The organism is Sphaerisporangium rufum (genome assembly GCF_016863395.1).
GTDB classification, from domain to species: Bacteria; Actinomycetota; Actinomycetes; order Streptosporangiales; family Streptosporangiaceae; genus Sphaerisporangium; species Sphaerisporangium rufum.
The window spans coordinates 1-55588 of the sequence record NZ_BOOU01000089.1; the positions used below are offsets into that span (position 1 = coordinate 1).

Consider the following 55588-nt stretch of genomic DNA (forward strand, 5'->3'; position numbering starts at 1 on the left):
GGATGGATTCAGGCGCCGCGCCTCGCGCTGATCCGGGGCGGTGAGTCAGTCGGGTGGGAGGCCGAGGAGGTGGGCCTGGGTGCGGATCAGGTGGTCGAAGGCGGCCGGGCGGTCGTCCTCGATGACGTTCTTGTACATGCCGAACAGCTCGAAGCTGACGAACCCGTACACGTGCGTCCAGGCGAGCACGGCGCCCAGGATGACGTCGTCGGGCAGGCCGGTGAAGAACGGGTCGCGGAGCCGGGCCGCGTCCGCCGCGAACTCCACCGGGGCCGGCGGCAGGCCGGGGGGCGGGGACAGCCGGCCGGCCTGGTGGGCGTCGCGCAGGATGCCGCCCATCACGATGCCGTCGCGGGCGGCCGGTGCGGCGGTGTCCTGCGGGGCGACGTAGCCGGGGACGGGGGAGCCGTGGATCAGCGCGTACTCGTGCGGGTGGGCCAGTGCCCAGGCGCGGACCGCGCGGCAGGCGGTCAGCCAGCGTTCCAGGTACTGCTCGCGGGGCACCTTGGCCTCGGTCAGCTCCACGGCGGAGCCGACCGCGTCGAAGGCGTCGATGATGAGCGCGGTGAGCAGCTCGTCGCGGCTGGGGAAGTAGCGGTAGATCGCCGAGGAGACCATGCCGAGCTCGCGGGCGACCGCGCGCAGCGACAGCCCGGCGGCGCCCTCGGCGGCGAGCTGCCGCCGCGCCTCGTCCTTGATCTCGCCGGTCAGCTCGGCACGGACCCGCTCCCGTGCGGTACGGCCTGCGTTCATCCGGCCACTGTACCAGAGCGCCGCCACGAGATGAGAGCACCGCTCCAGCCCGGGTGGCACGGGGCCTGGAACGTCCGGCTTCGGGAGATCCTCCTCGGCCTCGGTGAGCAGAGGAGGCTTGCCTTGACGCCGATGGCAGGGTTCTACCGTGATCGCGGGCTCCGACTTCAAGGACGACGATGAAATTCGCGATCAGTTGCTCCACCGCCGACGCCGTCGACCCCGGCCGGTTGGTGGCCTACGCCAGGCACGCCGACGACTGCGGCTTCGAGGGCTTCTACCTGCCCGAGCACATCATGCTCTATCCAGGCGCCGCGGTCGGCGGCTTCGAGTTCCCGCCGGCGCTGCCCTACCCCGACCCGCTCGACTGCCTGGCCTTCGTCGCGGCCGCCACCCGGCGCATCCTGCTCGGCACCGCCGTGCTGCTGGTGCCGTACCACCACCCGGTGGTCCTCGCCAAGCGGCTGGCGACCGTCGACGTGCTGTCCGGCGGCCGGATGCGGCTGCTCACCGTGGGCCTGGGCACCCTGCCCGGCGAGGCCGCCGCGGTGGGGGTGGACTTCGCCACCCGCGGCCGGCGGGCCGACGAGGCGATCGACGTGCTGCGGCTGCTCTGGGCGGGCGACGAGGCCGGCGTGAGCTTCGCCGGCGAGTTCTTCGCCTTCGACCAGGCGTGCGTCTATCCCAAGCCGCACGGCGGCACCGGCCTGCCGGTCCACGTCGGCGGGTCCAGCCGGGCGGCCGCGCGCCGGGCCGGACGCCGCGGCGACGGCTACTTTCCCGGCGGCATGCTCACACCGGCCGAACGCGAACTCCAGTGGGAGTTGGTCCGTGACTCCGCCGCGGCGGCCGGCCGGGACCCCGGCGCGCTGGACTACACGCGCTGGGGGTCGATGGACATCACCGCCGAGCGGGTCGAGACGCTGGCCGCCCAGGGCGTCACCCGCGTCGTGGTGTCGCCCACCGAGACCGATCCGGCCCGCCGGCAGGACGAGATGTCCGCCTTCGCCCAGCGCTTCGCGCTGCCCGCCCTTTCCTGATCGCCGGCCGCCCGATCCGCGCCCGATCCGCCGATCCGGGCGCCCTCAGACCGGGGGGTCGGTGCGGAGGAGGCTGTAGGTGACGCCGTCGCGCCAGGCTCCGTCCCGCCAGGCGCACGAGCGGGTCACGCCTTCCCGGACGAACCCGGCCTTCTCCAGGGCCCGCTGCTCGGCGATGTTCTCCACCTCGGTGTCGGCCTCGATCCGGTGCACCAGCGTGTGCGCGAACAGGTAGCGGGCGATCAGCCGGTGGGCCTGCGTGCCGTACCCGTGGCCCCGGGCCTCCGGCAGCATCCCGATGCCGATCGACAGGTTGGTGGAGGCCGTCGTCCGATGGATGGTGCGCCAGGTCACGAAGCCCAGGCTCTCGGCCGCGCGGACGACCATCAGGGTGCCCTGCTCGGGGTGCAGTAGCCCGTTCTCCTCCCACCGCCGCCGCCAGGCGCGTACGTCGCGCCAGCCGAACCAGGCGAACTCCCCGGTCCGTTCCGGGTTCACCTGCAGGTCCTCGATCGTCGCCAGGTCGTCTTCGCGCACCGGGCGCAGTGCCACGTCTTCGCTCACTTCTCGATCATGCCGCCGGCCGGCCGGTCACGCGCATCCCGGAGCGCCTGAACTATGCGAGAGCACTGCTCTTGACATCGGCACTCCGTTTGGAGAGCATTGCTCTCAGAACGAAGCGCTGCACAAGGATGGTCGATGATGCTGACGATGGCCAAGAACGCCAATCTGGCCGTGATGTTCTTCCTGGAGCTCGGGGTCTACCTGGCCGTCGGCTACTGGGGGTTCACCACCGGGGGTAACTGGCCGCTCCGGCTGCTGCTCGGCATCGGCGGGCCGGCGCTGATGGCCGGCCTGTGGGCGTTCTTCGGCTCACCCAAGGCGACCTTCCCGCTGCGCGGGGCCGGCCGGGTGCTGCTGGAGATCGGCTGGTTCGGCGCCGGCGTCGCCGCGGCGGCCGCCGCCGGTCTGATCACCGTCTCGGCCGTGTTCGCCGCCGTCTTCGCCGCCAACGCGCTGCTGCGCATCCTCTGGCACCAGATCTGACCGCTCGACGGACGACTCGACAAGCGAGGAGAAACACCATGGGCAAGCACGTCATCATCGGCGCCGGTCAGGTCGGCGGGCGGCTCGCGGAGCTGCTGGCCGACGCGGGGCACGAGATCGTCGTGGTCACCCGCTCGGGTTCCGGCCCGGTCCGGCCGGAGGTGACCCGGGTCGCGGCCGACGCCGCGGACGCCGAGCGCCTCGCCAAGCTCACCGCCGGCGCCGACGCCCTCTACAACTGCGTGAACCCGCCGTACCACCGCTGGCCGCGTGACTGGCCGCCGATGGCCACGGCGATGCTCGGCGCCGCCGAGCGTGGCGGCGCCGCGCTGGTCATCCTGGGCAACCTGTACGGGTACGGCCCGGTGGACGGGCTGATGACCGAGGAGACGCCGCTGGCCGCGCCCGGCGTCAAGGGCCGGGTGCGGGTCCGGATGTGGCAGGACGCGCTCGCCGCGCACCGGGCGGGCCGGGTGCGGGTCACCGAGGTCCGCGGCTCGGACTACTTCGGCCCCGGCCAGCACCCGCAGCAGTCGGTGGGCGGCATGGTGATCGGACCGGTGGTCGCCGGCCGGCCGGTGCGGCTCCCGGTCGACCCGGACCTGCCGCACACCGCGACCTACCTGCCGGACGTGGCCCGCGCGCTGATGATCGCGGGGACCGACGAGCGGGCCTACGGCCGCGCCTGGCACGTGCCGAGCCCGCCGGCCTGGACCATCCGGCGGATCGCCGAGCGGACCGCGGCCATCGCCGGGGCGCCCGCGCCGCGCATCTCGGTCGTCCCGCACCTGGTGATGCGCGCGATCGGGCTGGTCTCGCCGCAGCTGCGGGAGATGGAGGAGACCCGCTACCAGTGGGTCCGCCCGTACGTGATGGACTCCACCGCGTTCACCGAGACCTTCGGGATGGCCGCCACCCCCATGGAGCGGGCCCTCGAGGAGACGATCGCCTGGGTCCGCGCCCAGCCGGCCTGACCTCTGCCGCCCCCGGCCCGATCCCGGGCCGGGGACGGTTTCGGACGCGGACGCCGGTGGCGCGACAGGATGACGGGCGCCTGGTCGCTCGCCGGTAGGGCGGCCATCCGGGGAGGTCAGCGGGGGTGGCCGGCGCGGAGCCAGGACAGGTAATGGGTGACGGCCTGGTCCAGGTCGTGGCCGGGGGCGTATCCGGTGTCGGCGCGCAGCCGGTCGATCGACAGGGGAGCGCCGAGCGGGTGGCCGCCGCCCCCGTCGGTCAGGACGGGGTCCGCACCGGGCACGGCGCGGGCCAGCGCGGCGGCCAGCTCCCGGTTGGTGGTGACCCGGCCGCTCGCCACGTTGTAGGTCCGGTGGCACAGCTCGGGCGCGGTCTGCAGCAGCGCGAGCGCCCGCCCGCAGTCCGGGGCGTACATCATGTCGATGCCCGCGGCGGCCGCGGGTGGCGGGCACGGCGCTCCGCCGGCCGCCGCGTGTACCAGCTGGGGCGCGGCGAAGAACGGGGAGGACGGTCGGCCGAGCGGGCCCCAGATCGCGCCGATCCGGGCGCACACCATCTCCTGGCCGCCGCTGCCGTCGATGACGGCGGCGAGGTTCTCCATCGCCTTCTTCGCGGCCGGGATGGCGTGCGGGCTGGCGATCGGGAGCGGCGCGTCCTCGCGGAACGCCGGGGCGCCGGGCCCGGTGGGGGTGGCGCCGGCGTAGACGCCGATGGAACTGGCCAGCACGACCCGCGGCACCTGCCACGCCTGGGCCGCCTCCAGCACGGTGAGCAGGCCGCGCATGTTCGCCGCCAGCTCCGGCGCGGCCGGCCCGCCGATGGGCGCGGCGGCCAGGTGCAGGACGCCGGTGATCCGGTGCTGCTCTCCGATGGCGAGCAGGCTCGCCGGGTCGGTGCAGTCCGCCGTCACGGTCACCGCCCGCCCGCCACGCGCGCCGGTCACCACCGCGGACGGGGCGGCGGGGCGCCGCTGCGCGAGGACACAGTCGTGGCCCATGTCCAGCAGCGCCCGCGCCGCGTGGGAACCGATGAAACCGAGTCCGCCGGTGACAAGAATCATGGCCTTCTCCAGGGGATGGGGGCCGGACGCCCGCGAACCGGCAGGGCGTCCGGAAAGTCGATAGCGTGCTAACGAATCGTACCAGGAAATCGTTAGCGTGCTATCAATACTTATGATGGCGCGATGACGGAGGTCCTGAGGCTGTTCACGAAGGCGTCCAAGCTGCTCCGGGCCGCCGCCGACGAGGCGATGAGCGCGCATGGCGTCCGGGTCGGGCAGAACCTCGTGCTCGAGGTGCTCTGGGAGGAGGACGGGCTCACCCCGGGGGAGGTGGCCGCCCGGATGGGCGTCGCCACCCCGACCATCGTCAACACCGCCACCCGGATGGAGGCCGCCGGGCTGCTGGCGCGCCGGCGCGATGCCGCCGACCGGCGCCTGGTCCGGCTGTACCTGACCGAGCGGGCCAGGTCGGCGCGCGGCCCGATCGAGGAGGCCCGCCGGCGGCTCACCGAGCACGCCACCGCCACCCTCACCGGCGCCGAGCGCCGTCATCTGGAGAGCGCGCTTCAGAAGATCGTCGACCGGATGTCCGCGGCGCCGGCCGGATCGTCCGGGGCGGAGTCGGAAGACGGCGTGCCGGGCGGCGATACGTCCGCCGCCTCCGGCGAATCGGGACGAGGGGCGGCGGCCGGCTGAGCGGTCCACGGTGTTTGTCGCCGATATCTATCCTTTGGGATGATTTTTCGCGCGATTTGGGGCAGGGGATCCGCGGGCCGGTTGACGACCGATCATGCGCCATCCGGGCAGGCCGTGCCGGGCGGACCCGCACCGCGGAGTCGCCGGGAGCCGCGCGGATCTGGGGAGGTCGGACGGCGAACCGGCGCTGCACCAGGGCGGATTTCCGCATAAGGTGCATGAACGCTGTGCCAAAGGGAGGTCACGTGCCCGGACTGCTTGTTGGGCCGATGCTGCGCTACGTCGACGAGACGAGCGCGTCCATATGGGTGGAGACCGACGAACCGTGCGAGGTGACCGTCGAGGTCGCCGGCGGCCGGACCGCCGACCGGACGTTCACCGTGCACGGCCACCACTACGCGATCGTCGATGTCGAGGGGACCGGCGCCTACTCCGTCGAGCTGGACGGGCAGCGGGTGTGGCCGCTCGACGACCAGCCGGAGAGCCGCATCTGCCCGCTCGCCGACCTGGAGCGGGTGATGTTCGGCTCCTGCCGGACCACCGTGCCGCACGACGACTACCACCGGCGCACCCACGGGGTGGACGTGCTGCGCGAGTACGGCCTGCGGCTGATGGCCGGAGACGACATGCCGAGCCTGCTGCTGATGCTCGGCGACCAGGTGTACGCCGACGAGCCGTCCCAGGACATGATCGACTACATCAGGTCCCGGCGGCAGGACGGTCCGGAGGAGATCGTCGACTTCGAGGAGTACGCCGAGCTGTACCGGCGGGCCTGGATGGAACCGGTGGTGCGCTGGCTGCTGTCCACCGTGCCCAGCGCGATGATCTTCGACGACCACGACGTGCGCGACGACTGGAACACCTCGCTGCCCTGGCGCCGCAAGATGGCCGAGGTGCCGTGGTGGCCGACCCGCATCGTCTCCGCGCTCGGCGCCTACTGGGTCTACCAGCACCTGGGCAACCTGTCCCCGGCCGAGCGGCGCGACGACCCGGTGTTCACCAAGATCAAGAATTTCGACGGGGACGCCGGCGTCGAGCTCGACGCGTTCGCCAGGCTGGCCGACGAGGACCCGACCACCAACCGGTGGAGCTACACCCGCGACGTCGGGCGCAACCGGCTGATCATGCTGGACACCCGGTGCGCCCGGCGGCTCACCCCCGGCGACCGCAGCATGCTGGACGACGACGAGTGGGACTGGTTCACCGAGGTGGCGGCCGGCGACGTCGACCACCTGCTCATCGGCTCCTCGGTCCCGGTGTTCCTGCCGGCCGGCATCTTCGACGTGGAGAGCTGGAACGAGGCGGTCGCCGACGGCGCCTGGGGGCGCCGCATGATCAAGGTGGGCGAGAAGATCCGCCAGGGCATGGACCTGGAGCACTGGGGGGCGTTCCGCGCCTCGTTCGAACGGCTCAGCGCGGTGCTCGCCGAGGTGGCCGAGGGGCGGCGCGGCCGGGCGCCCGCCACCATCGTGCTGCTGTCGGGTGACGTGCACTACTCCTACCTGGCGGCGGCGGCCCGGCCGGAGCACGACCTGGACCGCGCCCGCATCTACCAGGCGGTCTGCTCGCCGATCCGCAACCCGCTGAGCCGCACGCTGCGACTGGCCAACGTCATCGGCTCGTTCGGGGTGGCCAGCCTGGTCGGCGGGGTGCTGGCCAGGACCGCCAAGCTGCCCCGCCGGGTACTGCGCTGGAAGATCACCGAGGGGCCGTGGTTCCCGAACGCGCTGGCGTCCCTGGAGCTGGACGGCCGGTCGGCGGAAGTGCGCTGGTACACCGCGCGGACGGAGTTCGAGGACCTGGCCCAGGTGAAACTGACGTCCTGAGCGGCCCAGGTGAAACTGACGTACTGAGCGCCGGCCGCCCCGGGCGGATACGGCCGGCCTTCCGTAGGCCCGGCCGTATCCGCGACCGCGGGCCCCGCGGGCCCGTCCGGCCGTGCCGGTCGTGCGTGCCGGTCGTGCGTGCCGGTCGTGCGTGCCGGTCCGGGCAGGCCGGTCCGAACGCGGCGCCGCCGTCAGCCGGCGGCCGGCTCGGCGGTGCCGGACAGCCCGGCCGGCGCCGGCAGCTCCGCGAGCACCGCGGCGAGCTGCTCGACGGCCCACTCAAGGTCCTCGGCCGAGATCACCAGCGGCGGCGCCAGCCGGATGGTGGAGCCGTGGGTGTCCTTGGCGAGCACGCCGCGGCGCATCAGCGCCTCGCAGACCTCGCGGCCGGTGCCGATGGCCGGGTCGACGTCCACCCCGGCCCACAGCCCGCGGCCGCGTACCGCGACCACGCCGCGGCCGGTCAGCGCGCGCAGCCGCTCGTGCAGCAGCGCGCCGAGGTCGCGGGCGCGGGCCTGGTACTCGCCGGTGCCGAGCAGCTCCAGCACCGCGCCGCCGACCGCGCAGGCCAGCGGGTTGCCGCCGAACGTCGAGCCGTGCTGGCCGGGCCGGATGACGCCGAGCACGTCGCTGTCGGCGACCACCGCCGACACCGGTACGACGCCGCCGCCGAGCGCCTTGCCCAGCACGTACATGTCCGGCACCACGCCCTCGTGGTCGCAGGCGAAGGTCTCGCCGGTGCGGCCCAGGCCGGACTGGATCTCGTCGGCGATGAACAGCACGTCGTGCTCGGTGCAGATCTCGCGGACCTGCTCCAGGTAGCCGGCCGGCGGCACCAGCACGCCCGCCTCGCCCTGGATGGGCTCCAGCAGCACCGCGACGGTGTTCTCGTCGATCGCCTCGCGGATCGCCTCGGCCGAGCCGTAGCGGACGACGCGGAAGCCCGGGGTGGCCGGCCCGAAGCCCTCCCGCGCGTCGGGGTCGGTGGAGAAGCCGACGATCGTGGTGGTGCGGCCGTGGAAGTTGTCCTCCATGACCACGATGTTCGCCTGGTCGGCGGCGACGCCCTTGACCTCGTAGCCCCACTTGCGGGCCACCTTGATCGCGGTCTCCACCGCCTCGGCGCCGGTGTTCATCGGCAGGACCATGTCCTTGCCGCACAGGTCGGCCAGGCCCCGGCAGAAGTCGGCGAACCGGTCGTGGAAGAACGCCCGGCTGGTGAGAGTGACCCGGTCGAGCTGCTCGCGGGCCGCCCGCAGGATCGTCTCGTTGCCGTGGCCGAAGTTCAGCGACGAGTAGCCCGCCAGGCAGTCCAGGTACCGGCGTCCTTCCACGTCGGTCACCCAGGCGCCGCGCGCCTCGCGCACGACCACCGGCAGCGGGTGGTAGTTGTGCGCGCTGCGGCGCTCGCTCTGCTCGATGAGTTCGCTGGTGGTGTGGCTCATGGGCGGATCTCCAGGGTGCAGCACTTGGGTCCGCCGCCGGCCTTGCGCAGCTCGCTCAGGTCGACGGGGATGACGTTGAGGCCCCGGCGCTTCAGCTCCAGGGACAGGTCGGCGGCCTCGACGTTGACGATGACGTTGTGGCCGTCGCTGACCGCGTTCAGGCCGAGGACCGCCGCGTCGTCGGGGCCGGCGATGACGGCGTCGGGGAACATCCGCCGCAGTACGTCCCGGCTGCCCGGCGAGAACGCGCCCGGGTAGTAGGCCACGTTGCGCCCGTCGATCGGGAACAGCGCGGTGTCCAGGTGGTAGTAGCACGGGTCCACCAGGCGCAGCGTGACCACCGGGCGGCCGAGGAACTCCTGGGCCTCCTGGTGCGCGGCGATCTCGGTACGGAAGCCGGTGCCGGCCAGCACCACCTCGTCCAGGACCAGGAAGTCGCCCTCGCCCTCGTTGGTGACCGTGGGCTCCATGACCGGGGCGAACCCGTTCTCGGTGAACCACCGCAGGTAGGCGGGGCCTTCGGCGGCACGCTCGGCGGTGGCGAACCGGGCGCCGTAGACGCGCCCGCCGACGACCAGGGCGCCGTTGGCGGCGAACACCATGTCCGGCAGGCCGTCGATCGGGTCGATCAGGCTGACCCGGTGGCCGAGCTCCTCGTAGGTCTCCTTCAGCCGCTCCCACTGGCGGACGGCGGTGGCCGCGTCGGCGCCCTTGCTCGGATCCATCCACGGGTTGATCGCGTATTCCACCGCGAAGTGGTCGGGACGGCACATCAGGTAGTGCCGAGAGTGCGCCATGTATCACTCCGTCGGATTACGGCCGGTCAGATGGCTACAGCGTAGGAACGCGCCCGTGCAGCGGGTAGTCGCGGACCTTGCGTGCCTCCGGCGATCCCTTGCGCGTTAGGGGGCTCACTCGTCGTTTTGTTGCGTGTGATGGAAATATCGTTTAAAGCAGACCGAAACGAGGTGAAGGGCGCCGTCAGGCCGGGTGTGGCGCCAGCGGCGGATCGTCGATCAGCCGGGACAGCACGATCGCGCTCTTGGTGCGCACCACGAACGGCTCGGCGGCGACCCGCTCGATCACCTGTTCGACGTGCCGGACGTCCTTGGCCCGGATGTGCAGCAGCGCGTCCGCCTCCCCGGTGATCGTGCAGGCGGAGATCACCTCGGGCAGTCGGGCCACCGCGGTGCCGATCTCGGCGGGCGACGTCTTGCCCCGGCAGAACAGCTCGACGTAGGCCTCGGTGGTCCAGCCGAGGGCGGACGGCTCCACCCGGGCGGTGAACCCGGTGATGGCGCCGGTGCTGAGCAGCCGGTCCACCCGCCGCTTCACCGCGGGCGCGGACAGCCCGATCCGCTGGCCGATCTCGGCATAGGTCGATCGGGCGTCCTCGATCAGGGCCCCGACGATCGCGCGATCAAGCGTGTCCAACTCCACGCTGACACATATACAGCCGGGCGGCCCTCGGCACACAGTCGGGAGTCAAGGCAAAGTTTAAGTGACTCCAAATTTGGTGTTACTGTACTCGGCATGATTCACGCCAGAGGTCTGTCCCGGACCTTCACCACCAAGACCGGCCCGGTCGAGGCCGTCCGCAGGCTGGACATCGACGTCGCGGCCGGCGAGATCGTCGGCTTCCTCGGCCCGAACGGCGCAGGAAAGACGACCACCCTGCGCATGCTCACCACGCTGCTGCGCCCGACCGGCGGCACCGCCACCGTCGCCGGGCACGACCTGACCGCCGAGCCTGCGAAGGTCCGCCGGCGGATCGGTTACGTGCCGCAGGGCGGCACCATGGGCCCCGGCGCGCTGCTCGGCGAGGAGCTGGAGCTGCAGGCCCGGCTCTACGGGATGGGTGCCACCGCGGCCCGCGACCGCGTGGCCGAGGTGCTGGAGTCCCTCGACCTGGCCGATCTGGCCGCCCGGCCGGCCGCGTCGCTGTCCGGTGGCCAGCGCCGCCGGGCGGACATCGCGATGGGCCTGCTGCACGCTCCGGCGCTGCTGTTCCTGGACGAGCCCACCACCGGCCTCGACCCGCGCGCCCGGGCCGCGCTGTGGGACGACGTGCGGCGGCTGCGCGCCGAGCGCGGCCTGACCGTCTTCCTGTCCACCCACTACCTGGACGAGGCCGACGCGCTGTGCGACCGGCTGCTGATCGTGGACGGCGGCCGGGTGGCCGGCGCCGGTACCCCGGCCGCGCTCAAGGCGGAGATCGGCCCGGCGGCCACCCTGGACGACGTCTTCCTCTCCCTCACCGGCCGCCCGCTGCGCGCGGAGGCCGCCGCGTGACGGGGGTCGGGGGAGGTATCCGTTCGACCGGTCACCCGCCGCCTTCCAGGTGCCGCCGCCCCGGCGACCCGCACGGGGCACCGCCTCCTGGGCAAGGCGTCGCCCTGTTCGAGGAGACCTACTGCATGATCACCGTTTCGATCCCCCCGAGGAGACCAGCCCCGTGACCACTCTCGTCCTCGCCCGCCACTACGTCCGGCAGACCTTCCGGGTGAAGGCCGCGCTGGTGTTCGGCGCGCTGCAACCGGTGCTGTTCCTGGTGCTGTTCGGGCCGCTGTTCGCCCGCAGCGGCGTCGGCTCCTGGGAGGTGCTGGTGCCCGGGCTGCTGGTGCAACTCGGCCTGCTCAGCGCTGGCATGAGCGGGTTCGGCATCGTCTTCGACCAGAAGTTCGGCGTGCTGGAACGCCTCCGGGTCACCCCGGCGAGCCGGATGTCGCTGCTGCTCGGCCGGGTGGCCAAGGACGTCCTGGTGCTCCTCGTCCAGGCGGTCGCACTGGTCGGCCTCGGCTACGCGTTCGGGCTGCGGGCCCCGCTGCCCGGCGTGCTGCTCGGCCTGGCCCTGTTGCTGCTGCTCGCCGCCGCGCTGGCCGCGCTGTCGTACGCGGTGGCGCTCAGCCTGAACCAGGAGATGTTCGCGCCGCTGATGAGCACGGTGCTGGTGCCGCTCATACTGCTGTCCGGCGCGCTGCTGCCGATGTCCCTGGCCCCCGGCTGGCTGGACGTGCTGTCGCGCCTCACCCCGTTCCGGTACGTGGTGGACGGCCTGCGCGCGCTGTTCGCCGGCCACTACACCGCGCCGGACGCGCTGCTCGGCGCCGGGGTGGCCGCCCTGTTCGCCGTCGCCGGCATCGCCGCCGCCACCCGCCGCTTCCACCACGAGAACGCCTGACCCGGTGGCTCCCCTCAGTGGGACGATTTCCGGGGGCGGTTCCACCAGAGGGAGAGGGACAGGGCGGTGGCGATCAGCAGGGCGCCGCCGGCGGCGAAGAAGGCGGCGGTGTCGACCTTCTCCCGGATGACGGTGAAGCTACCGGGCAGGGCGTCCAGGGCGCTTTCCAGCTGGCCGGCGTTCTCGGCGCGGTGGTAGGAGCCGCCGGTGGTCCGGGCGATCTCCTTCAGGGTGGGCTCGTCGATGTCGCGGGGGTTGCGGCCGCGGTCGAAGCCGCCGCGCCCGCCGAAGCCGCCGCCGCCCCAGCCGCCGTAGCCGCGGCCGTCGAACTCGGAGTTGTCGCACACCATGGGAGCCGGAGTGGTGGTGCCGAAGCCGATGGGGAAGACCCGGACGCCGCGCAGCGCCGCCTCCCGGGCGGCGGTCCGCGGGTTCACGCCCTGGGTGTTGGCGCCGTCGGTGAGCACCACGATGGCGGCGCTGCCCTGCCCGCTGCCGGGGGCCGCCGCCGGCGGGGTCGCGCCGGTGGGCGCGACCGACGGGTCGACCTCGGCGATCGCGTCGATCGAGGTGAGCATCGCCTGCCCGATCGCGGTGCCCCGCGCCACGGTGAGGCCGTCCAGCGCCTTGACCAGCGCGTCGGTGTCGTCGGTGGGCGGGACGAGCAGGCCCGCGGTGCCGGCGAAGGTGACCAGGCCGATGCGCGGCCCGCCGCGCTGCGACTCGATGAAGTCCGCCGCGGCCTTGCGGGCGGCGGTGAGCCGGTTGGGGGTGACGTCGGTGGAGCACATGGAGCCGGAGGTGTCCAGCGCGAGCAGGATCGTCGCCGAGCGCATCGGCACCGGCACCGACGCCTGCGGGCGCGCGGCACCCACCGCGAGCAGCGCGAGCCCGGCGACCAGCAGCGCCGGCGGGATCCGCCGCGTCCAGCGGGAGCGGCCGGGCAGCGCGGTGCGGACCAGCGCGATCGAGGTGACCCGGACGGCGGCCCGCCGGCGCCGGCGGCGGGCCCACTCCCGGATCGCGAAGATCAGCGGAATGATCAGGATGGACAGCAGCGCCCATGGCCATGACAGCGACATTCAGATCATCCGTCCGGTCCGGAGCACGGTGAGCGCCGCGCCGGCGGCCAGCAGCGCGAGGGCGAGCCCGATCAGCCCGCCGGCCAGCGGCAGCGGCTCGTCGGAGACGGTGAGCCGCAGGTCGATCGAGCCCGCGACCCCGTCCAGCCGCGCCGCGTCGGAGGCGGGGTGGTAGTCGCCGCCGGTCGTCCGCGCGATCGAGGTGAGGGTGTCCTCGTCGAGCGCGGTCTGCAGGCGGAAGCCGTCCACCTCGACCGCCGCGCCGTCGGTGGTGCCCACCCCGACGGTGTGGATGTGCACGCCCGCCCGCTGCGCCACCTCGGCGGCGCGCTCGGCGTCCGCGCCCTGGTTCTGGCCATCGGAGAACATGACGATCGTCGCGGACGGCCAGTAGCCGATGTCGGGCGCGGCGCCGTCGCGGCCGATGGCCACCTGCCGGCCGGTGATCGCCGACAGCGAGCCGGTGATGGCCGCGCCCAGCGAGGTGCCGCCGGTCAGCTTCAACCGGTCGATGGCCTTGACCGCGGCGGTGTGGTCGGCGTCCGGCCGGGCGATGGTGAGCGCGCCCCGCTCGAACGCCACGACGCCGATGTCGACGGTGTCGGGCTGCGCCGCGACGAACGCGCGGGCCGCCCGCTGCGCGGCGGCCAGCCGGGTGGGCGCGACGTCGGCGGCGCCCATGCTGTTGGAGACGTCGACGGCGAGGATCACGGTGCCCGCGGTCCGCGGCACCGGCACCATGGCCGCCGGTCCGGCGGCGGCGATCGCGAGCACCGCGATCCCGGCGATCGTCAGCCCGGTCCCCAGGTGCGCGCGCCGGCCGCCGGGCACCGCGAGGCCGGCCGCGGCGAGCGCCGCCGTCCGCCGCCGGGCCGAGACGGCGGCCGCCCAGACCAGCGCCGCGGTGACCAGCAGGCCGGCGGCCAGCAGCAGCGGGGATGACAGCGTCATGGCGCCCGCCTCCCGGTCCGGGCGACCACCTCGACCAGCGTCGCGGCCAGGTCGCGGCCGGTGTCGACCCGGTGCACGGGCACCCCGGCCCGGCGCATGCCTGCCGCCAGCCGGGCGTCGCGGGCGTCGACGGCCTCGCGCAGCCGGACCCGCAGCAGCGGGTCGGCGGAGTCGACGACGAGCTGCTCGCCGGTCTCGGCGTCCTCGACCACGATCAGCCCGGCCTCGGGGAGCACGTCGTCGGCCGGGTCGACGATGCGCAGCGCGACGACCTCGTGCCGCCGGGCCAGGCGGTGCAGCGCGCGTTCCCAGTCGCCGTCGCCGATGAAGTCCGACAGCACGACGACCAGCGCGCGGCGGCGGGCCAGCCGGCCGGCCGCGTCCAGCATCTCGGCCAGGTCGGTGGTGGCGCCGCCGCGCGCGGCGACGGTGCGCTCCAGCTCGGCGCCGATGCGCAGCGCGTGCCGCCGGGAGGTGCCGGGCGGCACCACGCGCAGCATCCCGGTGTCGAACAGCAGCGCGCCGACCTGGTTGCCGCCCCGGCCGAACAGCCGGGCCAGCACGAGCGCCAGCTCGGCGAGCACGTCGTGCTTGCCGCGGCCGGGCCGGCCGGCCGCCATCGACGCCGACCGGTCCAGCACCAGCCACACCGTCAGCTCGCGGTCCTCGGTGAATACGCGCAGGTGCGGCTCGTCCAGCCGGGCGGTGACGTTCCAGTCGATGTGCCGGGCGTCGTCGCCCTCGCCGTAGGGGCGTAGCCCGGTGAAGTCGATCCCGGCGCCCCGGTGCGCGGTGCGGTGGGCGCCCTGCAGCCGGCCGTCCAGCCGGCGGACGACCTGCCACTCCAGGCGGAGCAGGAGTCTCTCGGGGGTGGTGGCCATGGCGCCTCAGCGGTTCCGCAGGACGACGTCGGGGGAGCGGACCGCCCCGAGCACCCTGGTGATGATCGTGTCAGCGTCGACGTCGTCGGCCAGCGCCTCGTACGACAGCACCAGGCGGTGCCGAAGCACGTCCAAGGCCAGTTCGGTCAGGTCGTGCGGCAGCACGTAGTCGCGGCCGCGCAGGAACGCCAGCGCCCGGGCGCCGGTGACCAGCGCGATGGACGCCCGCGGGCTGGCGCCGTGCGTGACGTACCGTTCCAGCTCGCCGAGCCCGGCCGTCGCCGGCGAGCGGGTCACCGCGACCAGCCGGACCGCGTAGTCGACGACCGAGGGGTCGACGTACACCTGCCGGGCGCGGGCCCGCATCGCCAGCAGGTCGTCGGCCGACACCATCGGCTGCGGCGGCTCGGGCGGGTGCAGGGCCCGCTCGACGATCGCCTGTTCCTCGGGCGGCGTCGGATAGCCGACGACGACCTTCATCATGAACCGGTCCACCTGCGCCTCGGGCAGCGGATAGGTGCCCTCGGACTCGATCGGGTTCTCGGTCGCCATCACCAGGAACGGCTCGGGCACCCGGAATGTCTCCCGGCCGATGGTGACCTGGTGCTCCTGCATCACCTCCAGCAGGGCGCTCTGCACCTTGGCCGGCGCGCGGTTGATCTCGTCGGCCAGCAGCAGGTTGGCGAACACCGGGCCGAGTTCGGTGCGGAACTCACCCGACGGCGGGTGGTAGACGCGGGTGCCGACCAGGTCGGCGGGCACCAGGTCGGGGGTGAACTGCACCCGCTGGAAGGCGCCGCTGATCGCGGCGGCCAGCGACCGCACCGCGAGCGTCTTGGCCAGGCCCGGGACTCCCTCGACCAGCAGGTGCCCGTCGGCGATCAGCGCCACCGCCATCCGTTCCAGCAGCAGGTCCTGGCCGACGATCGTGCGTTTGACCTCGAACAGCACCTGCTCGAGGGGATGGGCCGCCCCGGGGGACGGGGAGAACGTGGGGGACGGGTTCATATGTGTTCCCTCTCCGGACGCCGCGGGCGGCCCGGCCTGGTCGCGGTCAGATCTGTGGCCCGTCGCCGGGCGGGCCGTCGCCGTCGCCGCCACCGCCCAGGGCCGCGCCGATCGGCACCGCGAACGCGATGCCGGCGAACGCCTCGTCCCGGCCGGGGTCGGCGATCGAGACGACGATCCCGATGACCAGGCCGCGGGCGTCCAGCAGCGGGCCGCCGGAACTGCCCGGGTTGACCGCGGCATCGAACTGGATCAGCCCCTTGATGTCGCCCTCCTTGGTGGCCCGGTCGGCGGTCCGGTCCAGCCCGGACACCACGCCGGTGGAGACGCTGTAGGTCAGGCCGAGCGGGTTGCCGATGGCCACGACGGGGGCGCCGACCGTCACCGCGCCGCCGAGCGTCGCCGGCACCACGATCTCCGGCAGCTTCGCCGGCCGGAGCGTCGCCACGTCCTGCCGGGGGTTCGCCGACGCAACCTCGGCCTTGGTCCGGGTGCCGTCCGCGAAAGTGAGCGTGACGTCCGCGCCGCTCTTGGCCGCGCTCGCGACGACGTGGTGCGCGGTCAGCACCGTGCCGTCCTCGGCGGCGATCACCCCGGTGCCGAGCGACCTGCCGGTCTGCACGACCACCACCGACGGCCCGGCCCGCTTGACGACCTCCGGCACCGTGGGCGGCGCGCTGGGCGTGGGCGTCGCGCCCGGCCTGGGAGCGGCCTGCCGGTCGTCGCCACCGCGCGCGCCCAGCCAGTACGCCAGCAGCGCCACGACGACGAGGACGACACCCCCCACGGCGAACCACCGGACTCTCCCGGCCATGGCACCCCGAGCTTCCTGAGCCTCGGCCGCGGCGGCCGCCTGCGGCGCGTGCTCCATCACCCCATAGTCATCGATATCGCTTGAAACTTCTACAAACCGCGCCTGAGAACTCCGTGAGACCGCCAGCTCCCCGGCCGCGCGGTCCGGGGCGGGGACGAGTCGGGCGGTGGCCGGGCGCCGATGGACTTGTCAGCTGATCCGGCCGGACCGCTGCGCGAAGCGGCGCCGCTTTCGGACCGAACCGGTCCGAAAGTTCTCCGTCAAAGGTCCTGGCCAGCGCAAACGGCTCCGAACAGTATTCCGCCAGGTTGTCCGGTCGCCATACCAGTGGGTCAATCGGTGCGCTCTTCCACCGCACCGGCCATCGCCCTCGGCGTGGTGGGAGAGAACTGTCGCCGGCGAGACGACGAGCGTGATCACCAAGTAGTGGATCAGACGATCCCTGATCGTCGGACTGGATGGGAAAGGTGGAATGCGTCCGGCAAATGGAAGTGCCGGATTGTCGGAATGGGGAACGTCCGAAAGTCGCCAGAAGTCGCAGTCTTCTTCCGGCGCCGAAGGCCGTGGTCTCACGCCTGGCACGTCTGTCGATGATCTCTTCCAACAAGGAGAATCGTGCGCTATTCACGACCGCAACTGGTCGCCGCGTTGGCGGCACTGACATCGGTCCTCGCCATGGGGGCCGTGCCGGCAGGTGCCGACACCCCGGCATCCGGATTCCCTCCGGCCGGCTCCCAGGACTATGTCTACTCGAAAGTGGACTTCGAGAAGGCCCGGCAGGCCGCTCGGGCACGTGACGAGTTGGCGCGGCTGACGGGGAACGCGGACGAAAAAGCGCCGGAGCGGGCGCGCGCCATCAATGATCACGTACGCGAGGCCCAGGCTCACGGCGACCACGTGAAGGCCGCGAACGTCGAATACGTCGACATCGACCGGGGATTCGCGCTGATCCTGCCTCGCGATGTTCAGGTGGAGAAGGTCAAGTTCACCCGGCAGGTGAGATACCGAGGGGAGGGGGCTGCGAAGGAGTGGCAGTCAGAGTTCTCGGCCACCGTGGAGTCCCAGGAGCCGCGCCTGACCGCGACGCCGCTGACTCCGGAAACGCCGGTCGGTGAGACGGCTGTCGCCGCATCACCGACGTGGGGTGCGGGCGCTCCCCTCTTCGCGGCGACCTTCACCGCGATCATCAACGGCCAGGGGCGGCTGACCGGGAACGTGGAGAAGTACAAGCTGCAGAACGATGGGAACAGTACGTACGACTTCTTCGACTACTATCGGTGGGGCACCGCCACACCGACCGATCCTCAGCACTATGTAGCCGGCTTCTACTTGCGCAACTACCCGGACGCGGCCACCCAGTCGAAGATCTCCTACCACAAGTACAGCCCGTACTCCGGATACAACGAGTACTGCGGCGAGATCAACGCGTCTCTCAGCTGGTACGCATCGATCGGCGGGACCTTCTACGCTGCTTGCCAGAGCTACAACCCGCAGATAAGCGGAAATGGCGACTACGCTCTTGTCATGGGGCATAACGGTACGGACAGCCTGACCCGCGGTATCGAGTTCAACAACGGCATCCGGGTTCCGCAGGGATTCAACCCGAACACGCGGAACAGTATGAGCCTGGTGATGAAGAATTACTGGGGCAATTCCTGGCAGTGTGTGGCGGACAATACGTCGAGGACCTGCTATCCGTAGTTCTCGATAGCGAACTGAAGTGAAGGGCGAGGGTAGGGTGGTCCGCCAGGTGCGGCCACCCTGCTCCGTTTCGTGACTTCGTACGAGGTTAGAGGTGAACATGGTCGTTCGTCATCGCCCGGCACTTGTGGTAGGGCTCGGCGTACTTTCGATGTCGGCGGCCTACGGCCTCGGGTATCTCACCCCGAGGAGCTCGGCCGTGTCGATCAGGCGGGTGGTCGTCACCTCCGTCGACACGGTGAACCGGCTGATCGAGTTCGAGGACCGAGGCAAGACCGAGATTCTGGGCTTGCGGCCCGCCTGGATCGACGCGAAAACCAAGGTCTTCTTCAACGATCGACTGCCGCCATGTCTTGCATCGAGCACAGCCGGCGCCCAGGAACCCTACGTCCGGATGGAGAAGGAGGTGGAACTGGCCACCACTCAGGCGGCCGCAGCCGATGTCGCTCCGGACCAGGAAATACTGGTCTGGATCAAATGCTGACAGCGCGGCGGCCATCCAGATCGGCGCGCCGCCTTCCCGATGCGTGGACGCCGGGTGTCGTTGGTATGACGAGCCGGAGCTGGGTTCGGAGATCGGCCTGTGCTGGGAGCTGACCACCGGTCCTTGTGGTGTCGACTACACCGGGCGAGCGGTCGAATCCGAACACGCGGCTCTGATCGTGGTGGCGGGGCGGCCGCACGATGACGGAAACCTGTGCACGGCCGAGGGATACCCCAGACAGGTGACCTTGCGGCTCGACCGCGCTCTGGGCGGGCGGGCGGTGTTGGAAGCCGTGGAGGGAATGCCGGTTCCCGTCGATCTCGCGAAATAGTCGTACCTCGGCCGCCCGGTAGAAACGGTGCTCAAATCCGGCCGAGGGCGAGCCGGTGCGGCGGTGGCGCAGGTTCCGGCACCGCACGCCTGCCGGAGCATCGCTTCCCGATCCGCGGGCGCCGGGTGGTCGTTTCCAGGTCGTTCCGGTGTGGGTGTCGCCGACGACCTGGAGCCGTTGGGAGCGGGGCCGCCAGGAGATCCGGCCGGTGTACCGGGCGCGGATGGCCCAGGTGTTCGGGGTGGACCCGATCGAGGTCGAGCGCTGGATCGAGGGCACCGACCCGGTCGATACGGAAGCCTGGCTCCGCACCGACTTCAATGACCCGTCCATCCCGACTACCGTCGAGGCCGCCGGACGACTCTGGAGGTGCGACGTGGATCCGGATCGCCGCCACCTGCTGGCCGCGCTGCCGTTCGTCCCGGCGGCGCTGGGCGGCTGGCTCTCGGCCTGGGCCTACGGCGCCCCGGTCGCGCCGGCGGCGCACGAGGGCTCGGGGCCGCTCGTCGGACCTTCCGATGTGCGGCGGATCGTCGAGGCCCGGCAGGCGTTCGGCCAGATGGACCACCGGTTCGGCGCGGGCCTGGTGCGTCCGGCGGTGGTGGACTACCTGAACGGCACCGTCACCCCGTTGCTACGCGGCCGGTACACCGCTCAGGTGGGCGCCGAACTGATGACGGCCGCGGCGGCGATGACGCAGATGGCCGGGTGGACCGCCTTCGATCTCGGCCGCCATGGGCTGGCGCAGCAGTACTTCGGTCAAGCACTCAAGCTGTCCAAGGCCGGCGGTGACGCGCTGACCGGCGTCTGGGTGCTGACGAGCATGGCCCATCAGGCGATCTGGCTGGGCCATCGTTCACAGGCGGCCTGGCTGTCCCGTGCGGCGGTGGAGACCGCGCGCCGGACCCAGGCTCCACCGCGGGTCCTGGCCCCATTGCTGGTCAGGGAGGCGTGGATCGTGGCCTTGCAGTCGAGCCAGGCCGGTGCGGTGGACGCGCACGCCGCCAGGCAGGTGCAGCAATTGCTGGATGAAGCCGAACGCGTGCACGCCCAAGGCGGCAGCGATCGCGATCCGTTCTGGACGGCCTGGTACGACGAGCCGGAGCTGGGCTCGGAGATCGGCCTGTGCTGGGAGCTGCTCGGTGCCTATGACCGGGCCGCGGACCTGGCGAACGCGGCGATCCGTGCGTTCGCCGAGAAGCGGCCTCGATCGGCGCAGATCAACTGGATGAACGCGGCGGACGCCTACCTGGGCATGGGGGAGGTGGAGCAGGCGGTGGAGACGGCGCGGGCGGCCGTTCCGCTGGCCGGGTCGCTGACGTCGGCGCGCTCGGTGGAGCGGGTCCGGAAGTTCGCCGACCGGCTGGAGCCGTACGCCGCCACCGTCCAGGTCAGGGAGTTCCGCGCCTACCTGAACGCCGAACTCGCCTCCTGAGAGCCCGCCGCACGTCGAACGGACGCCGGAACGGACGCGGCGCGACCGGAACCGAGGGGGCGCGGGTCGGGGTGGGAGCCGGACGGGCCGGGGTGGAAACGGCACGGGGCCGGGACTAACACGGCGAGGGCCGGGACGGTCGTGCCGTCCCGGCCCTCGCGCGCCGGCGGATCAGGCCTTGTCGGCCTCGCCGGTGGTCTGCTCCAAGGCCTCCTCCGGGGAGGCCTCCAGGTCGTCGGACGCCTGCGCCAGCGCGGTCTCCTTGTCCAGCCGCACCCAGCTGGTGACGCTCTCCACCGCGAACAGCACGCCGAGGTACAGCGACAGCGCCGCGGTCACCCAGGTAAGCAGGCCGAGGGCGGCGCCGGCGCCGAGCAGCAGCAGCCGGACCTCCCAGCCGAGCCCGGCCCGGAACACCCACGGCGCCGGCCAGATGCTCTGCCGGGTGCGGTACACCGTGTCGTAGGTGTGGTAGCCGACCACGTAGATCAGCACGAACAGCAGCCACTTGGGCGTGCCGGCGGCCAGCCCGAGCAGGATGATCGTGAGGAACTCGGTGCCGCGGATCAGCGGCGGCACCAGCCAGTCGAACCGGCCGAGATGGTCGCGCGGCGCGGTGGGCACCACGAGCACGACCATGGCGAGCACCGGCACCAGCATGATCGCGCCGCGGCCCGGGTCCAGCACGCCGCCCAGCCCGACGGCGACCACCGCCACCAGCGCGAGCAGCGCGGCCGGCACCGGCGGCACCCCGCGGCCGATCCGGTCGCGCAGCACGGCCACCAGCGGGCCGTCGTCGCGGTAGGCCAGCAGCCGGGCGGTCTGCACCCGCCGCCGCTCCTCGTCGGGATCGAGCAGCGGGGCCGGGGCCTGGGGTTGGGTGATCATGCGAGCGACCTCATGAGACGTCCGGTGAGCGTGTAGGCGGCCGCGATGCCGCCCCAGATCACGAGGGTGAGGAACGTGACGCGGGGCTCGAAGAGCGCCGCGGTGATCGCGATGGCGGCGAACCGCTCGCCGATCGGGAAGACGATCATCTTGCGGGCCCAGTGCACGGCGCGGAACCGGCCGGCCTTGGTCCACAGCTTCAGCGCGCCGCGCACCCCTCCGGTGCGCGAGGCCCGGCGCTTCTCCAGCGCGTCGCGCAGCGGCCGGTCGTCGGCGGCGGTCAGCTCCAGCGTCGGCAGCGGGACGGGGGCCTTGCGCCGGTTGGCGGCGCCGAAGGAGAAGTCGAGCAGGTGGCGTACCGACTGCAGCGATAGCGCGATCAGCGCCAGCGTCCATACGTCGCCCTGGCCGGCCACGATCGAGCCGACCGCGAGGCCGGCGAACACCACGTACTCCTTGGCGCGGTCGAACGTCGCGTCCAGCCAGGCGCCGAGCACGCCGAACTTGCGAGCGTACCGGGCGACCTGCCCGTCCACGCAGTCGAACACGAACGCGAAGTAGATCAGCAGGCCGCCGGCCACCGCCCCGGCGCGGGTGCCGGTGGCGAAGGCCAGCGCGGCGAGCACGCCGAGCGCGATCGAGATCATGGTGACCTGGTTCGGCGTCAGCCCGCGCCGGGCCGCCCAGCGGGCGATGAAGCGGGAGTAGGTGCTGACGAAGAAGGTGGTGAAGAAGCCGTCGGCGCCCTTGACCGCGTTGTTCAGCCGGGCGCGGTCCTCGTCGATCTCCGACATCGCGGCGACCGCCGCGTCCGCCTCGGCCTGCGACCAGGCCCGGGCGTAGAACAGGTCGCGGCGGCCGCGGATGCCGACCGACACGCCGCGGCGGACCAGGCCGAGCACCAGCAGCTGGACCAGGTCGTCCTCCGGGCCGAACAGGTGGGCCATGCCGGCCAGCTCGCGTGCCGCCGCGGCCAGGGTGGCGGCGTGCCGCTGGTGCACGTACAGCGGGCCGAGCAGCACGCTGTTGGGCCGGGTGACCGCGTGGTAGGCCGAGCCGACCGAGATGACCCGCGAGCGGCCGGACCGGGCCCGGACGATCAGGCCCTCGAGGGTGCGGTCGCCGATCTCCGGCTGCGCCTCCTCGATCGGCACCTCGTCCGCGATCGGCTCACCGTTCTCGTCCTCCTGGCGGGGCTCCTTGGCGATCAGGGCGAGCGCGCCGCGCTTGCTCTTGGTGATCTGGTAGATCAGCTCGTCGTGGACGACCGCGCCGGCCGGGATGAGGAACAGGTTGTCGGCGGCGTGCTCGGCGGCGTCGGCGACGGCGTGCAGGTCGCCGGCCAGGTCGGCGGACTCGGCCACCCGGCCGGGCAGGCCGCGCAGGTCGCCGGCCTCGGCGGGCCGGACGATGGCGACGGGCTCGGGGTCCAGCGCGACGGCCTGGGCGTGCAGGCGCGAAAGGACGGTGGGCGAGCCGGGAAGGGACGTCAGCGCCAGGCGACCGGGCGGGACGTGCGGTTCGGTGGAACCGATCGGGCCGGGCGAGGAGCCCAGCAGGACCACGCGGGTCATGTCACCCTTTCAGGCAGCGTGCGAGGAGGCGGAGGCGAGCGTAGAGGGGTTGCCGCCAGGTGGAAGAGTTTAGTGACTGTTCTTCCTCCGGACGCCACCAGCCGGGGACCCGAGACCGATTCGTCGCAACAAGGAGTCACATCCTTTTCAGGGGTCTCCATGACAACAATCCCATTTGTCATTTTTGCCGTTCTTTGCCATCACTCGCCGGAGCGGATGTTCCCGGCGCTCCGCCCTCCTCGCCCGCCTGATCGTTGGCGTCCAGCACCCGGCGCAGCAGCGTTTCCAGCGTGAGCCGCTCGGCGTCGGTGAGCGGATCCAGCAGCGGCCGCTGGGACACGCGGGCGGCGGCGTGCAACCGGTCCAGCAGGACGCGACCTGCCTCGCCGAGCACGACCCGGTGGCGCCGGCGGTCCTGCGGGTCCGGCGTCCGGGTGACCAGTCCGGCGGCCTCCAGGTGGTCGATGCGCACGCTCAGGTGACTCTTGTCGATCCGGAGGTACCCGGCGAGCTCGCGCTGGGACGCCGGTCCGAAATCATCGAGCGCGGTGAGGATCGCATGGTGGCCGAGGAGCAGCCCGTGCCGTTCCAGGGTCGCTTCGAGGTGACGGGTGCCGTACTTGGCCACCTGGGAGGCCAGGTACGAGTGCAGCGCGAGCAGGGAGGGAGGGCGCGGTGATCCTGGCATGGCCAAAATAGTAGCAGCACGCTACTGTTGCGCCTTGCAACCGATCTGGAGGAGTAATCGTGGACGGTAAGGGACCCATCGTGGTGACCGGGGCGACTGGCAGGCAGGGGGGCGCGGTGGCGCGTCACCTGATCGACCGAGGCTGGGCCGTGCGGGCTCTCGTTCGCGACCCTGACGGGCCGAACGCCCAGGAGCTGGCCCGACGTGGCGCGGCCATCACGGCCGGCGATCTGGACGACCGGGAGTCGATGAAGACGGCCCTGGCCGGCGCCTACGGGGTGTTCAGCGTGCAGGGTTTCACCGGTCCCGACGGCGTGGCCGGCGAGATGCGGCAGGGCCGCCTGCTCGCCGAGACCGCGGCCGAGGCCGGCGTCTCCCACCTGGTGTACAGCTCGGTCGGCGGCGCGGAACGCGACACCGGGATCCCGCACTTCGCCAGCAAATGGCGGATCGAGCAGGCCATCGCCGCGCTCGGCCTGCCCGCGACGATCCTGCGACCGGTGTTCTTCATGGAGAACTTCGCGTTCATGGGCCCGCGTCCGGCCGGTGACGAGCTGGTCCTGCGGTTGGCCCTGCGCCCGCAGACCACCCTGCAGATGATCGCCGTGGACGACATCGGCCGGATCGCGGCCACGGTGTTCGACCGGCGCGGCGAATACCTGGGTAGGGCCATCGAGATAGCGGGTGACCAGCTGACCGGGCCGCGGATCGCGGCCGAGTTCGCCGCGGCGGCGGGCCGTCCGGTCCGGTTCGAGCAGCAGCCGCGTGCGGAGCTCGCGGCCTGGTCCGGTGAGGTCGCCACGATGTTCGACTGGTTCGACCAGGCCGGCTACCAGGCCGACATCCCGGCCCTGCGCCGTCACCATCCCGGCCTGCATACGCTGGCCGACTGGCTGCGGGAGTCGCGATGGGCGCCGGCCGGCTGACCGGGGCCCGCCCCGGGATCGCCCGGACCGGTCGTGATGGGCCGCCGCCTAGACTGGGCCGGTGCATCTGTACCGGGACGAAGGCGTCGTGCTGCGCACCCAGAAGCTGGGCGAGGCCGACCGCATCGTCACCGTGCTCACCCGGCGCACCGGCAAGGTGCGCGGGGTCGCCAAGGGGGTCCGCCGCACCAGGTCCCGGTTCGGCGCCCGGCTGGAGCCGTTCACCCACGTCGACGTCCAGCTGCACACCGGCCGCTCGCTGGACGTGATCACCCAGGTCGAGACGATCCGGCCGTACGGCGAGGCGCTGGTCGCCGACTACCCGCGCTACACCGCCGGCACCGCCATGCTGGAGACCGCCGACCGGCTCACCATGGGCGAGAAGGAGCCCGCACTGCGGCAGTTCCTGCTCCTGGTCGGCGGCCTGCGCACCCTCGCCGAGGGCGGCCACGAGGCGCGCCTGGTGCTGGACGCCTACTTCCTGCGCTCCCTGGCCGTCGCCGGGTACGCCCCGGCGCTGGACTCCTGCGCCCGCTGCTCCACCCCGGCCATCCGCGCGTTCGCGATCCCGGCCGGCGGCGTGGTGTGCGGCGGGTGCCGGCCGGCCGGCGCCGCGGTGCCCGCCGCCGAGACCATCGGCCTGATGATCGCGCTGACCCGCGGCGACTGGGACACCGCCGACGCCGCCGAGCCCCGGCACCGCGCCGAATGCAGCGGCCTGGTCGCCGCGTACCTGCAGTGGCACCTCGAACACGGAATACGCTCGCTACGGCACGTCGAACGCCGGTAGGCGCTGCCCGTGACCGCCCGCCCGAGGCCGCGCCGGCCGGCCTCCCGACACCCGGCACAGGAGAACGAAGACCGTGAACGTCCGCCCGCCCGCCCCGCACCCCTCTGGCGCCGTCCCGCCGCCCATTCCGCGCGACCTGGTGCCCCGGCACGTCGCGATCATCATGGACGGCAACGGCCGCTGGGCCAAGTCGCGCGGGCTGCCGCGCACCGAGGGGCACAAGGCGGGGGAGGCGTCGCTGTTCGACGTGATCGAGGGGGCGATCGAGCTCGGCGTGCCGAACCTGTCGGCCTACGCCTTCTCCACCGAGAACTGGCGGCGCTCCCCGGACGAGGTCCGCTTCCTGATGGGCTTCAACCGCGACGTCATCCGCCGCCGCCGCGACCAGCTGCACGCCCTCGGCGTGCGGGTCCGGTGGGCCGGCCGGCCGGGACGGCTGTGGAAGAGCGTGATCAAGGAGCTCCGCGACGCCGAGGAGATGACCCGGGACAACCGCACGCTCAACCTGCAGTTCTGCGTCAACTACGGCGGGCGCGCCGAGATCGTGGACGCCGCCGCCGCGCTGGCCGCGGACGTCGCCGCCGGCCGGGTGCGGGCGGACAAGATCACCGAGCGTACCTTCGCTCGCTACCTGTACCAGCCCGAGATGCCGGAGGTCGACCTGTTCGTCCGCTCGTCCGGCGAGCAGCGCACCTCCAACTTCCTGCCCTGGCAGTCGGTCTACGCCGAGATGGTGTTCCTCAACCGGCTGTGGCCCGACTTCGACCGCCGCGACCTGTGGCAGGCCTGCGAGGTCTTCGCCAAGCGCGACCGCAGGTACGGCGGCGCGGTGCCCAACCCGGTCGCCGACCCCGGCCCCGACCCCGAGGCCGACCCGGACGCCGGCTGACCCGGACGCCGGCGCCGACCCCGGATGCGGGCCGATCCGGGATGCGGGCCGATCCGGACGCGGGCCGACCCCGGATGCCGGGCCGCGGGTCAGCCCAGCACCGAGAGGGCGATCTGCGGCCGTCCGGCGCCGAGGAAGAAGATGCCCGGATACCCCCGGGTCTCGAACCGGCCGCTGCGGTTGTTCCGCAGCACCGAGGTCTCGATGCGCAGCGTGCCGGTGCGGTCGTTGCTGACGAAGAACACCGCGCCGCCGCCCTCGTTCGCCTGGTTGCCGGTCAGCACCGAGCCGGCGATCCGGACGTCGAACCGGTTGCCGTCGGCGTAGATCGCCCCGCCGCTGCCGCCGCCGGGCGTGCCGGCCCGCGCCGGGTTGGCCCCGCGGCCGACCGCCCGGTTGTGGCTCAGCACGCTGTTGAGCACCTGCCAGGAGGTGCCGATGCCGCTCAGCGCGCCGCCGTTGGCGCAGGTGCCGCCGAGCCCGGGCGCCCCGCCGAACGTGCTGTTCACCACGTACACCGGGCGGTCGCGGTACTGGTCCAGCGCGCGGATCGCCCCGCCGCCGACGTCCGGCCCGGCCGGGTCGCAGCGGTTGCGGACGAACACCGAGTTCACCACCTTCAGCCGGCCGCCGCGGGCGAAGATCGCGCCGCCGCCCCCGCCGTCGGTGCGCTGCCCGGTGGCGTCGCCGTCGGCGAACGTCAGGTTCTGCACGGTCAGCCGGGGGGTCGCCTGGTCCTGGCAGTGCGCGGTGGTCCACGTCTGCGCCCGGTCGCAGGTGTTCAGGTACAGGATGCGCCGCCGGCCCTCGCCGCTCAGCGTGACCTTGCCGCCGCCGTCCAGCACCACCCGGGCGCTGGTGTTGACGACCTTGGCGGTGGCGGCCATCCGGATCGTCACCGGGTCCGGCCCGCAGGAGAAGGTGATGACGCCGCCGGCGGCCACCGCGGCGACCACCGCGGCGGAGGTGCAGCTCGCCGGGGTGCCGTTCCCGACCACCCGGTCGGGGTCGGCGGTGCGCTCGGCCCGCGCCTCGGCCGGCACCCGGGCCCGGCCCTTGGGATTGCCCGGCGCGAACCGCGCGGCGGGCCGGGCGGCCCGCGCATCGGCCGCCGCCGTGGCCTGGACCGCCGCCCCGGCGGGCGGTGCCGGCAGCACGGGCGGCGACAGCACCGGCAGCGACAGGACGGTCAGAACGGACAGGACCCTGACCGGGCCACGGTTCCTCGGCATGACCGGGATGCTAGCGGGGGACGGCCGGGAAATCCGGCGGTCGGCCGGATGGCCGGGCATGGCGCCGCGCGGGTCAGCCACGCCGCCGCGCCGGGTCAGCCGTGCAGCCGTGCCGGGTCAGCCGTAGCGTCGCGCCGGGTCAGCCGCGCCGGGTCAGCCGCGCCGTCGCGCCCGGTAGGCGGCCACGTGCATCCGGTTTCCGCAGGTGCGGCTGTCGCAGTACACCCGGGACCGGTTGCGCGACTCGTCCACGAAGACGCTGCCGCAGTCGGGCGCGGCGCAGCTGCGCAACCGATCCGAGCCGTGCTCGGCGAGCAGGTGGGCCAGCGCCACCCCGCACTCGGCGGCCAGGTGCTCGGCCAGCGACGCGCCGGGCGCGAAGTAGTGCACGTGCAGCGGCCAGCCGTCGTGCTCGGTCAGCCGCGCGGTGATCGGGGTGCGCTCCAGCAGCACGTTCAGCCGCGAGGTCGCGGTGGCCAGGTCCGGCGCGGTGAAGATCTCGAAGAACACCCGGCGCACGGCGTGCACCTCGGGCAGGTCATCGGGCCCGAGCGACCGGACGCCGGTCACCTCCTCGCGCCGCACGAACTCGGTCAGCGCCGGCACGTCGCCGAGCCGCTCGGGGCCGCCGGTCTCCGGCGCGGTGTTCACCAGCGCCGCGGCGGTGGCCAGCGAGCAGGACAGGTCGTGGCTGAACGGCATGGGCGCTCAGCCCGCCGACGCCACGGCCGAACAGGACGAGCAGGTGCCGAACACCTCGACCGTGTGGGTGATCGCGGTGAAACCGTGCTCGGCCCCCACCGCCTCCGCCCAGCGCTCGACGGCCGGGCCGTCCACCTCCACGGTGCGCCCGCACCCGCGGCAGACCAGGTGGTGGTGGTGGCGGCCGGTGGCGCAGGCGCGGTAGACCGCCTCGCCGTCGTCGGTGCGCAGCACGTCGATCTGGCCGGCGTCCGCCAGCGACTGCAGGGCCCGGTAGACGGTGGTCAGGCCGATCTTGGCGCCGTCGGCCCGCAACTCGGCGTAGATGTCCTGCGCGCTGCGGAACCCGTCGCTCTGCGCGAGGAGGCTGCGGACGGCGTCGCGGCGGCTGCTCATCGGCACCTCCGGCTGCGGGACCGTGCGGTCATCGATACTCCTTGAGCGTGGAACCTGCGCCTCCGGCCCGGGACGGGCGGTCCGCGGCGGAGCCGGCCACCCCGCCGAGCGCGAGGATCTCCCCCCGGCGGGCGGAGGTCAAGGCGTGACCTCCCGCGCCCGGCCCCGGCGGACGAATCTACCGACACCCAGCGCCACCGTGAAACCGCCGAGCGCGATCAGCACGATGGCCGCGCCCGGTGACACGCCGGCGTAGAACGCGGTGGTCAGCCCGCCCACGGTGGCCGCCACGCCGATCGCCATCGCCGCCAGCATGGTCGCGGCGAAGCCGCGGGTGAGCTGCTGGCCGGTGGCCACCGGCACCACCATCAGCGCGCTGACCAGCAGCAGGCCCACCACCCGCATCGCGATCACCACGGTGAGGGCCGCGGTCACCGCGATGAGCAGGCTGAGGAACCGCACCGGCAGGCCGCTGACCTTGGCCACCTCCTCGTCCTGGCACAGCACGAACAGCTGGCGGCCGAAGGCGGCGACCACGCCGAGCACGAACGCGGCCAGCAGGGCGATCACCCAGATGTCCTCGGTGGTCACGCTGCTGATCGACCCGAAAAGGTAGGAGGTGAGCGTGGCGTTGCTGCCACCCGGTGCCAGGCCGATGAGCAGCACCCCGCCGGCGATGCCGCCGTAGAACAGCAGGGCGAGCGCGACGTCGCCCGTGGTGCGCCCACGCGCGCGCACCAGCTCGATCGCCACCGCGCCGAGCACCGCCACCACCACGGCGGTGAGCACCGGCGCGGTGCCGGTGAGGAAGCCCAGGGCCACGCCGGTCAGCGCCACGTGCCCGATGCCGTCGCCGAGCAGCGCGAGCCGGCGCTGCACGATGAAGGTGCCGACCGCCGGCGCGGCCAGGCCGACGAGCAGCGCGGCCACCAGCGCGCGCACCATGAAGTCGTAGCTCAGCAACTCGATCATCCACGGTCCTCCGGGGTGAGCGGGCCGCCCGCGACGCCGTAGGCGTGCGGCCGGCCCTGCTCGTGGCCGGGATGGGGATGGCAGCCGGGTGCCCCGTCCGGCGCGCCGTCCCGGGCGACCAGGCCGTCGCGCAGCTCGACCACCCGGGTGATCAGCGGCGCCATCGGCCCGAGCTCGTGCGCGACCAGCAGCACGGTGCGGCCCTGCCCGACCAGCGTTTCCAGGGTTCCGGCCAGGTGACGCTGGCTGCCGGCGTCCACCCCCGCGGTCGGCTCGTCCATGACGAACGTCTCCGGCTCGCCGGCCAGCGCCCGGGCGATGAGCACCCGCTGCTGCTGGCCGCCCGACAGCAGCCCGACCGGGTCGCCGGCCCGCGCGCCGAGGTCCACCGCGTCCAGCGCCCGGGCCACCGCGGCGCGGTCGGCGGCGCGGTCGCGGCCGAGCCGGCGCCGCCGGGCCACCCGGCCGGAGGCCACCACCTCGCGGACGGTGGCCGGCACGCCGCCGCCGATCGACAGGCGCTGCGGCACGTAGCCGATGCGCCACCAGTCGCGGAACCGGGCCGGGGGCAGGCCGTACAGCTCGGTGGTGCCGGCCGCCAGCGGCACCAGGCCGAGCAGCGCGCGGATGAGCGTGGACTTGCCCGACCCGTTGGCGCCGAGCACGGCCACCACCTCGCCGGCCGCCACGTGCAGGTCGACGCCGCGCAGCACCGGCCGCCCGTCCAGGGCGACCTGGCCGCCGGTCATGGCGAACGCGGGCGGCGCGGCGGCCGGCCGGGGCGGGTCGGCGGCGCCGGCCGCCGGTGCTGATCGGGTCATCGACATCCCAGGGCGGTGCGGAGGGCGGAGAGGTTGGCGCGGGCGGCGGCGAGGTGGTCGCCCTGGGCGGGGCGGCTCTCGATCGGGTCCAGCACGGCGGTGCGCGCGCCGATCTCGCGGGCGAGGACCTCGGCGACCTTGGGGCTGACGAGGGTCTCGGTGAAAATGGTAGTCACCTTCTCCTGCCGTGCGAGCCGCGCGGCCTCGGCGAGCCGCGCCGGAGCGGGCTCGGCCTCGGGGTCCAGGCCGCTGATGGCCACCTGCTTCAGGTGGTAGCGGTTCGCCAGGTGGCCGAACGCGGCGTGCGCGGTGAGGATGGTGCGGCCGGCGCAGTTCGCCAGGCCCCGCTGGTACTCCTGGTCCAGGGCGCCGAGCTCGCCGGCGGTGGTCTCGGCCCGCCCGGTGTACCCGGCGGCGTGGGCGGAGTCGGCGGCGGCGAGCCGCCGGCCGAGTTCGGTGCCCGCGGCGGCCAGCCGGGTGGGGTCCAGCCAGACGTGCGGGTCGGTGGCGCCGTGCTCGTCGTGCCCGCCGGCCTCGTCGTCGTGGCCGGCAGGGTCGTCGTGGTCGTCGTGGTCGCCGTCCGGCGGCGCGGGCAGCGGGGTGCCGGCCGCCGTCGTGATGTCGTAGGCCTTGCCGGCGGCGTGCTGCTCGACGGCCTCGTCCACGGCGGGCTGCAGCCCCTTGACGTACACGACCAGGTCGGCCCGCCCGATGTCGGCGATCTGGCGCGGGGTCAGCTCCAGGTCGTGCGGCTCGACGCCGGGTGCGGTGAGCCCGGCGACCTCGGCGTCCGGCCCGGCCACCCGGGCCGACAGCCATTCCAGCGGGTAGAAGGCGGCCAGCACCCGCGGCCCGTCGCCGGCCGGGCCGGTGGCGGCGGAGGTGCCGGGGGAGCAGGCGGTGGCGGCGAGCAGGGCGCCGGCGCCGAGCAGCGCGGCGAGGGTGCGGGGGCGGGACGAGCGACGGTACCTGGACGAATGGGGCATCACCCTGACGAGTATCCGCAGAATGAAAACCATTGTCAAAATCGGCCGGCGCCGCCCGCCCGGGGAGCACCTGCCCGCCGGGCGTCAGAACACGCCGAAGCGGGCGGCCGCGAAGAGCACCAGGAACGTCACCAGCGCGACGCGCAGGAATCGGGCGAACGTCCCCAGCGACGGCCAGGACATGTAGGCCAGCCACAGCACGAAGCCCAGCACCGGCAGCACGGCGATCCCGCCCCGCCAGTCCGCCACCGCGAAGCCCACCAGCAGCAGCGCCACCAGGACCACCGGAATCAGCCAGCGCGGCAGCCGGTACAGGAAGACCAGCGGGGCCGCGCTGCGCCGCTCGACCGCGCGGCGCAGGCCGGTCGCGCCGGGCGTCATGAAGTGCTCGCCGGGCGGCAGCGGCCGGGGCCCGCGGCGGGCGGCGGGCCGGCGCGCGAGCGGATGCGGCGGCACCGCGCGGTCACGGCCGGAAGGCGGTGCCGCGGGCGGCCGGCGGGTGGGATCGTGCTTGTCAGCCACCTTAAGCAGCCTAGCGCCGGGGGCCCGCGCCCCGGCACCCGCGCCGGGCTGGCATGCTGAGCGGCATGTTCGCCCTCATCAGGTACGCGGTCCCCGAAGCGCGCACCGCGGAGTTCACCGGGCAGGCCCGGGCGATCCTCGGCACGCTGGCCGCCCAGCCGGGCCACCTGCGCGGCAGGCTGGGCCGGTCCGTCGACGAGCCGGGCCTGTGGGCCCTGGTGACCGAGTGGGAGGGCGCGGGCTTCTACCGCCGCGCGCTGTCGGCGGCCCGGATGGACATGTACCCGCTGATGACACTGATGATCAACGAGCCGGGCGCCTTCGAGGTGGTGGCCGGCGAATCCTGAGGGTCTGCGGCCTTCGCGGCCGGCCGGCCACCCGCCGCCCGGCCGCCGCGCGGAATTGTGGGCGGGTCCGGCCTCGCCTTCCCCTAAGCTTGAGCCGATCGGGCAGGTGAAGCGCCCTCTGATCGACCGACTCGACCCCGACCGCCAGCCGGATGGAGATTCTTGATGGCCCGCCGTACCGACATCATGGAGACGCTCGTCAGCCTCGCCAAGCGACGCGGGCTCGTCTACCCGTCGAGCGAGATCTACGGAGGCCTGCGCGCGTCCTGGGACTACGGTCCCCTCGGCGTGGAGCTCAAGAACAACGTCAAGCGCGAGTGGTGGAAGGCCATGGTGCAGGGCCGCGACGACGTCGTCGGCCTCGACTCCTGCGTGATCCTCGCCCGCGAGGTGTGGGAGGCCAGCGGCCACGTCCGCGAGTTCGTCGACCCGCTCACCGAGTGCCAGTCCTGCCACAAGCGCTACCGGGCCGACCACCTGGAGGAGGCCTACGCCGAGAAGCACGGCGGCCGCGCTCCGGAGAACGGCCTGGCCGACCTGACCTGCCCGGCCTGCGGCACCAAGGGCGCCTTCACCGAGCCGCGCATGTTCAACGGCCTGCTCAAGACCTACCTCGGCGCGGTCGAGGACGAGTCCGGGCTCGCCTACCTGCGGCCGGAGACCGCCCAGGGCATCTTCATCAACTACCTGAACGTCCAGCAGTCCTCGCGCAAGAAGATCCCGTTCGGCATCGGCCAGGTCGGCAAGTCGTTCCGCAACGAGATCACCCCGGGCAACTTCATCTTCCGTACCCGCGAGTTCGAGCAGATGGAGATGGAGTTCTTCGTCAAGCCCGGCAGCGACGAGGAGTGGCACCAGTACTGGATCGACGAGCGTCTCGGCTGGTACGTCGGCCTCGGCATCGAGCGCGACAACCTGCGGCTGTACGAGCACCCGAAGGACAAGCTGTCGCACTACTCCAAGCGCACCGTCGACATCGAGTACCGCTTCAACTTCACCGGGTCGGAGTGGGGCGAGCTGGAGGGCATCGCCAACCGCACCGACTTCGACCTCACCACGCACGGCGCCGCCTCGGGCACCGACCTGTCGTTCTTCGAGCAGGAGAGCGGCGAGCGCTACGTGCCCTACGTCATCGAGCCGGCCGCGGGCGTCGACCGGTGCGCGCTGACCTTCCTGATCGACGCCTACACCGTGGACGAGGCGCCGAACGCCAAGGGCGTCATGGAGCAGCGCACGGTCATGCGGCTGGACCACCGGCTGGCCCCGGTGAAGGCCGCGGTGCTGCCGCTGTCGCGCAACGCCGACCTGTCGCCCAAGGCGCGCGACCTGGCCGCCCGGCTGCGCCGGCGGTGGAACGTCGAGTTCGACGACGCCGGGGCCATCGGCCGCCGCTACCGTCGCCAGGACGAGATCGGCACGCCGTTCTGCATCACCGTCGACTTCGACACCCTCACCGACGACGCGGTGACGGTCCGCGAGCGTGACTCGATGGCGCAGAAGCGCATCGGCCTGGACCAGGTGGAGTCCTACCTGCGCGAGAACCTCAACGACTGACCCGGGTCCGCCCGTCCGCCCGCAGCCCGGCCACGTCCGCCGCCAGCCGGTGGCGGACGTGCCCGATCAGCCGGTACAGGTCGGGGCAGTAGACGCTGGGGTTGGCGAACCCCGACCCGGCCCGGTACCGGTGGGCGTAGTGGCCGCCGCCGCACACCCGCCGCACCGGGCAGCGGGCGCAGTCGGCGGCGAGGGCGGCCGCGCCGAGCTGCCGGGCGGCCACCGCCGGCAGCCGTAGCGCGGCGTCGAACGACGCGGTCGCCACGTGCAGGCCGGTCGCCGTCGCGCCCGGATAGGCGGTCTTCAGCGCGTCGCCCTGCTCGATGGCGCCGTCGGTCTCCACCACCACGCACCGCATCGGTGACAGACCGAGCCCTTCCAGGGCGACGGTGCCGCCGAGCAGCAGGTGGACGATCGCCTCGAAGGACCGCACCCCGGTCTCCCGGACCGGCGCGTCGTACCAGCGGTCGAAGACCGCGATCAGCCAGTCGGCGTAGGGGGTGGCCGGCGAGCCGGACGCGCGGCCGGGCGGCGGCGCCGTCCAGTTGCCGTGTGGGAGCAGGAAGTCGATCGCCGGCGGCCGGTGGGCGAGCAGCGCCTCGTAGGTGCGCACCGGGTCGTTGCGCGGGTCGACGGTGCACAGCAGGCCGCCGAATATCTCCCGGTACGGGCCCTCGGCCAGCCGGCGGACCGCCGCCACCGCCCGGGCGTGGCTGCCCCGGCCGTCGGCGCGCCGCCGGTGCCGGTCGTGCGCGTCCTGGTCCCCGTCCAGGCTCACCCCCACCCGCACGCCCAGGCGGGCGAACAGGCGCAGGTGCTCCTCGTCCAGCAGCATCCCGTTGGTCTGCACCGACACCCGCAGGCCGACGGCGGGCGGCAGCGCCTCGCGCAGCGCGGTGGCGGCGAAGCCGAGATGGCGGTGGCCGGCCAGCAGCGGCTCCCCGCCGTGCAGCACCACGTTCACGTGCGGCAGGGCGTGCGCGCGGGCGTGCTCGGCGATGCGTTCGGCCACCCGGCGGACCAGCGCGCGCGACATCACCCGCGGCTGGCTGCGCCACCCCTGGTCGGCGGCCTGGTACATGTAGCAATAGTCGCAGGCCAGGTCGCACCGGCTATGGATCTTGAGCACGAAATTGCGGAACGGGTGCGGTGACCAGCCCTTTTCAATAAGGGCATCCATATCAAGGGAATAAGGCCAGCCCGGATCAAGGTGCTCTTTCCCGTCGGCCGCATCCGGCCGGTCGCCCGGGGAATTTCTCGCCACACCTGGCTCAACAGTCAAAGACGGCCTCGCTATGTCGCTTCGGCACCGGCCGGGTGGGTGGGGCCGGCTCTCCCGCGCCGCGGATGGCCGATGGTGATCCTGGCCGCACCCGGCGATTATCCGCCTATGATAGTGAGGCTGTGGGTGATCCCGATGCCCGGCCGTCTTCGACCGGATGAAACCCGGAGACCGGAGTCACGTTCCCGTACGGCGACAGGGGCTGCGTCGATGAGTCAGGGCCAAAGCCCGTTAGCGGGTGAAATGCCGTTTTCTCCCGGTGATATTTCGGTGGGGTACGTGGAACTCACCGGCATCACCGCCGAGCTGGTGGCCGGCCTGCCGGAAACGGCGCTGGCATTCGCGCTGCGCCGGCTGGGACACGAGGTGGTGGCCGGCCCGAGCCCGATTTCCAATGATTACGCAGAGTCGCCGCCGGCCCTGTGAGGGAGCCCGCGATTCCGGCGCCATCGGGGTTTTCGCCGCTGGTCGCCGCTATATACTGACGTCCCCATCGGCACCCGCCGGGAAATGCCCGCGGCCGCTCCAGCCGGGGCCCGGGTGGGGCGGGCCGGGGAAGTGGAGGGGTCATGAATGACGTCGCCGAGGCTCCCGGCGCCGGTGTCACCATCCTGTTCTGCGCGGCGGCCGGCAATATCGGGCGCACCACGGCCGTCATCAACGTCGCCCTCATCCTCGCGGCGACCGGTCGCAGGGTGCTGGTCGTCGACGCAGGTCGCGGGCGGCCGCGGGTCGGCGATTATCTGCCCGGTTTCCGGCCCGCCGGTGATATCACCGGCGACGCCGCCGCGCCGGACCGCCCGGTGGCCGGATTCCCTGCACTGGAATATGACGCTTCGGATATATCCGGTTATATCCGTTTGTTGCGATTTGATGGAGACCGGCCGCTCGGTGAAGCGGAACTGGCCGAGATCCGGGCCGCCCGCGGCGCCTTCGACCACGTGCTGGTGGACATGCCCGGCACCGGCCGCGACCGCCTGCCGGACGACCTGGCCGACCTGGCCGGTGTGGCCGGCCTGGCCGACCTGATCGTCACCTGCTTTCCGATGAACCCCATGGCGATCGAGGCCGCCGCCGGGCTGGCCGCCCGGCTGCAGCGCGACGCCGGTCGCCCGGTCGGCCTGGTCGCGCTCGGCCTGCGCGCCGATCCCGGCGCGCTCCAGCCGCTGGAGGAGGCCAGGCAGGTGGTGCGCGACCGGTTCGACGGGCTGGTCGCGGGCGAGGTGCGCTACGCCGAGATCCCCTACAGCGCCGCCTACGCCGCCACCGGCGCGATCGCCATGCTGAGCGAGCCGCCCGGGCACACCGGCGGCCTGCGCCCCGCCTACGAGGAGCTGGCCGACCGGCTCGCCGCCGGCGGCGCCGGCGTGGTGCGCCGGGTCACGCTGGTGCGCACCGCCCGGCACCGCGCCTGGACCGAGTGGGCCGCGGCCCAGCTCGAGCGCTTCGGCGTGCGCGTCACCACGGTGGCCATGGAGCGGTTCGGCGGCGAGCGCCACGACGCCGGCCACGCGGTCGTGGTCGTCTCCCCGGCCGGCCTGGAGGCCGACCAGGCCGCCCGGCTGCGCCGGATGGCCCACCCGGCGATGCGCCTGGTGCTGGTCGACGACCTGCCGCTGCCTGAGGGCTTCTACCCGCACGACATGGTCGACCTGCGCGGCGCCGGCGAGGCGCAGGCCGTCCGGCTGCTGCGCCGCGCCCTCGGCCTCGGCGGCCCGTACGCCGACGCGCCGGTCGACGCCCGCTTCCCCGGCGCCCCGCCGGCCTCCCGCCTGCCGGCGCGCAACCCCGGCTTCGTCGGCCGCGACGGCGCCATCGACGCCCTGCGCGACACCCTGCTGGCCGCCCGCGGCGAGCCGGGCACGGCCTGCGTGCTGCACGGCCCGGCGGGCACCGGCAAGACCGAGATCGCCCTGGAGTACGCCCACCGCTTCGCCGGCGCGTACGACGTCGTGTGGTGGGTGCCGGCCCGCGATGAGCGGGCGATCCGCGAGTCGCTCGACGCGCTGGCCGCCCGGCTCGCCGTCCCGGCCGGCGCGGACGCCGCTCTGGCCGCCGTCGACCACCTCGCCGCCGGCCGGTGCGGCGCCTGGCTGCTCGTCTACGACCGGGCGCCGGCCGGCGGGCCGCCCGCCGGGCTGGTGCCGGCCGGCGGCGGCCACGGCCACGTCGTCATCACCTCCGCCGCGCCGGCCGTCGACTCGCGCCACCCCGGCATCGAGGTCGTCCCCTTCCAGGCCGCCGAGAGCGTCGCGCTGCTCGCCGCCCGGGTGCCCGGCATCCGGTACGAACAGGCCGAGGCGGTCGCCGGGCGGGTCGGGCACCTGCCGCTCGTCCTGGACCTGGCCGCCTCCTGGCTGGCCACCCTGGTCATGCGCCTTCGCCAGGACAACCTCATGGTCGGCGACGCGGTCGCCCGGGCCGTCGACCGGTTCTGCGACGACCACGCCCGCAAGCACGAGGAACTGCAGGACCAGGGCGTCGCCACCACGGCGCCCCGGGTCATGCTGGAGCTCACCCTGGACACCCTGCCGAGCGACATCGGCGGCCGGGCGCTGCGCCTGGAGGGCATCGGCGGCCAGGCGGCGCTGCGGCTGCTACGGGCCTGCTCGCTGCTGTCGCCGGACGGCGTCGACCTGCGGCTGCTGCGATCCTGGGCGATGATCCGGCTGCTGGGCGGCGAGGAGAAGCTGCGCGACCCGCTCATGGTCGACGTCATGCTGCGCACCCTCGGCCGCTACGGCCTGGTCCGGGCCGACCTCGGCGTGCGGGACCGCCCGGTACAGGTGCATCCGCTGATCGCCGGCCTGGTCCGCGACCGGAAGGGCCCGGACGCGACGCTGGTGGCGGACCTGCGCCTCGCCTTGGCCTCGTGGGCGGAGCTCGACCCGGACGACCCGTTCGTGCACCGGGTCTTCGACGAGCTGGACCGCCACTTCGACGGGCTGGCCCCGTGGGAGGACGACCGGGCCACGGTCCGCTGGTGGGTGCTGCGCCAGCTCGGCCACCTGCTGCGGCGCGACGACCGGCCGGCCCGCGAACGGGTGCGCGAGATCGGGCTCAAGGCCCTGGCCGCCTGGGAGCCGGAGGCGCCGCTGCGGCTGCGGCTGCTGAACGTGCTCTCCCAGGTCTCCCGGCTGCAGGGCGACCACCGGGCCACCGAGCGGTTCGCCGCCGAGGCGCTGCGGCTGCAGCGCGCGGCGCTCGGCGTCAACCACCCGCGCACGCTGCTCACCGCGGGCGCGCACGCGGCGGCGCTGCGCACCCTGGGGGAGTTCGACGAGGCGCTGCACGAGGAGCGCGACGTGCTGCGCGAGCTGCGCGAGCTGCTGGGCGCCCACCATCCGGCCACCGGTGACGCCATGCACAACCTGTCGATCTCCGAGGCGCTGAACGGCGACCCGGCCCGCGCGCTGCGGCTGGCGAGCGAGCGGCGGCGGCTGCGCGTCCAGCTCGCCGGCGCGGGCGACGCGGCCGCGGCCCACACTGCCATCGCGATGGCGCGCTACCACCGCGATCTCGGCCAGCTCGAGGCCTCGCACCGGCTGCTGAAGGCCGTCCTCAGCCGCGGCCACTCGCTGGGCACCCGCCGCGGCGGCCCGCCGCTGGACGTGCTGGGTGCCGAGAGCGGGCTCGCCATCACCGAGCGGCGGCTCGGTCACCCCTACATGGCGCTGGAGCGCGACGAGCGCGTGCTGGCCGAGCTGCGCGCCCACCAGGGCGACCATCACCTGCTCACGCTCACCTGCCTGGCCAGCCTGGCCGCCGACCTCGACGCGCTCGGCAAGCACCGGGACGCGGCCGACCATGCCGCGGCCTGCCTGGACGGACTGGCGCAGACCTTCCCCGACCGCCATCCCTACACGCAGGTCTGCGTGGTGGCCCTGGGCGCCTACCTGCGCAACGACGGCCGGCTCGACGAGGGCCGCCGGTACGGCGAGCAGGCGCTCGACGTCCTCGGCGACCGGCTCGGGGCGGCGCACCCGTGGACCATCGCCGCGGCGGTGGCGCTGGCCGGCACCCTGGTCGCGCAGGGCGACGTCGACACCGCCATCGAGCTGGAACGGGCGGCGGTGGACGGCTTCGCCGACGCCGGCCTGCCCGACCACCCCAACGCCCGGCTGGTCGAGGCCAACCTCGCCGGCACGCTGCGCCGGGCCGCCGGGGAACCGCCGTCCGCCTCCGCGGCGCGGCGCGACATCGACCTGGAGATACCCGAGCTTTGACGGCCCGGCACACCGGAGTGGAAGGGACGGCGATGACCTCCGGAGCGTTCACCGGCGGCGATCAGGAGCGGAAGGCCGTGTACCTTCCGGCGGCGCACGCCGACAGGTTCTACCGCACCACCGCCGACCGTGGCCGGCGGGTCGTCGAATCGGTCCCCGAACTGCCCTACCTGTCCCACTACCGCAGCGGCGTGCTCAACTTCACCGTGGACGTGCTGGACTCCCGGCCCGCCGGTCCCGGATCCGGCACCGAACCGGCTGCGGACCTCGGCACCGGCGCGGCGCGGGGCGCGGAGCCGGTGGGCGGGCGCGCCGCGGTCCCGGGGGCCGGGCAGGGCACCGGGGAGGGCACCGGGTCCGCCACCGACCGGCTCCGCGACCGGTACCGCCACGCCGGCCGGCAGCTCATCAGCCGGTTCGAGGATTTCGGAGCCTCGCTGCTGCCGCTGGACTCCGGCGAGCTGATGCGCATGGTGGTGTCCACCCCGCATGGCGGGGTGCACTGCGGGCGACTGCGCGCGGGGGAGTACCTCCTCGGGCTGGCGCAGCGGGGGCAGGACGTCCCGCGGATGGACCGCGCGATGAACGACCTGATCAGCGAGATCCGCACCCAGGAACTGCGGCTCGGCGCGGAGAACCCGGGCGGCGACCAGGCGGGCGACGACCTGCCGCCGCTCGCCGCCCCGTCCCAGCCGCACCTGGAGACCGGGCCGGCCTTCGGCGAGTCCTCCCAGGCCAAGCTGGTCGACCTGTGGTCCCGCACGGTCAACGTCGCCGACCTGCACTACGCGGCGCTGTACCACGACTGGACGCTGGTGCAGGCGGGCGACGTCTTCGCCGAGAGCGAGCTGGACATCTGGTTCACCGGCCTGCCCCGCCCCACCCGGCGCGCCCTGTACCAGGACATCGCCGGCCGGCTGCGCGCCGACCTGGTGCGGCTGCACCACGCCCTGCGCCGGATGGTGCCCGGCCGGGTCGACCGGCTGGTGCTGGACGTGCAGGCCGGCGCGGTCTACGTGCACTGGCCCTGGCACGCGCCGGGCGACTTCCTGATCGGCGTCACGCTGTACCAGGACATAGTCGACCGGGCCGAGCGGCGGCTGCGCCGGCTGGCCGCGGAGCTCCCGGACGCCGCCGGCGCCCCTTCCGGCTGACCGTCCGGGTGCGCGGTCTCGGCCGGACCGGCCCGTCAGTCGCGCGCCGCCCCGCCCGTGCCCGCGCGGCCCGGGAGAGACGCCGGCCACTCATCACGGCCATTTCCGCCTCGACCGCGCCGAAGGGGATGGAAAGGGCCGTCTCCGGCGGGCCGGCGGGCGACGTGGTAATTCTTGCCGCCGATTCCCGGCGGGCATCCGGAGTTTTCACGATTATTCAAGAATCGTGCCGTGGTTCGGCCGGGTGGCGGCGGTTTAGAATCGGGGTCCGGCGCGAAATGCGCTCCCCTTTTCGGGCGGGAGGACACCCGTGAAGGTGCTCATCCGATTCCTCGGCTCGCCGGTCGGGCGGCTGCTGACCATGCTCGCCGCCGCCGCGCTCGGCCTCGCCGTGGCGCGGGCCACCGACGGCGCCGGGGGCCTGGACACGTCCTCCTGGTACCTGTGGGGCGTCAGCCTGCTGCTCGCCGTCGGACTCTACGGCAGCGCCTCCGGCATCCCGGCGGACGCGGTGCACGACCTGCGGGTCGTGGTCACCGCGGTGACCGTCGGCGTGCTGCTGAAGACGGCGCTGATCGCCGGGGTCATGTACGTCGCCGGCGGCCTCCGGCCCGAGGCGATGATCCTCGGCGTCGCGGTCGCGCAGATCGACCCGCTGTCGGTCGCCGCGCTGGCCGGCCGGTCGCGGATGTCGCGGCGGGCCAAGTCGCTGCTGCTGTCCTGGGCCTCATTCGACGATCCGGTGACCGCGCTGCTCACCGTCTACCTGATGGCGTTCGCGCTGGACGGCGGCGCGGCCCGATCCGCCGGGGTGTCCGGCTACCTGGCCGACCTCGGGCTGAACCTCGGGTTCGCCGCCGCCGCCGGCCTCGGCTGGCTGGCCGCCCGCCGGCTGCGCCGCGCCACTCGCCCGCCGGCGACCACGGCCGCCGCCGCGCCACCCGGGTCGCTCCCGCCGCCCGCTCCCGCCGCCCTGTCCGCGCCGGCCGAGACCGCGTTCGCCGAGGCCGCGCCGGCCGAGGCCGCGCCGGCCACCCTGTCCACCCCGCCGGTGCCGTCCGGGGCCGGGCGGGCCGAGCCCTCGGCGGCGTCCGGGGTGGCGGGTGCCGTCGCCCGCATGCGGGGGGTGCTGGCACCGGGCGAGGCGCCGGCGCCCTCGGCGGTGTTCCGGGCGGTGGCCACGCTGGTGCTGGCCGTGCTGATCGCCATCGCGGCCTGGCGGTTCTGGATGCTCGGTATCGCACTGATCGGCCTTTTCTATCGGCCGGGCATCGCCGCGCTCACCGACAAGGTCACCCAGGCGGCCTTCCTGGTCGCCACGTTCGTGCTCGGCATGCTGCTGGTGGACGGCGTCGACCTGCGGCTCGGCCTGGTGCTCGGCTGCGCGGCGTTCGGCGCGCAGATCGTCGCCGGGCTGCTGATCGCCCGCCGGCTGCCCCGGGTGGACCGCGTCTACCTGGCCCTCGGCCAGCAGAACGGCATCACCGCGGTCATCCTCTCGCTGGCGCTGGAACCGTACCTGCCGTACGCGGTGAGCGTGGTCGCCCCGGCCATCCTGGTGGTCAACCTGCTGCACCTGGCCGCCAACGGCGCATTCGACCGCCACGAACGCCTGGCGGCGGCCCGCCGGAAATCCACCGGCCCGCTCCCCGCCCCGGTACCACTCGTGACGTCGCCCGGCGGGTCGCCCTCCGTGGCGCGGCCGGCCGTCTCGCCCCTGGGGCCGGCAGACCGCCCCGCCGCGGACGGTACCGATCCCGGCGGTCCGGCCGGCGGTCCGGCCGGCGGTTCCCGGCGGTCCGGCGGTCCGATCGGCGACTACGCCTGGCGGCCGGCCATGGCCCCACGGGGCGATCTACGGCCCTGACCTGCCCGGCGCCGCCGGGCGGCAGCAGGACACCGCGACTTCGCCGATGTCCGCCGATGTGCGCTGGTGTTCGGTCACGCTCCCGCCCGGCGTGCACCGGCGCGCGCCTCCTGGCGAGGTCCGGTGCCGCCGGAGCGGCCCGCCCCGGTCCTCCGGGCAGGACGTGGTCCGGTGGACAGGTCGAGGAGCGCCGCGCCGCCGCGGGACGGCCGGCGCCGGTCAGGCGCGGACGTGGTCCATCGCGGAGGTGAACACCCGTTCGGCCAGCTCGGTGAGCACCTCCTGGGCCTCGGCCCGGCGGAACGTGCGCGCCGAGCGGTCCAGCGGGTCGGGTCCCTCGGTGAACGGGCCGAACGTGGCGAGGCTCTCCAGCCGGAACACCGGCAGCATCTCCGCGGTGATCTCGTAGCTCCGGCAGATGGTGCGCAGCCGCCGTTCCTGCTCGGCGGTCGGCGCCGGCTCGCCAGGCACCGTCCGCGCCTGGCGCACCCACTCGCCGACGCTGTCTTGGAAGGCCTCCACCAGCTTCTGTACCAGCACCGCGACGCCGACGGCCTGGAACTGTTCGACGGTGAAGCTCAACCGGCGCGGGCGGTCCTCACCCGCCGGGTCGAACACCTCGCGGAACGAGGCCGGGACCCCGCTCAGCAGGCCGATCACGTCGAAGGCGCGGTCGAAATGCCGTTGCACCGCGTGCGGCAGCCGGCGGCGCACGCCGGCCCGCCGCCCGCCGGCGGCCGGCGGATCACCGGACATCTCGGCCAGCTGCCACAGCTCGCCGAGCCGGGCGGCGGTCGCGGTGTCGAGCTGTTCCACCCGGCCGTCGATGCGCTGCAGCCGCTGCAGCACGCTCGTCTGCTGGAAGGCGATGCCTTCCAGATGGTCGCGGATCAGGTCCAGGGTGCTGTCCCGGCCGGAGGAGCTCAGCCGTTCGGCCAGCTCCCGGACGGTCTCCCGGACCTGATGCTCGAAGGACCGGTCGCTGTAGACGATGGGCTGGCTGCCGGTGGCGTCCGCCAGCCGCAGCCGCAGTTCGGTGGAGATGTAGCCGTTCACCGCGACCAGCACCTCGCACGGCGCCGCCCCGGTGTCGCGCCGGGCCGCCTCCACCGTCTGTCTCAGCCGGTCGACCTGCTCGTCCTGCAGCACCGAGTCGGTGGTCACCACCGCGATCGCCGACCCGGTCCGCCCGATCAGCACCCAGAAGTCCACGTCCCCCGCGGCCCCGGCGGACCGCCGGGCGAAGCGCACCGGGCTGGGCTCGAACCGCCACGGCCCGGTGGACAGCACGCCCTCGATCGACTTCCTGAGATCCTCCCGGGTGACCTTCTCGAACGCCTTGCGCGCCGCGGCCCGGACCACCCGGTCGTCCACCTCGCGCGGCGGCGGGCCGCCCTCGGCGGCGGCAGTCGCCCACGCGTGGTGACACAGCTTCAGCACCCGGCGCGGCACGCCACCGGCGAGCCGGTTGATGTAGTGCACCGACTCCTCGGTGAACGGCGCGATGTCCGGCCCGCGCGGCCGCCGGGCCGGAGCCGTTCCGGCCGCGGAGCGGCGGGCCAACCACTGCGTGACCTGGGTCGCATCCGTCCCGTCATCGGCATCGTCGTCCAGAGCTTCCTCGGCCGCCTCGGCCGCCGCGGCCGGTTCCTGCTGCGGATGCAGGTGGGCGTGCACCAACTCGACGCTCTGCGCGCCGGTCAGCAGGGTCGGCCGGATCGGCACGATGCGCTCGTGCAGGCTCTCGCCGAACCTGCCCAGCACCTCGGGCAGCGTGCAGAACACCAGCAGGCCGCCGGCGTTCACATAGACGTTCACCAGCTTCTCGAAGGCCTGGGTGAAGTCGCTGCGCCGGTCGTCCGGCCACTCGAAGACCTTCTCCAGCATGTCGATGACCAGCACGAACTTCCGGCCGGCCTGCCCGTAGAGGAACGCGAAGACCGCCAGGGCGTCGAAGACCTTGCTGACGGTGTCGATCGGGGTGTCGATGCCGCGCTCGTGCAGCACCGTGCTCGGCGGCTGGCCCATCAGCCAGTCCCACACCTGGTCCTGGATGCCGGGGAACAGCAGCAGCGTCAGCGCGGCGGAGAACTTGCCGTGCTCGGTGAGCATCTGCAGCCGGCGTTCCAGGTCGCGGCGGATCGCCGCCTCCGACAGGGCGTACGCCTCGATGACGGCCTGCGGATCCAGCCGGCGGTCGCGCAGCCCGGTGACCACCTGGCGCAGCAGCGGCGAGCGATCGATGCTGTCGGCGGTGACGTCGGAGTAGTAGTCGAGCAGCACGTCAAAGAAGGCGGCCTTCTGGTCCTTCAGCCCGCTGACCAGGCGGTCGCGGTAGATGGCGCCGAAGTCCCACAGCGGCTCGTCGATCAGCCACAGCAGCGGCGCGCTGGGATGGGCGGTCACCGTGCGGGCCAGGTCCCGGGCGATGTGGCTCTTGCCGGTACCGAGGTCGCCGACCAGCGCCAGCGCCCGCCCCCGGGACGGAACTCCGGTCGACTGGTCCAGGTAGGCGCCGAGCTGGCCGGCCACCGCCCGGACGGCGTCGGTCTCGATGGTGACGGCCCGGCCGGGCCGGGACCGGGGACCGGTGGCGAACAGGTCGTAGGAGCCGCTCAGCCGCGCGGCCGGGGCGGAGGGGAACGGATTGTCCCTGGCGTTCACTCCACTGGTCCCTTCTGCCCCGGCTGGCCCGACGCCGGCGGGCGGCGCCGCATCCGCTCGTCGTCGAGCCGCTGGTGGGCCAGCGCGATGACGTCCGCGTCCGAGATCACGTCCCGCCCGTCCAGCCGGGCGATCTCGCCCAGCGCGTACAGGTCGTTCTGGAGTCCCCGCACCGTTCCATGGGGATTCTCGTTTTCCGGGGTGATTCTGGCCAGAGCCTCCGGGGCTATGATGACGTGCGCCGCGGGCAGTCCGGGCAGGTCCAGCCGGGCCTGCACGAAGCTTTCCCAGTCGTTGCCCCGCAGTGGCCCGATGGACAGATGCGTCACCAGCTGCCGCTGGTCCCAGGGGAGCGTGGGCGCCATGTTCTCCATGAGGTCCGGCTCGGTGGTCTCGGCGAAGAATACGATGCGGCGCTCGCAGAAGTTCAGGTGACCGCGGACGAACCGCAGGTGCGCGTCCGGGGTGCCGAGCGGGATGTACGGCAGGACGATCAGCGCGAACAGCCGCCGGTCACGCAGCACCTCGCTGAGCCGCTCGTACAGCTCCGACAGCCGGTGGGCCGGCCGGTGGTCGTCGTCCACCGGGTCGGCCGCGTCGGTCACCAGCCGGTCCAGGTCCGGAGTCTCGTGCCCGTGCGAGCGGACGCCGGAGACCACGTGCCGGAATATCGTTCGGTTGATCGCGTCGAGCGCCCGCAGCTCGCCGGTGTCGTCGTAGGCGACCTTCTCCGCCCGGTCGCTGAGGTCGACGATGCAGATGCCGGGAGCGGGCCGCTCCCGCGGCCGCCAGTGGTCCTCCGGTGACCTCGGGGCGGGGTCCACCGGCCGGCCGAGGGCCTCGGCCAGCCGGGCGTGCAGGTGGTCCACGCACTTGTGGATGAGGCTGGTCTTGCCGCTGCCGGTGACCCCGTCGACCAGCACCAGCCGGCCGTCGTTGGCCAGCTCGTCCACGTCGGCGATGTGCCGGCAGAAGACGGTGAAGGCGTGGCCGGTGTTGTCGATCGGCACCCAGAGCCGGCCGTGCCCGGGGATGTACCAGGGTTTGAGCGGGATGCCGCTGATGTAGATCAGCTCGGGCTCGCCGGTCACCGTCTCCCGGACGGTCGGGATGCCGAAGGTGTTGATCGGGAGCGCCCCCGGCGCCTGGATCGTCACGGGCGGCCCTCCTCGGTGCCGGCCCCGGCCGGGGCCCCTCCGGACGAGGCCGCGGCGGGCCGGGCGGCGCGGGACCACAGGTCCCGGATGTGGCGGTCGATCAGTGCCTCCGTGTCACGGGTCAGGTGGGCCACCTCGCGTCGTCTCTCCTCCCGGCCGGCCTGGCGCTCGTCGTGGTCCGGGCGGCCGTGCGCGACGGTGAACGCCGGGCCGGGGTAGCCGGTGACGAGTTCCGCCAGGTGCTCGGCCTCGGCACGCCGGCGTCCCTGGACCGGAAGCCGCCGCAGCGTGTCCGCCAGGACGTCCCGGCGGCGTTCCAGCTCGGCCCGCTGCGCGCCGGCGGTGGCCGGGCCGTCGATCCAGGCGTCGATGTAGGTGTAGGCCGCCGCCCGGAAGTCGCCGGACGCCTGGGCCAGCGCGTCCCGCCGCTGCCGCCGCCGGGCGGCACGGGCGTCCAGCCGCTGCACCAGCAGGGTCAGCAGCGAGCCGGCCAGCAGCTGGCCGAGGGAGCCGAGCGTCGAGACCAGCACGCCCGGCTCGTCCGGCCGCTCCGCAGGAGGCAGGTCCGGCACGGTGGCCAGCAGCGCGGTGCACGCCCGCTCGAACGCCTCCGGCCGGGCGGTCCGCCACTGGTCGACGGAGTAGGTGAGATCGCCGGTCCGCACCGCGTCCGGGCGGTCGGGCACCGCCGTGCCGAGCCCGAGCGACACGGCGGCCTCGGCCACCTGGGGCCGGTGCGCGGCGGCCAGGCAGTAGACCGCGCGCCGGTCGGCGGCCGGATCGGGGGACGCGGCCGGCGCGGGGGTCGCGGTGGCGGCGGGGGAGGGGGTGGCGGCGAGCGCGAGAGCCGGCCGGCCCAGGACGAGCGCGAGGGCGGCGGGCAGGGACAGGACGAGGACCGCGGGCAGGGATAACGCGGAAACGGCCGACCCGGCCGCCGGCCGCCTCGCGGCCCGACCGCGCCCGGTCCGCACGCCACCACCCCTCTGCTGGTCTTCCTGTCGAAAGCTAGCCGGAGCGGCGGGCGGGCGCGCGTTTTCCCCGGCATGCGGTACAACTCCGTAATACAAGCCGAAACGGCCGGGATGTTATTCAGGTATTAATCAGTACATATCGCGGGTGCTGCAATTCGCGAGGGTCAGCCCGGCGTGCGGAACGCCGAGGGCAGCACGTCGACGTCGTCCGCCATGACGAACGCCACCCGGTGCCCGAACTGGATCTGGTAGTAGACCGTGTCCCCGCGGATCACCCGGTGCCCGGCGGGGTCGAACGAGGCCGCGTAGTAGTACTCGCCGCGGGTGGCCAGCCCGACGGCGTACCGCTGTCCCGCGCCGATCGCGTACTGCAGCGGCACGATCTTCTGGACCGGGATCCCCTTCGGGTAGGCCGCCGGCTCCGGATACGCCCGGCCGTACACCGGCACCTGGGGCCGGCCCGCGCGAGGGGTCACCACGTACCCGCGGGCGTGCACCGCCGTCGGCCGGTCGGGCGGATTATGGAACCACGCCCGCCGCCCCAGGTACCAGATGGCCGTCCACTCGCCCCGCCGGCCGGCCACCGCGAACTGCTGGCCGGTGGTCGCCCGCGCGCCGTGGTCGTAGACGTCGAAGGTGGACGGGCCGGCCGAGCGCCCGGCGTCCCGCACCAGCGGGGCGTCCTCCCGCGGCTCGGTGCGCAGCCAGACCGAGGCCGAGCCGTGCGGCGGGCAGTCGGTCCCCGCGCCGCCGCACCCGGTGTAGCGCGGCCGGTGGCGCGGGTAGTCCGTCCGGATCGTCACCAGGCCGCCGCCCGCGCCGGCCGTCGCCTCGAACGGGCGGCCCAGCAGCTCGAAGTAGTGCCCCCAGTCCCAGTACGGCCCCGGGTCGGTGTGCATCGTGCGCACGGTCTCCGGCAGCGTGCCGGGCACGTTGTCGTGGCCGAGGATGTGCGCCCGGTCCAGCGGGATGCCGTACCGCCGGGCCAGGTAGCGCACCAGCCGGGCCGAGCTGCGGTACATCGCCTCGGTGTACCACCGGCCGCCGCGGGCCAGGAAGCCCTCGTGCTCGATGCCGATCGACTTGGTGTTGACGTACCAGTTGCCGGCGTGCCAGGCGGCGTCGCCGGTCCGGACGTGCTGGACGACCTGCCCGTCGGCCGAGCGGATCGTGTAGTGCCAGCTCACGTAGGCCGGGTCGCGCACCAGCTTCAGCGTGGTCGCGTAGCTGGCCTCGGTGTCGTGGACGACGATGTAACTGATCCGCTGGCTGCGCGGCCGGTCCGACACGTCGTGGTTGCCGTAGTCGCCGGGCGCGGCCGACAGCCGCTGGTAGGGCGCCGGCACCCACGCGCAGGCCAGCGTGCGCGGGCACTCCGCGGCACCGCGTTCCGGGCGGCCGGCACGTTCCATGTGCGGAGCGATCTCCGGTGCGGCGGGCAGCGAAACCTGCCGGCCGTCGTCGGTGGTCCGGGCCGCCCCCGCCCTGATGACCTCGAACACCTCGCCGGCGAACCGCCGGGCGGTGCCGGCGTCCGGGGCACCGGAGTAGCGCGCCACCGCGCCGTACCAGTCCGCCGGGTCGCCGCTCGCCGGCGCGCCCAGCTCCGCCTGGTGGCGGGCCAGCAGCGCGGCACCGCCGAGCACGTTGGCGTCCGGGTCGCGGCGCAACCGCTCCGGCGCGATCCCGGTCAGCCGGGCCGCCATCGCCACCGTCCCGGCCACCACCGTTCCAGTCGACCGGGTCCCGGCCTGCATCGCTCGGGTCGGCACGGTTCTGGTCGGCACCGTTCCAGCGCCGCCGGTCCGGGGGACCGGGGAACGTCGTCGGCCGCCGCGGTCGTCCTCGGCGTGCCGCCCGGCGGTGTCCGCGCGCGCCGCGGCAGGGTGCCTGGCGGTGTCCGCGCGCGCCGCGGCGATGTCGACCAGGTGCATGGGACCGTAGCCGGCCGCGACGCTCGGCTCCCCGCCGTTGGCGTCCCAGCGCGATTCCAGGTAGGACACCGCGAGCAACACGGCCTCCGGCACCCCGTACCGTGCGGCGGCCTCGCGGAACGCGCGCTGCCGGTCCGCCGATCCGATCGAACCGGGTCGCGGCCGTCCCGGTCGCCGTTGGCCCCCCTGGGCAGGCCGGCCCGCCACGTCATCCGCGCGTGGCTGTCCCGGCGGGAGCCCCAGGCGGGCCGCCGCGATGCTCGGCGACGGCGCCGCCAGCACGGCGGCAAGTACGGTGACCGGAAGTATCCGCATGACCGCCCCCTTCTCCCGCGACCTTCCCCGCGACGGAGGCGGTGCCGCCCGGTGGACCGGCCCGGCGCGACCGCGGCCACCGTCGTGATCATCGTCGCCACCCTATGCCGCCATCACCTGCGATTTCCGTCCTGGGAAACGGGCGTGTCACGGAGTACGGGACGTTCCCGGCAGGCGGCCGCGAGCCCGCCGGTCAGCGCTTCCGGTGCCCCGGGAACGGCCAGGCGTTGGGGCGGCAGCCCTGCAGCGACTTGGTCTGCTGCGTCATGACCGGCGCGCGCCGGCCCGGTCCCGGGCAGGACACGTGGCCGTGGCCGAGCGCGTGCCCCACCTCGTGATTGACGACGTACTCCCGGTAGGCCGCCAGGTCGCCCCGGTACCCCGGCACGGCCTGGCCCCATCGCTTGGCGTTGATGACCGAGCGGCGGCCGTTCCAGCAGGACAGCTCGCCGAAGGTCTGCATCGGCAGGCACTGCCGGTTCGTCATCGCCGGGCTGGACAGCGCGACGCGGAACCGGACCCGGCCGTGGTCCACCCGCTTGAACCGCATTCGCCCGCCCGCGCCCCAGCTGCGCGGGTCGTTCAGGGTACGGTGCACCGCCGCGGCGAACTCCTCGGGATCGAACGGCAGTCCCTTCTCCACCTCGACCATGTACCGCACCACCGGCCCGCGGGCCCCCGCCGGCGGCAGGTCGGTGCCGCCGGCCCGCCGGTACCGGCCCGCGGCCGATTCCGGCACCCGCACCACCGGCGGCTGCCCCTCGTCGGGATCCGGCCCGCCGGTGCCCGACCGGTTCGGCGGCCAGGTGACCCCGCGCGGCGGCGTCACCGGGGTGCTCGGCGGCGTCGACGGCGTCACCGCCGGCTGCGGCGGCGCCGGGGTGACCGGTCCGGCCACCGGGCCGCCCGCCGGCGGCGACCCGGCCCCGGCCGCTTCAGGGGGCGGCGATGCCCCGGTCAGGCCGTCCCCGGGTCCGCCGAGGGCCAGCACCCCGCTCCCGGTCAGCATGACGGCCGCGCTGGCGACCGCGCACAGCAGCACGGCCGGCCGGCCCGGGGGACTGGTACGGGGGATCAGGTTGCGCAACATCGACGGCAGAGCCTATTACCGATCGCCCCCCACCTCACATCGAGCACCCGCCTTACCCCACGCTTCGCCCTGCCTTGCCACGGTCGTGCGCTCCACGAAGGTGGTCCCCCTGGATGCCGCCCGGCTCCACGACATTCTTCGGGTACCGCTCATCTGCTCGTGAAAGGAACGGGAACGGATCGCGGCCCCGGCCCAACGAGCGGTGATCTATGGATCACCGGCTGTATCTTCGGCCGTAGGATCCGCGGTCTCGCTGCTCAGCGTGATGGTCGCGGAGTACATGCGCGCTTCTCGCGAGGAGTGGTGGATTGGCGCGGTCGTTCCGGCCGGAACCAGAGAACGAACTGGGACGATTGTTCCAGGAGTTCAGATATACGGCCTACCGGCTGGAGACCCTCCAGCGGTACGACGTGCCTGCCGAACGCGCCGGCTTCGCCCGCTTCCTCGCCGGCGATACGGCGGACGAGCGCTCCATCGTCGGCGGATGGATCGAGCGGGTGGTCTCCCGAGCCGTCCAGGCCGGCAAGCGCATGCAGCGGGTGCACGTCGTCGAGCTGCCGCTCACCGACTACCTGCGCTTCGAGTTCGCCTGGGGGTACCGCCACTCGGTGCGCGCCGGGGAGGATGTGCGGATCCTCCCGGTCGCCGCGGGAGAGTGGCCGGAGCATCTGCCCCGAAACCTGGACTACTGGCTCTTCGACTCCTGCCACCTGGTCCGGATGCATTATCGGGACGACGGCTCGTTCGCCGGCGCCGAACGGATCCAGGATCCGGTGGACATCGTCCAGGCCGGCCACCTCCGTGACGTGGCGCTGCACTCCGCCGTGCGCTTCGAAGAGTACGCCTCCAGGGAGACGTCTCCGTCGCAGCCGAGGTGACGGCGGAGGCGGTACGCGGGGGTCAGGGATCAGCCCGGTAGGTGGGCCGCGTGCCGGTCGAGGAGGCTCTTGGGGGCGGTGAGACACCAGGCCTCGGTGAGCAGCTCGAACAGCTCGTCCGCCTCGATCTTCGGCAGGTGGACGATGACCCAGCCGAAGCGGCCCGCGGTGAACTGCGGCTCGAACACCTCCGGCCGCTCGGCCACCAGGGCGATCTGCTCGTCGATGGTGGCCTTCAGCCCCACGGTCTCGGTCTTCTCGTACAGGTAGCCGAAGCCCTTGCCCCGCACCTTCAGTCCCACCCACTCGCCACCGCTGTCCCGCTGCTCCACCTCGGGGAGCCGCTCCAGCATGGCCAGCAGTTCGTCAACGCTCACGCCCATGGCAGGTGTCTACCAGGACGCCCCGACATTTCCGGCGGGCGCCCCGATGGCCCCGGCGGGACCGGCCGGACGGCGGGCGGCGGGGTCAGCCGGAGCGGGGGGCGGCGCCGAGGCCGGACAGGACGCGGGAGAAGGCGGCGGCGTGCCGCAGCTCGTCCTGGCCGATCTCGGTCAGCAGGGCGGCGGCGGCCCGGTCGCCGGCGGCGGACGCCTTGCGGGCGTAGCCGGGGTAGGTCCTGGTGCCCTCGTCGGTCTCCCCGGTGATGGCGTCGCGCAGGTTGGCCCGGGTGTCTCCGACCAGGCCGGCCAGCCGCGCCTCCTCGGCGAAGTGCTCGGTCAGCTCCATTCGGGCCGCACGGTCGAACAGTTCGGCGACGTCGCGCCGGCCGGTGGCCCGAGCCCGGTCGGCCCACAGGGTGTACTTGGCCCAGGCGAACGACTCGCCGCGCATCGCGGCCCGCAGGTCGCGCAGCGTCCGGGTCGAGGTCACCTTGGGCCGGCCCGCCGGGATCGCCACCGGCTCCACCTTCGGAAGGGTCGGGACGGTGGCCCCGGACCGGGGTTCGGTGACGGCGCGGAGGGCCTGGCGGAAGTGGTCGCGGTGCCGGGCCTCGTCCGCGCTGATCTCGGTGAACAGCCGGGAGGCCGCCCGGTCACCGGCCGCCTTCGCCCGGGCGGCGAATTCGGGGTACATCACGGTGGCCTCGTAGTCCTCGCCGGCGATGGCGGCCCGCAGGTTGGCGGCGTTGTCGCCGACCAGGCCGATCAGGCCGGCCTGCTCGGTCAGGTGCTCGCGGAACTCGGTCCGGGCGGTCCCCTCGAAGAGCCTGCGGGCCTCCGGCAGGTTCTCCCGCCCGGCCTGTGCCGCGTACGCCAGGTACTTGGCGTGCGCGAGGGCCTCGTCCTGCACGGCCTCGGTGATGTCCCGCCGGGTGGCCGGGTCGATCTCGGCCCGCGGCCGGGTCGCCGTCCCCGCGGCCGTCGCGGCGACGGCCGCGGCGAGGCCGAGCGCGGCGAACCCGGCCCGCCATCCGGTGAACCTTCGGACGTCCATCTCGCCCCCGATCAGCCGATCCCGGTGCGGCGCGTCGGCCCCTCTCGCCGGCCGGTTCGCGCACCCCCGGGTTCCTACCCGCCGGGCGGGGGGCGGACGGCCGTCCGCATCCCAAGATCCGGGCGATCCCCGGCCAAGGCTTCGGCCGGGCCGGCGACCGCGCTGCAGCCCTCGATCGGATGATTTCAAGTGATAAGTCGGCATAAAGCGGGCAAGGGCGTCCGGTGTCGCTTTCGCGCCGCGCGGGGATCCGCCGGCCGGCGGCCCGGATCATCAGTGAGGAGACAACATGCAGACTCGCCGCATCGGCGACGTCGAGGTCGGCGCGATCGGCCTGGGCGGGATGCCCATGTCGATCGAGGGACGCCCGGACGAGCAGCGGTCGATCGCGGCGATCCACGCCGCGCTGGACGCCGGCGTGACCCTGATCGACACGGCGGACGCCTACCACCTGCACGCCGACGACGTGGGCCACAACGAGTCGCTGATCGCCCGCGCGGTGGCGGGCTACGGCGGTGACACCTCCGACGTGCTGATCGCCACCAAGGGCGGGCACCTGCGCCCCGGCGACGGCTCGTGGACGCAGAACGGTGCCCCCGACTACCTCGAGCAGGCGTGCGACGCCTCGCTCAAGCGCCTCGGCGTGGAGGCGATCGGGCTCTACCAGTTCCACCGGCCCGACCCCGAAGTGCCCTACGCCGACTCGATCGGCGCCCTGCGCGACCTGCTGGACGCGGGAAAGATCCGCTTCGCGGGCATCTCCAACGCCGACCCCGGCCAGATCCGGCAGGCGAACGAGATCCTCGGCGGCCGGCTGGTCAGCGTGCAGAACCAGTATTCGCCGGCCTTCCGGTCCAGCGAGCCCGAGCTGGAGCTGTGCGCCGAGATGGGCATCGCCTTCCTGCCGTGGAGCCCGCTCGGCGGCATCAGCCGTGCCGGTGAGCTGGGCTCGCGCTTCGCGGTGTTCGAGGAGGTCGCCAAGGCCCGCGGGGTGAGCCCGCAGCAGGTCTGCCTGGCCTGGATGCTGGCCAAGGCCCCGGTCGTCATCCCGATCCCGGGTTCGTCCCGCCCCGAGACGGCCCGCGACTCGGCGGCGGCCGCCGAGCTGGAGCTGTCCGCCGACGAGCTCGCCCGGCTGGACGCCGCCTGACCGTTCCCGCACGACCCCGTACGACGACCCCGCACGACCAGACCGCGCCCGGAACCGGCCCGCCCGGTCCCGGGCGCGTCGCCGCCCGCCGGGTGGCCCCGGGAAGGCCGCCCGGGCCGGGAACTCCGGACGGCGGGACCGGCGTTGGCAGCGGTGACGGTTCCCCCTGGAGGAGTGATCGATGTTCCGCAAGCTGATGGCCGCGTTCGGTGCCGGCGTCGAGGTCGACACGGTGCTGCGTGATCGGCAGGTCACCCCGGGCAGCACCCTGCATGGCGAGGTGCGCTTCCGCGGCGGTTCGGCCGCGCACCGGGTGGACGAGATCACCATCGACCTCACCGCCGTGGTCGAGGTCGAGTCGGGCGACAGCGAGCACCACCGCACGTTCGGCTTCCAGCGGTCCCGGGTGTCCGGGCCGTTCGAGCTGCCGGCGGGGGAGGCGCGGTCGCTGCCGTTCGCCGTCGCGGTGCCGTGGGAGACACCGGTCAGCGCCGTCGCCGGTCACCCGCTGCCCGGCATGCGGCTCGGCGTCGCCACCGAGCTGTCGCTGGCCGGCGCGCTGGACAAGAGCGACCTGGACCCGCTGTTCGTCGCGCCGCTGCCCGAGCAGGATCACCTGCTGGCCGCGCTGGACCGGATGGGGTTCCGCTTCAAGCGGGCCGACCTGGAGGCCGGCCGGCTGCAGGGGGCCACGCTGCCGTTCTTCCAGGAGATCGAGTACCACGCCGGCCCGGAGTGGCGGCGCCACTTCAACGAGCTGGAGTTGACATTCGTCGCCGGCCCGCACTCGATGGACGTGATCCTGGAGGCCGACAAGCGGGGTGGCTTCCTCACCGCGGGCCGGGACGTCTACAACCGCTTCCGCGTCCCCTACGGCGGCCACCCGGGCGCCGCCGAGCAGGCGCTGCGCGACGGGCTGGCCGCCATGGCCCGGCACCGCGGCTGGTTCTGACCGTCCCGGGGAAAGCGCGCCCCGCGGGCCGCCCGAGATGATCGGGCGGCCCGCCGGGGCGGCCGTCAGATCGGGTTGAGGAACCAGATCTCGTTGTTGGCGAGGACCTGTGCCGGGTCGGTGTTCCCGGTGATGGTCTGCTGGTCCAGGGTGGCGCCGCCGCCGGGCGGGGCGTGCAGCACCTTGCCGCTGTACCGGTTGACCAGGTAGAACGTGCCGTCGGCGAGACGGCGCAGCGTCCATTCCTGGCTGGTGGCGGTGGCGCAGTTCGCCTGCCGGATCTGGATGCCGGCGGACGTGCTCGCCGACACCAGGTCCAGGCACTTGGCGCTGTTGATGTTCACCAGCTTCCAGTACGACCCGCTGGACTGCAGCCGCCACTGCTGGCTGGTGGCCGTGGACGGCCCGTTGTGCACGACCAGCGCCCCGGAGGCGGTCGAGGCGCCGGCGGGTTCGGCGTTGTCGTGGCTGCCGTACCCCTGCAGGTAGTAGACGCTGTTGTTCACCGGCGTGATGCCGCTGACCTGGGTGAAGGTCCACTGCTGGTCGGCGGCGCCGGTGTAGGTCTGCT

Annotated in this window: 53 protein-coding genes (1 of these 53 cut by a window edge); 23 read left to right on the top strand and 30 right to left on the bottom strand. The window is 73.6% G+C overall.

Features of this window, described 5'->3' with window-relative positions; all coding sequences use genetic code 11:
• Positions 1–45 precede the first annotated feature (45 nt).
• Entirely contained in the window at positions 46–753 is a 708-nt protein-coding gene (locus Sru01_RS30560) for a TetR/AcrR family transcriptional regulator (RefSeq protein ID WP_203992986.1), read from the bottom strand.
• Between the two features lie 179 nt (positions 754–932).
• On the opposite strand from Sru01_RS30560, the gene Sru01_RS30565 reads away from it, so the two are divergent.
• Positions 933–1793, top strand: a complete 861-nt coding sequence (locus tag Sru01_RS30565) for a TIGR03619 family F420-dependent LLM class oxidoreductase (protein ID WP_203992989.1) — start codon at positions 933–935, stop codon at positions 1791–1793.
• Between the two features lie 45 nt (positions 1794–1838).
• Here the strand turns inward: Sru01_RS30565 and Sru01_RS30570 are convergent, their stop codons facing one another.
• Positions 1839–2357, bottom strand: coding sequence for a GNAT family N-acetyltransferase (locus Sru01_RS30570; RefSeq protein WP_203992991.1), 519 nt, complete (start codon positions 2355–2357; stop codon positions 1839–1841).
• A gap of 135 nt (positions 2358–2492) precedes the next feature.
• On the opposite strand from Sru01_RS30570, the gene Sru01_RS30575 reads away from it, so the two are divergent.
• Together Sru01_RS30575 and Sru01_RS30580 are read left to right on the top strand one after the other, a co-directional pair.
• A complete protein-coding gene (locus tag Sru01_RS30575) occupies positions 2493–2840 on the top strand; it encodes a YrdB family protein (RefSeq protein ID WP_239137873.1) in 348 nt (115 codons plus the stop codon).
• Positions 2841–2878: 38 nt separating this feature from the next.
• Positions 2879–3814: an NAD-dependent epimerase/dehydratase family protein gene (locus tag Sru01_RS30580; protein ID WP_203992993.1), complete on the top strand. Its 936-nt coding sequence runs from the start codon at positions 2879–2881 to the stop codon at positions 3812–3814.
• Positions 3815–3930: 116 nt separating this feature from the next.
• Here the strand turns inward: Sru01_RS30580 and Sru01_RS30585 are convergent, their stop codons facing one another.
• The gene (locus tag Sru01_RS30585) at positions 3931–4875 is read right to left on the bottom strand and encodes an NAD-dependent epimerase/dehydratase family protein (protein ID WP_203992995.1); all 945 of its coding nucleotides are present in this window, start codon (positions 4873–4875) and stop codon (positions 3931–3933) included.
• Positions 4876–4998: 123 nt separating this feature from the next.
• Between Sru01_RS30585 and Sru01_RS30590 the strand changes: the two genes are divergently transcribed.
• Positions 4999–5511, top strand: a complete 513-nt coding sequence (locus tag Sru01_RS30590; protein ID WP_203992997.1) for a MarR family winged helix-turn-helix transcriptional regulator — start codon at positions 4999–5001, stop codon at positions 5509–5511.
• 245 nt (positions 5512–5756) lie between these two features.
• A complete protein-coding gene (locus Sru01_RS30595; protein ID WP_239137874.1) occupies positions 5757–7337 on the top strand; it encodes an alkaline phosphatase D family protein in 1581 nt (526 codons plus the stop codon).
• A gap of 191 nt (positions 7338–7528) precedes the next feature.
• Here the strand turns inward: Sru01_RS30595 and rocD are convergent, their stop codons facing one another.
• From rocD to Sru01_RS30610, 3 genes are all read right to left on the bottom strand, one after another.
• Positions 7529–8782, bottom strand: a complete 1254-nt coding sequence (gene rocD / locus Sru01_RS30600) for an ornithine--oxo-acid transaminase (protein WP_203993001.1) — start codon at positions 8780–8782, stop codon at positions 7529–7531.
• The gene (gene ddaH / locus Sru01_RS30605) at positions 8779–9579 is read right to left on the bottom strand and encodes a dimethylargininase (RefSeq protein ID WP_239137875.1); all 801 of its coding nucleotides are present in this window, start codon (positions 9577–9579) and stop codon (positions 8779–8781) included. Before ddaH ends, rocD begins: the two co-directional genes overlap by 4 nt.
• A gap of 184 nt (positions 9580–9763) precedes the next feature.
• Positions 9764–10222 (bottom strand): Lrp/AsnC family transcriptional regulator, encoded by a 459-nt coding sequence (locus tag Sru01_RS30610; protein WP_203993004.1) that lies wholly within the window; start codon positions 10220–10222, stop codon positions 9764–9766.
• Positions 10223–10315: 93 nt separating this feature from the next.
• Here Sru01_RS30610 and Sru01_RS30615 point away from each other — a divergent pair, with 93 nt between their 5' ends.
• The gene (locus Sru01_RS30615) at positions 10316–11074 is read left to right on the top strand and encodes an ABC transporter ATP-binding protein (protein WP_203993006.1); all 759 of its coding nucleotides are present in this window, start codon (positions 10316–10318) and stop codon (positions 11072–11074) included.
• Between the two features lie 163 nt (positions 11075–11237).
• Positions 11238–11963, top strand: coding sequence for an ABC transporter permease (locus Sru01_RS30620; protein ID WP_203993009.1), 726 nt, complete (start codon positions 11238–11240; stop codon positions 11961–11963).
• 14 nt (positions 11964–11977) lie between these two features.
• Here Sru01_RS30620 and Sru01_RS30625 read toward each other — a convergent pair whose 3' ends face one another.
• From Sru01_RS30625 to Sru01_RS30645, 5 genes are read right to left on the bottom strand one after another with little or no spacing between them, the layout of a single operon-like run.
• Complete coding sequence (locus Sru01_RS30625) at positions 11978–13045, bottom strand: vWA domain-containing protein (RefSeq protein WP_203993012.1); 1068 nt, start codon at positions 13043–13045, stop codon at positions 11978–11980.
• Positions 13046–13996, bottom strand: coding sequence for a VWA domain-containing protein (locus Sru01_RS30630; protein WP_203993015.1), 951 nt, complete (start codon positions 13994–13996; stop codon positions 13046–13048).
• Complete coding sequence (locus Sru01_RS30635; protein ID WP_203993018.1) at positions 13993–14877, bottom strand: DUF58 domain-containing protein; 885 nt, start codon at positions 14875–14877, stop codon at positions 13993–13995. The genes Sru01_RS30630 and Sru01_RS30635 overlap by 4 nt, the downstream gene beginning before the upstream one ends.
• 6 nt (positions 14878–14883) lie before the next feature.
• Complete coding sequence (locus tag Sru01_RS30640) at positions 14884–15885, bottom strand: AAA family ATPase (RefSeq protein ID WP_239137876.1); 1002 nt, start codon at positions 15883–15885, stop codon at positions 14884–14886.
• 46 nt (positions 15886–15931) lie between these two features.
• Complete coding sequence (locus Sru01_RS30645) at positions 15932–16699, bottom strand: S1C family serine protease (RefSeq protein ID WP_239137877.1); 768 nt, start codon at positions 16697–16699, stop codon at positions 15932–15934.
• Between the two features lie 615 nt (positions 16700–17314).
• Here Sru01_RS30645 and Sru01_RS30650 point away from each other — a divergent pair.
• The 4 genes from Sru01_RS30650 (at position 17315) to Sru01_RS30665 (ending at position 20650) form a co-directional block, all read left to right on the top strand.
• Positions 17315–18400, top strand: coding sequence for a hypothetical protein (locus tag Sru01_RS30650; RefSeq protein WP_203993024.1), 1086 nt, complete (start codon positions 17315–17317; stop codon positions 18398–18400).
• 94 nt (positions 18401–18494) lie between these two features.
• On the top strand, positions 18495–18884 hold the full coding sequence (locus Sru01_RS30655) for a hypothetical protein (protein WP_203993027.1): 390 nt from the start codon (positions 18495–18497) through the stop codon (positions 18882–18884).
• A gap of 43 nt (positions 18885–18927) precedes the next feature.
• Positions 18928–19215: a hypothetical protein gene (locus tag Sru01_RS30660; RefSeq protein ID WP_203993029.1), complete on the top strand. Its 288-nt coding sequence runs from the start codon at positions 18928–18930 to the stop codon at positions 19213–19215.
• Between the two features lie 154 nt (positions 19216–19369).
• Positions 19370–20650, top strand: a complete 1281-nt coding sequence (locus Sru01_RS30665; RefSeq protein ID WP_203993031.1) for an NsdA family TPR-like regulatory protein — start codon at positions 19370–19372, stop codon at positions 20648–20650.
• Between the two features lie 171 nt (positions 20651–20821).
• Here the strand turns inward: Sru01_RS30665 and Sru01_RS36385 are convergent, their stop codons facing one another.
• The 3 genes from Sru01_RS36385 to Sru01_RS30680 form a co-directional block, all read right to left on the bottom strand.
• The gene (locus tag Sru01_RS36385; RefSeq protein WP_203993033.1) at positions 20822–21538 is read right to left on the bottom strand and encodes a DUF5941 domain-containing protein; all 717 of its coding nucleotides are present in this window, start codon (positions 21536–21538) and stop codon (positions 20822–20824) included.
• On the bottom strand, positions 21535–23112 hold the full coding sequence (locus Sru01_RS36390; RefSeq protein WP_203993034.1) for a CDP-alcohol phosphatidyltransferase family protein: 1578 nt from the start codon (positions 23110–23112) through the stop codon (positions 21535–21537). The genes Sru01_RS36385 and Sru01_RS36390 overlap by 4 nt, the downstream gene beginning before the upstream one ends.
• A 178-nt stretch (positions 23113–23290) precedes the next feature.
• On the bottom strand, positions 23291–23800 hold the full coding sequence (locus Sru01_RS30680) for a MarR family winged helix-turn-helix transcriptional regulator (RefSeq protein ID WP_203993036.1): 510 nt from the start codon (positions 23798–23800) through the stop codon (positions 23291–23293).
• Positions 23801–23859: 59 nt separating this feature from the next.
• On the opposite strand from Sru01_RS30680, the gene Sru01_RS30685 reads away from it, so the two are divergent.
• The 3 genes from Sru01_RS30685 (at position 23860) to Sru01_RS30695 (ending at position 26405) form a co-directional block, all read left to right on the top strand.
• Positions 23860–24726, top strand: coding sequence for an NmrA/HSCARG family protein (locus Sru01_RS30685; protein ID WP_203993038.1), 867 nt, complete (start codon positions 23860–23862; stop codon positions 24724–24726).
• Between the two features lie 61 nt (positions 24727–24787).
• Positions 24788–25516 carry a DNA repair protein RecO gene (gene recO, locus Sru01_RS30690; RefSeq protein WP_203993041.1) on the top strand — a complete coding sequence of 243 codons (729 nt, stop codon included), beginning with the start codon at positions 24788–24790 and terminating at the stop codon, positions 25514–25516.
• Between the two features lie 73 nt (positions 25517–25589).
• Positions 25590–26405, top strand: coding sequence for an isoprenyl transferase (locus Sru01_RS30695; protein WP_203993043.1), 816 nt, complete (start codon positions 25590–25592; stop codon positions 26403–26405).
• Between the two features lie 89 nt (positions 26406–26494).
• On the opposite strand, the gene Sru01_RS30700 is transcribed toward Sru01_RS30695, so the two are convergent.
• From Sru01_RS30700 to Sru01_RS30730, 7 genes are all read right to left on the bottom strand, one after another.
• The gene (locus Sru01_RS30700; RefSeq protein WP_203993045.1) at positions 26495–27637 is read right to left on the bottom strand and encodes a hypothetical protein; all 1143 of its coding nucleotides are present in this window, start codon (positions 27635–27637) and stop codon (positions 26495–26497) included.
• Between the two features lie 153 nt (positions 27638–27790).
• Positions 27791–28339, bottom strand: a complete 549-nt coding sequence (locus tag Sru01_RS30705) for a CGNR zinc finger domain-containing protein (protein ID WP_203993047.1) — start codon at positions 28337–28339, stop codon at positions 27791–27793.
• A gap of 6 nt (positions 28340–28345) precedes the next feature.
• Entirely contained in the window at positions 28346–28735 is a 390-nt protein-coding gene (locus tag Sru01_RS30710; RefSeq protein WP_203993049.1) for a Fur family transcriptional regulator, read from the bottom strand.
• 138 nt (positions 28736–28873) lie between these two features.
• Positions 28874–29707, bottom strand: a complete 834-nt coding sequence (locus Sru01_RS30715) for a metal ABC transporter permease (protein ID WP_203993051.1) — start codon at positions 29705–29707, stop codon at positions 28874–28876.
• Positions 29704–30528, bottom strand: a complete 825-nt coding sequence (locus Sru01_RS30720) for a metal ABC transporter ATP-binding protein (protein WP_373869556.1) — start codon at positions 30526–30528, stop codon at positions 29704–29706. The genes Sru01_RS30715 and Sru01_RS30720 overlap by 4 nt, the downstream gene beginning before the upstream one ends.
• Positions 30525–31514: a metal ABC transporter substrate-binding protein gene (locus tag Sru01_RS30725; RefSeq protein WP_203993126.1), complete on the bottom strand. Its 990-nt coding sequence runs from the start codon at positions 31512–31514 to the stop codon at positions 30525–30527. Before Sru01_RS30725 ends, Sru01_RS30720 begins: the two co-directional genes overlap by 4 nt.
• Before the next feature lie 84 nt (positions 31515–31598).
• Positions 31599–32036, bottom strand: a complete 438-nt coding sequence (locus Sru01_RS30730) for a DUF6703 family protein (protein WP_239137878.1) — start codon at positions 32034–32036, stop codon at positions 31599–31601.
• Positions 32037–32101: 65 nt separating this feature from the next.
• Between Sru01_RS30730 and Sru01_RS30735 the strand changes: the two genes are divergently transcribed.
• Both Sru01_RS30735 and Sru01_RS30740 read left to right on the top strand, forming a co-directional pair.
• Positions 32102–32383 (top strand): antibiotic biosynthesis monooxygenase family protein, encoded by a 282-nt coding sequence (locus tag Sru01_RS30735; protein ID WP_203993054.1) that lies wholly within the window; start codon positions 32102–32104, stop codon positions 32381–32383.
• A 186-nt stretch (positions 32384–32569) separates the two neighbouring features.
• A complete protein-coding gene (locus Sru01_RS30740; RefSeq protein ID WP_373869557.1) occupies positions 32570–33937 on the top strand; it encodes a glycine--tRNA ligase in 1368 nt (455 codons plus the stop codon).
• Here Sru01_RS30740 and Sru01_RS30745 read toward each other — a convergent pair.
• A complete protein-coding gene (locus Sru01_RS30745; RefSeq protein WP_203993061.1) occupies positions 33927–35117 on the bottom strand; it encodes an FxsB family cyclophane-forming radical SAM/SPASM peptide maturase in 1191 nt (396 codons plus the stop codon). The genes Sru01_RS30740 and Sru01_RS30745 overlap by 11 nt on opposite strands.
• A gap of 312 nt (positions 35118–35429) precedes the next feature.
• Between Sru01_RS30745 and Sru01_RS30750 the strand changes: the two genes are divergently transcribed.
• From Sru01_RS30750 to Sru01_RS30765, 4 genes are all read left to right on the top strand, one after another.
• On the top strand, positions 35430–35645 hold the full coding sequence (locus Sru01_RS30750) for a hypothetical protein (protein ID WP_203993064.1): 216 nt from the start codon (positions 35430–35432) through the stop codon (positions 35643–35645).
• A 143-nt stretch (positions 35646–35788) separates the two neighbouring features.
• A complete protein-coding gene (gene fxsT, locus Sru01_RS30755) occupies positions 35789–39445 on the top strand; it encodes an FxSxx-COOH system tetratricopeptide repeat protein (RefSeq protein ID WP_203993067.1) in 3657 nt (1218 codons plus the stop codon).
• 32 nt (positions 39446–39477) lie between these two features.
• Positions 39478–40599, top strand: coding sequence for a hypothetical protein (locus tag Sru01_RS30760; RefSeq protein WP_203993072.1), 1122 nt, complete (start codon positions 39478–39480; stop codon positions 40597–40599).
• Positions 40600–40909: 310 nt separating this feature from the next.
• Positions 40910–42466 (top strand): cation:proton antiporter, encoded by a 1557-nt coding sequence (locus Sru01_RS30765; protein WP_203993075.1) that lies wholly within the window; start codon positions 40910–40912, stop codon positions 42464–42466.
• A 219-nt stretch (positions 42467–42685) separates the two neighbouring features.
• Here Sru01_RS30765 and Sru01_RS30770 read toward each other — a convergent pair whose 3' ends face one another.
• The 5 genes from Sru01_RS30770 to Sru01_RS30790 form a co-directional block, all read right to left on the bottom strand.
• Positions 42686–45130 carry a hypothetical protein gene (locus Sru01_RS30770; protein WP_203993078.1) on the bottom strand — a complete coding sequence of 815 codons (2445 nt, stop codon included), beginning with the start codon at positions 45128–45130 and terminating at the stop codon, positions 42686–42688.
• Positions 45127–46287 carry a P-loop NTPase family protein gene (locus Sru01_RS30775; RefSeq protein WP_203993081.1) on the bottom strand — a complete coding sequence of 387 codons (1161 nt, stop codon included), beginning with the start codon at positions 46285–46287 and terminating at the stop codon, positions 45127–45129. Before Sru01_RS30775 ends, Sru01_RS30770 begins: the two co-directional genes overlap by 4 nt.
• Positions 46284–47261 (bottom strand): hypothetical protein, encoded by a 978-nt coding sequence (locus Sru01_RS30780; protein ID WP_203993085.1) that lies wholly within the window; start codon positions 47259–47261, stop codon positions 46284–46286. Before Sru01_RS30780 ends, Sru01_RS30775 begins: the two co-directional genes overlap by 4 nt.
• A gap of 164 nt (positions 47262–47425) precedes the next feature.
• The gene (locus Sru01_RS30785; protein WP_239137879.1) at positions 47426–49276 is read right to left on the bottom strand and encodes a peptidoglycan recognition protein family protein; all 1851 of its coding nucleotides are present in this window, start codon (positions 49274–49276) and stop codon (positions 47426–47428) included.
• A gap of 427 nt (positions 49277–49703) precedes the next feature.
• Positions 49704–50600 (bottom strand): DUF3152 domain-containing protein, encoded by an 897-nt coding sequence (locus Sru01_RS30790; protein ID WP_239137880.1) that lies wholly within the window; start codon positions 50598–50600, stop codon positions 49704–49706.
• Positions 50601–50908: 308 nt separating this feature from the next.
• Here Sru01_RS30790 and Sru01_RS30795 point away from each other — a divergent pair, with 308 nt between their 5' ends.
• Positions 50909–51478, top strand: coding sequence for a DUF6879 family protein (locus Sru01_RS30795; RefSeq protein ID WP_203993102.1), 570 nt, complete (start codon positions 50909–50911; stop codon positions 51476–51478).
• Positions 51479–51507: 29 nt separating this feature from the next.
• On the opposite strand, the gene Sru01_RS30800 is transcribed toward Sru01_RS30795, so the two are convergent.
• Together Sru01_RS30800 and Sru01_RS30805 are read right to left on the bottom strand one after the other, a co-directional pair.
• Positions 51508–51861: an MmcQ/YjbR family DNA-binding protein gene (locus Sru01_RS30800; protein WP_203993103.1), complete on the bottom strand. Its 354-nt coding sequence runs from the start codon at positions 51859–51861 to the stop codon at positions 51508–51510.
• An 85-nt stretch (positions 51862–51946) separates the two neighbouring features.
• Entirely contained in the window at positions 51947–52915 is a 969-nt protein-coding gene (locus Sru01_RS30805; RefSeq protein ID WP_203993104.1) for a ferritin family protein, read from the bottom strand.
• A gap of 289 nt (positions 52916–53204) precedes the next feature.
• Between Sru01_RS30805 and Sru01_RS30810 the strand changes: the two genes are divergently transcribed.
• Together Sru01_RS30810 and Sru01_RS30815 are read left to right on the top strand one after the other, a co-directional pair.
• On the top strand, positions 53205–54065 hold the full coding sequence (locus tag Sru01_RS30810) for an aldo/keto reductase (protein WP_203993105.1): 861 nt from the start codon (positions 53205–53207) through the stop codon (positions 54063–54065).
• A 181-nt stretch (positions 54066–54246) separates the two neighbouring features.
• Complete coding sequence (locus tag Sru01_RS30815) at positions 54247–55017, top strand: sporulation protein (protein ID WP_203993106.1); 771 nt, start codon at positions 54247–54249, stop codon at positions 55015–55017.
• 65 nt (positions 55018–55082) lie between these two features.
• Here Sru01_RS30815 and Sru01_RS36395 read toward each other — a convergent pair whose 3' ends face one another.
• Positions 55083–55588 carry the end of an RICIN domain-containing protein gene (locus tag Sru01_RS36395; RefSeq protein WP_203993107.1) on the bottom strand. 1300 nt of this gene lie beyond the right edge of the window, so only the last 506 of its 1806 coding nucleotides appear in the window; its start codon lies beyond the right edge, outside the window; it ends in the stop codon at positions 55083–55085.

Excerpts from the sequence above, each read along its gene's own strand:
- fxsT (WP_203993067.1), top strand. The coding sequence starts at position 35,789 with ATGAATGACGTCGCCGAGGCTCCCGGCGCCGGTGTCACCATCCTGTTC.
- Sru01_RS36390 (WP_203993034.1), bottom strand. The coding sequence starts at position 23,112 with ATGACCCGCGTGGTCCTGCTGGGCTCCTCGCCCGGCCCGATCGGTTCC.
- ddaH (WP_239137875.1), bottom strand. The coding sequence starts at position 9,579 with ATGGCGCACTCTCGGCACTACCTGATGTGCCGTCCCGACCACTTCGCG.
- Sru01_RS36385 (WP_203993033.1), bottom strand. The coding sequence starts at position 21,538 with ATGATCACCCAACCCCAGGCCCCGGCCCCGCTGCTCGATCCCGACGAG.
- Sru01_RS30560 (WP_203992986.1), bottom strand. The coding sequence starts at position 753 with ATGAACGCAGGCCGTACCGCACGGGAGCGGGTCCGTGCCGAGCTGACC.
- Sru01_RS30585 (WP_203992995.1), bottom strand. The coding sequence starts at position 4,875 with ATGATTCTTGTCACCGGCGGACTCGGTTTCATCGGTTCCCACGCGGCG.
- Sru01_RS30735 (WP_203993054.1), top strand. The coding sequence starts at position 32,102 with ATGTTCGCCCTCATCAGGTACGCGGTCCCCGAAGCGCGCACCGCGGAG.
- Sru01_RS30590 (WP_203992997.1), top strand. The coding sequence starts at position 4,999 with ATGACGGAGGTCCTGAGGCTGTTCACGAAGGCGTCCAAGCTGCTCCGG.
- Sru01_RS30750 (WP_203993064.1), top strand. The coding sequence starts at position 35,430 with ATGAGTCAGGGCCAAAGCCCGTTAGCGGGTGAAATGCCGTTTTCTCCC.
- Sru01_RS30640 (WP_239137876.1), bottom strand. The coding sequence starts at position 15,885 with ATGAACCCGTCCCCCACGTTCTCCCCGTCCCCCGGGGCGGCCCATCCC.
- Sru01_RS30815 (WP_203993106.1), top strand. The coding sequence starts at position 54,247 with ATGTTCCGCAAGCTGATGGCCGCGTTCGGTGCCGGCGTCGAGGTCGAC.
- Sru01_RS30720 (WP_373869556.1), bottom strand. The coding sequence starts at position 30,528 with ATGACCCGATCAGCACCGGCGGCCGGCGCCGCCGACCCGCCCCGGCCG.
- Sru01_RS30760 (WP_203993072.1), top strand. The coding sequence starts at position 39,478 with ATGACCTCCGGAGCGTTCACCGGCGGCGATCAGGAGCGGAAGGCCGTG.
- Sru01_RS30630 (WP_203993015.1), bottom strand. The coding sequence starts at position 13,996 with ATGACGCTGTCATCCCCGCTGCTGCTGGCCGCCGGCCTGCTGGTCACC.
- Sru01_RS30800 (WP_203993103.1), bottom strand. The coding sequence starts at position 51,861 with ATGGGCGTGAGCGTTGACGAACTGCTGGCCATGCTGGAGCGGCTCCCC.
- Sru01_RS30575 (WP_239137873.1), top strand. The coding sequence starts at position 2,493 with ATGATGCTGACGATGGCCAAGAACGCCAATCTGGCCGTGATGTTCTTC.
- Sru01_RS30700 (WP_203993045.1), bottom strand. The coding sequence starts at position 27,637 with ATGCCGAGGAACCGTGGCCCGGTCAGGGTCCTGTCCGTTCTGACCGTC.
- Sru01_RS30680 (WP_203993036.1), bottom strand. The coding sequence starts at position 23,800 with ATGCCAGGATCACCGCGCCCTCCCTCCCTGCTCGCGCTGCACTCGTAC.
- rocD (WP_203993001.1), bottom strand. The coding sequence starts at position 8,782 with ATGAGCCACACCACCAGCGAACTCATCGAGCAGAGCGAGCGCCGCAGC.
- Sru01_RS30725 (WP_203993126.1), bottom strand. The coding sequence starts at position 31,514 with ATGCCCCATTCGTCCAGGTACCGTCGCTCGTCCCGCCCCCGCACCCTC.
- Sru01_RS30805 (WP_203993104.1), bottom strand. The coding sequence starts at position 52,915 with ATGGACGTCCGAAGGTTCACCGGATGGCGGGCCGGGTTCGCCGCGCTC.
- Sru01_RS30810 (WP_203993105.1), top strand. The coding sequence starts at position 53,205 with ATGCAGACTCGCCGCATCGGCGACGTCGAGGTCGGCGCGATCGGCCTG.
- Sru01_RS30565 (WP_203992989.1), top strand. The coding sequence starts at position 933 with ATGAAATTCGCGATCAGTTGCTCCACCGCCGACGCCGTCGACCCCGGC.
- Sru01_RS30740 (WP_373869557.1), top strand. The coding sequence starts at position 32,570 with ATGGAGACGCTCGTCAGCCTCGCCAAGCGACGCGGGCTCGTCTACCCG.
- Sru01_RS30715 (WP_203993051.1), bottom strand. The coding sequence starts at position 29,707 with ATGATCGAGTTGCTGAGCTACGACTTCATGGTGCGCGCGCTGGTGGCC.
- Sru01_RS30645 (WP_239137877.1), bottom strand. The coding sequence starts at position 16,699 with ATGGCCGGGAGAGTCCGGTGGTTCGCCGTGGGGGGTGTCGTCCTCGTC.
- Sru01_RS30635 (WP_203993018.1), bottom strand. The coding sequence starts at position 14,877 with ATGGCCACCACCCCCGAGAGACTCCTGCTCCGCCTGGAGTGGCAGGTC.
- Sru01_RS30705 (WP_203993047.1), bottom strand. The coding sequence starts at position 28,339 with ATGCCGTTCAGCCACGACCTGTCCTGCTCGCTGGCCACCGCCGCGGCG.
- Sru01_RS30790 (WP_239137880.1), bottom strand. The coding sequence starts at position 50,600 with ATGTTGCGCAACCTGATCCCCCGTACCAGTCCCCCGGGCCGGCCGGCC.
- Sru01_RS30580 (WP_203992993.1), top strand. The coding sequence starts at position 2,879 with ATGGGCAAGCACGTCATCATCGGCGCCGGTCAGGTCGGCGGGCGGCTC.
- Sru01_RS30615 (WP_203993006.1), top strand. The coding sequence starts at position 10,316 with ATGATTCACGCCAGAGGTCTGTCCCGGACCTTCACCACCAAGACCGGC.
- Sru01_RS30745 (WP_203993061.1), bottom strand. The coding sequence starts at position 35,117 with ATGGATGCCCTTATTGAAAAGGGCTGGTCACCGCACCCGTTCCGCAAT.
- Sru01_RS30625 (WP_203993012.1), bottom strand. The coding sequence starts at position 13,045 with ATGTCGCTGTCATGGCCATGGGCGCTGCTGTCCATCCTGATCATTCCG.
- Sru01_RS30710 (WP_203993049.1), bottom strand. The coding sequence starts at position 28,735 with ATGAGCAGCCGCCGCGACGCCGTCCGCAGCCTCCTCGCGCAGAGCGAC.